Origin of the sequence: Rhizobium sp. UGM030330-04, from assembly GCF_003208455.1 — a bacterium.
Classification (GTDB): Bacteria; Pseudomonadota; Alphaproteobacteria; order Rhizobiales; family Rhizobiaceae; genus Agrobacterium; species Agrobacterium rhizogenes_A.
The window spans coordinates 1-57289 of sequence record NZ_QKML01000013.1; the positions used below are offsets into that span (position 1 = coordinate 1).

Below are 57289 nucleotides of genomic sequence, written 5' to 3' on the forward strand. Positions count from 1 at the left end.
ATCGGCTGGTTCTCGCAGAAACAACTCGTGCGTGGCCTGACCTTTGGCGCCGTGAAATAAGGAACGACAAACATGGGCAGCATTTCCCTTCAGAACGTGTCCAAGCTCTTCGGTGAGGCGAAAGTCATCCCGTCGATCGATCTTGATATCAACGACGGCGAGTTCGTCGTCTTCGTCGGCCCCTCCGGCTGCGGCAAGTCCACGCTGTTGCGGCTGATCGCCGGGCTGGAGGACGTCTCCGGCGGAAAGATCGTCATCGACGGCAATGACGCCACCGAAAAGGCCCCGGCCGAGCGCGGCCTTGCCATGGTGTTCCAGTCCTATGCGCTTTATCCGCATATGAGTGTCAGGAACAACATCGCCTTCCCGCTGAAGATGGCCAAGCTCGACAAGGCGGTGATCGACAAAAAGGTGGAAGATGCCGCCCGGGTGCTGAACCTCACCGATTATCTCGAACGCCGGCCTTCGCAGCTGTCGGGCGGCCAGCGCCAGCGCGTCGCCATCGGCCGCGCCATCGTGCGCGAACCGAAAGCCTTCCTGTTCGACGAGCCGCTCTCCAACCTCGATGCGGCGCTGCGCGGCACCATGCGGCTGGAAATCTCCGAGCTGCACAACACGCTGAAGACAACGATGATCTACGTCACCCACGACCAGGTGGAGGCCATGACCATGGCCGACAAGATCGTCGTCCTCAACCGCGGCAATATCGAGCAGGTCGGCTCGCCGATGGAGCTTTACCGCACCCCCGCCAACCTCTTCGTCGCCGGCTTTATCGGCTCGCCACGCATGAACCTCATCACCGGTGATTTTGCCCGCAGCAAGAACGCCACCACCGCCGGTGTGCGGCCTGAGCATCTGCTGCTGTCGAAGGAAAGTGGGCTGTGGCAGGGCAAGGTCACGGTTGCCGAACATCTCGGATCGGATACCTTCCTGCATCTCGAGGTGTCAGGCATCGGCCCGATCACCGCCCGCACTGACGGCGAGTTCGAATGCAGGCATGGCGATGCCGTGTTCATCACCCCCGACGAGACCAAGATACACAGGTTTGATGAGAAGGGGGTGGCAATATGACGGGGAGACTGGAGGGCAAATCCGCGCTGATAACCGGCTCGGCACGCGGTATCGGCCGCGCCTTCGCCGAAGCCTATCTGCGCGAGGGTGCGACGGTCGCCATCGCCGACATCGATTTCGAGCGGGCCAGCAGGACCGCCCGAGAGATCGGCGAGAACGCCTATGCCGTCGAACTCGATGTGACCAAACAGCATTCCATCGACACCGCCATCCGCACCGTGGAAGGCCAGGCGGGCGGGCTCGATATCCTCATCAACAATGCCGCACTCTTTGACCTCGCACCGATTGTCGAGATCAAACGCGAGAGCTACGAGCGGCTGTTTTCGATCAACGTATCCGGCACGCTGTTCATGATGCAGGCCGCCGCAAAAACAATGATTGCTCGGGGAAAAGGCGGCAAGATCATCAACATGGCAAGCCAGGCGGGCCGGCGCGGTGAGGCCTTGGTGGCGGTTTATTGCGCCACCAAGGCCGCTGTCATCAGCCTCACGCAATCGGCGGGGCTCGATCTCATCAAGCACGGCATCAACGTCAATGCGATTGCGCCGGGTGTGGTCGATGGCGAGCACTGGGACGGCGTGGATGCACTGTTTGCGAAATATGAAAACCGCCCGGCCGGCGAAAAGAAGCGGCTGGTCGGCGAGGCCGTACCTTTCGGCCGCATGGGCCGTGCTGAAGACCTGACCGGCATGGCGGTCTTCCTTGCCTCCGATGAAGCCGAATACATCGTCGCCCAGACCTACAATGTCGATGGCGGCAACTGGATGAGCTGACCACCGGGGTTTCCCGGTGACCGGCACGAACAACGTTTCCCCTTCGAGGATCGTGACATGACATGCAAACTCTCCCTCGCAACGCTTGACGAAGCCCAAAAAACGGCGGCGATTCCGGCCTATTCCCGTGCTGATCTCTCCGCCGGCATCGTGCATTTCGGCGTTGGTAATTTCCACCGCGCCCATCAGGCGGTCTATCTGGATGATCTGTTCAATACGGGCACGGACCATGACTTCGCCATCATCGGTGCGGGCGTGCTGCCGTCGGATGCGGTGATGCGCGAAAAGCTTGCGGCGCAGGATTTCCTGACCACTGTCGTGGAACAGGACAATAACCGTACCGGTGCGCGTGTTACCGGGCCGATGATCGACATTCTGCAGGTCGGCGACACCAAGGCCATCATCGATACGCTCGCCGATCCGAAGATCCGCATCGTCTCGATGACGATTACCGAGGGTGGTTATTTCATCGATGCTTCCGGTTCCTTCAACCCGCAGCATCCGGCCATTGCCGAAGACGGGAAGAACCCGGCTTCGCCGAAAACCGTGTTCGGTCTCATCGTCGCCGGGCTGAAGGCGCGGCGGGACAAGGGGCTGCAACCCTTCACCGTCATGTCCTGCGACAACATTCCGCATAATGGCAAGGTCACGAAAAATGCCGTGGTCGGGCTGGCGGCCCTGTCCGATCCGGCCTTTGCCAACTGGATCGGCGAAAACGTCGCTTTCCCCAACTCCATGGTTGACCGCATTACGCCTGCTACCGGCGAGCGCGAACGCACAATCGCCCGCGACGATTTCGGCATCGACGACAATTGGCCGGTCTTCTGCGAGGAGTTCAAGCAATGGGTGATGGAGGATAATTTTCCCGCCGGTCGCCCCGCACTTGAAAAGGCCGGCGTGCAGTTCGTCACCGATGTTGCGCCCTATGAGCACATGAAAATCCGCATCCTCAATGGCGGCCATGCGGCAATCGCCTATCCGGCGGCTTTGCTCGACATTCATTTCGTGCATGAGGCCATGGAACATCCGCTGATCCGGGCATTTCTGGCAAAGCTTGAGAATGAAGAGATCATCCCGGTCATCCCGCCGGTTCCCGATACAAATCTTGCCGATTATTTCGGGCTGATCGAACGGCGTTTCCTCAATCCGAAAATCGGCGACACCATTCCGCGTCTGGCGCAGGACGGTTCCAACCGCCAGCCGAAATTCATCCTGCCTTCCACCGCCGATCGGCTGGCGCGCGGCGAGGATATCGTCGGCCTTTCGCTGGTGTCTGCCCTGTGGTGCCGTTATTTCTACGGCACGTCCGACAGCGGCAAGGAAATCACCTTCAACGATGCGAGCGCCGAGCGTTTGCAGGCGGCCGCCATCAAGGCCAAGGATGATCCTGCGGCTTTCCTCGTCTTCGACGATATTTTCGGGGAGGTTGCCGAATCGGAGCTTTTCCGTAAACGCTTTGCCCATGCATTGAAGACGCTGTGGCAACAAGGCACGGCGAAGACCTTGCAGCTTTATCTGGATGACAAGCTGGCTGAAAAGTGACCATGAGATGGAAGACGAGACCGGACCTCTTTTGATTTTCGATTGCGACGGCGTTCTCGTCGATAGCGAGCCGGTCTCCATCTCCGTCCTTCTCGATATGCTCTCCCATCTCGGTGTGACGATGGGAGAGGAAGAGGCCTATGAGCGCTTTCTCGGCCGCAGCGTCGCCAGCATGACGGCGACGCTATTCGAGGATTACGGTGTCGAAACGGATATCGATTTCCTCGACCATATGCGGGCGACGCTGTTCGAGCGTTTCCGCACCGAGCTTCGGCCGATTGACGGCATTGCCGCAACGCTGGACAGGCTCCTGCCGCTGCGGCGCTGCGTCGCCTCCTCAAGCCAGCCGGAACGCATCCGTTATTCGCTGGGGCTGACCGGGCTGATCGATAAATTCGAGCCGCATGTCTTCAGCGCCACCATGGTGAAGAACGGCAAGCCGGCACCCGATCTCTTCCTGCATGCGGCGCGCCAGATGGGCGCCGATCCGCGTCACTGCATCGTGATCGAGGACAGTCCGGCCGGTATTGCCGCGGCAAAAGCAGCCGGCATGGGCGTTTTTGCCTTCACCGGCGGTTCGCACGCGCGCTTTCCCGCATTCCGTGAAAAGATCGCCGGGCTTGGGGCGGATGCCGTGTTTGACGCCATGCCGGATTTGGTCCAACTTGTCGGCCATTATGTGGGGAAGGGCGGTTTTGACAGGCGGGCGGAACGCGATGCAGGCTGAGCGGGACTCTGCCTGCTGCCGTCCGGAGGTCGTTGCGCAAGGGATGGAATTGCAGTCTTGATGCGTCAAAATCTCGTCGCTGTCGATGTCGGCACCGCCAGCGCCCGGGCCGGCATTTTCGATCCGGCCGGCCGGCTGCTTGCCCGCGCCACCCATCCGATCCTGATGCAGCGGCCGCGTGAAAACCACGCCGAGCATGATTCCACCGACATATGGAACGCGGTCTGCATCGCCGTGAAGGCGGCCCTTGCCGATGCCGGCGTTTTGCCGCAGAGCATCGCGGCCATCGGTTTTGACGCCACCTGCTCACTCGTCATCCGCGATGAAGGCGGGGAGCCGGTTTCCGTTTCCGTGACGGGGCAAGACCGGTTCGACACCATCGTCTGGCTGGATCACCGGGCGATATCGGAGGCCGACCGGCTGACGGCGTCCGGCCACCGGGTGCTGGATTTCGCCGGCAACAGCGTCTCGCCGGAAATGCAGATGCCGAAGCTGATGTGGCTGAAGACACATATGCCGGCAAGCTGGGCGCGCATGTCCTTCGCCTTCGATCTGGCGGATTTCCTGACGTGGAAAGCGACCGGTTCAACGAGGCGCTCAAATTGCACGCAGACCGCGAAGTGGAATTTTCTGGCGCAGGAAAATCCCGGCTGGCAGGCGGATTATCTGGAACTGGCGGGGCTTGCCGATCTGAAGGAGCGGGCCGGCCTGCCGGAGACCACGGTAATGCCAGGGGAAAGCATCGGCCCGCTTTCACCCGAAGCTGCCGCTGAACTCGGCCTCGATACCGGCTGTCAGGTGGCGGCGGGCATGATCGATGCCTATGCCGGCGCGCTGGGTGCGCTCGGCGGATGCCTTTCTGACAATGTCGGCAGGCATGTGGCGCTGATCGCCGGCACGTCGAGTTGCCTCGTCGCCATGTCGGAGCAGCCGATGCCGGGCCATAGTCTCTGGGGTCCCTATTGGCAGGCGATCCTGCCCGGCCACTGGCTGGTGGAGGGTGGACAATCGGCCACCGGCGCGTTGCTTGACCATATCGTGCGCATGCATGCGGCGGGCGGTGAGCCGGATACGGCGTTGCATGCCCGCATCGTGACGCGGGTGACGGAATTGCGCGCGCTCGAGGGCGCGGCCTTTGCCGAGCGGCTGCATGTGCTGCCGGATTTCCACGGCAACCGCTCGCCGCTTGCCGATCCGCATGCGGCCGGCGTCATCAGCGGGCTGACGCTGGATACGTCGTTCGACAGTCTCTGCCGTCTTTACTGGCGCACGGCCGTGGCGATCGCGCTCGGCGCGCGTCATGTGCTCGATGCCATGGAACGCTTCGGTTATGCGGTGGAAAGCCTGCATGTCACCGGCGGGCATGTGAAGAACCCGCTGCTGATGGAGCTTTATGCTGACGTGACGGGCAAGCGTATCGTGGTTCCCGCCACGGCCGATGCCGTGCTGCTCGGCACGGCGATGACGGCGGCGACAGCCGGCGGCGTGCATGCGAACCTCGCGGCGGCGGGGGGCGCCATGTATCCGGGCAATGCCGAAATCTCCGGCAATCCGGCGCTCGCCGCGCATTACGAGCGGGATTATCGCCGGTTTCTCGCCATGCATCGCCATCGCCAGGAACTGGAAAGCCTCTGATTTTCTAAAGGGTAGTGGCAGGCTTTGACGGTTGCCGCGCATTTCTTCTCCCCGCCGGGGAGAAGAAATGCGCGGCAACCGCTCGATCCTTCGATCCCTATCGCTCGCAAAGCGCAATCAACTGCGTAACGAACGCTTCAGGGCCGTCAGGTTCTTTGCCCTTGCCCTGCCGCTGTCATCGGCGCCGGCGTTAAGGGCGCAAAGGGTGAATTCCAGGAGGGAGACGAGTTGCAGCAGGCCCTGTCCGCCGTTCTGGGCCTGTGGCATGGCAAGACAGAGATCGGCACTTTCGGGTCCCCATTCGTAAAACCGCGTGGTGATGAGCAGCGTCCGGTAGCCGCTCCTGCGGGCGGTGGCCGCAAGGTGCTGAAGCGGTGCGAGACTGCCGCCGCAATCCATGATGACGAGAAGTGTCTGTCCGGGATCGAAATCCCAAAGGGCCACGTAGGCGGCGCTGTCGCTGCCGAGATATTGCACATGTCCGCGGCATTCCAGCAGCCGTCCATGGAAGTGCCGCGTGGCGCCGCGACCTTCCGGGGACGTTGCCAGGAAAACATCGGCGGCGGCGGCGATTTCGCTCATCGCAAGACGCCAGATCGGTTGCGCTGTCATGTCGAAAGCGGCCTGTATGGCCTGAATCTGCTGCGACAGGAGTTGCGAAAAAGGATTGGGCTGGCGCTCGTCACCGTCGATCATGGCGGGCTGGTCCGCACCGGCCGTTTCTTCGGCATGGCGCAGATCGGCGCGGATATCGCTGAATTGCCGGTATCCCAGCGATCGCAGGAAACGTCCAACCGTCATCGGGCTCAGGCTGAGCTTGGCGGCCAGCGTCTGCGCTGTTTCGAAGGGCAATTCGTCCAGATGCTCGATCAGATATTTGGCGATCTTGCGCTCGGAAGGCGTGCCTGCCTTCATGGCACGGGTCAGGTTCAACAACAGCTTTTCCACCAACGCCTCTTTATTGTCTTTATTGAACGATGATGCATCCGCGCGCCCCGCAAAAAGGCGTGCGAACCGCGATTTGACGGTGGGGGCGAGCTTTTCCGGCCTTGTCCTCCACCGGACCGGAATGCGAATTATCATAGATGGATTATTATATTTTAGAGATATCTTTTATTCAAGGGAAATTCCATCTCCGGTTTAATTTCAGACGTTTGGCGCCGTATCCCTCTGTCTTGCAGAGCGGAGGGCCAGTTCTTATCTGTCGTTTGGTCGAAGGTTTTAAACGCGGATAGGTTCAGGGGAGTTCCGAATGATTTTTGATGCGGCGCGGCTGGCATTTCAAAATCTCTTTGCCGCCGAGACCCGGTCGGTGTTCTGGAAGGTGCTGGGGCTGACGCTTCTCGTTCTGGCGGCGCTGTGGTTCGCCATCCGCTCCATTTTCATCTATTTCGCGCTGCCGTGGATCGATACGCTGATACCCGGCGTGCCGGACTGGGCGGGCTGGCTGACCTTCGTTTTCGCCATTTTTGCCGGCATCGGGCTGGCATTGGCGCTGGCACTGCTCATCTCGCCCGTCACCGCCGTCATTGCCGGTCTGTTTCTCGACGATGTCGCCGAGGTGGTGGAAAAAAAGACCTATCCCGACGATCCGCCCGGTCAGGCGATGCCCGTTGGCGAAGCCGTGCTGTCATCGATCAAGTTCTTTGGTGTTGTCATTGCCGGCAACCTTGTCGCGCTCCTGCTGCTTCTCGTGCCGGGCGTCAATCTCATCGCGTTTTTTCTGGTGAACGGCTATCTGCTCGGCCGGGAATTCTTCGAATTCGCGGCCATGCGTTTCCGCTCGCCCGAGGAAGCCCGGCAGTTCCGCTCAAAACACCGCGCCACCGTCTTCATGGCCGGGCTGGTGATCGCGGCCTTTCTGGCGGTGCCGTTCCTCAACCTTTTGACGCCGCTTTTCGCCGCCTCGATGATGGTGCATCTGCACAAGGCCGTCAGCCGGCGTGATCCTTCATTCGCCGCCGGCCGCACCGAACAGCTGCGCGGGTAATTCGACCAGCGGCGCCGGAATATCGAAGGTCTTTTCCGGCGACTTGCATATATCGGCGATCACGCAGCGCTCGCATTCCGGCTTGCGCGCCTTGCAGCAATAACGTCCGTGCAGGATCAGCCAGTGATGGGCATGGAACAGATATTGTTCGGGAATGATGCGGATCAGCCGGTCTTCAACCTCGTCAGGGGTTTTGCCCGGCGCAAGACAGAGCCGGTTGGCAATGCGGAAGACATGAGTATCCACCGCAAGCGTGGGCACGCCGAAGGCCATGGACATCACCACATTGGCTGTCTTGCGGCCGACGCCCGGCAGGGTCACCAGTTCCTCGCGGGTTTTCGGCACCTCGCCGCCGAAATTGTCGATCAGCATCTGCGACAGGGCAATGACGTTTTTCGCCTTGTTGCGGTAAAGGCCGATGGTCTTGATATGGGAGATCAGCTGCTCTTCACCGAGCGCCAGCATTTTTTTCGGCGTATCGGCAATCTTGAACAGCGCCCGCGTTGCCCGGTTCACGCCCACATCGGTCGCCTGCGCCGAAAGCGCCACGGCCACCAGCAGGGTGAAGGGATTGGTATGTTCCAGCTCGCCTTTCGGCTCCGGCCGCTGAATGGAAAAGCGGCGGAAGATCTCGGTGAGTTCGTCCTTCGAATAGGCCGTTTTCACCCGCGCCGGCTTGCGCGCGGATGCCGGATTTGACTTTTTCAAACTTTGGGTGCTGGATCGTTTTTTGGCAACTGTCATGGTCTATCTATAGCCAGCCCGCCCAAAGGAAAGCAACGTGGATACGCTCAACGACCAGCCGATTTTCGCGGCGGAACTCGTGCCGCATCGCTCGCTGGGCAGAAGCGGCTTCCGGCTGCTGCTGCTTTTGTCGGGGCTTGCCTGTCTCCTTTATGGCGGTTTCTTTCTCGCCACCGGCGCCTGGCCCGTCGGCCTATTCTTCGGGCTGGATTTTCTGTTGCTTTATGCCGCCTTCCGCGCCAACTACCGGGCGGCGAAGGCGCGGGAAGAGGTCAGCGTCTCGCGCACCAGCCTGTCTATCCGCAAATTCTCTCCGGCCGGGCGGATGGTGGAACATCGCTTCAATCCCTTCTGGGCGCGTTTCAGGGTGAGGCGGCACGACGAGATCGGCATCGTCTCCATGCATGTGACGGGCGAGGGGCGGGCGACCGATATCGGTTCGTTTCTCAACCCGGATGACCGGGAGAGCTTCGCGAAAGCTTTCGGCGGCGCGCTCGCGACTGTCAGGCGGCGGATGTAAGAGGATAGTCCAGCTCTCCCTCCGTCATTCCGGCCCTGAGCCGGAATCCAGCCGACGCGCGTCCGCGCGGCGGAAAAGACTCCTTTCAGCCCAAGGACTTGGGCTGGCTGGATACCGGCTCGAGGCCGGTATGACGGTAGAAACTGAGTACGGCGCAAGAAACGGGTGGAGACGAAGTCGCTTTAATGGTTTTCTCCTACCCGTTAGGAGATTTGCGATGAACGCCAATATTATGCTGAACGAAGACATCACCCCCATCGGTTCGGATTACGATACGGTGCGCGGGGTTATCGAGCTTTTGACGCTGGATTATCGCGAACAGCCCTCCCTCGAAGCCATTGCCGCAAGGCTCGGCCAGTCGCCGACGCAATTGCAGAAGACTTTCGCCCGCTGGGCCGGCCTTTCGCCCAAGGCCTTTTTGCAGGCCGTGACGCTCGATCATGCCAAGCGGCTGTTGCGCGAGGAGGACCTGCCGCTGCTGGAAACCTCTATCGAGGTCGGCATGTCGGGACCGGGACGCCTGCACGACCTGTTCGTCACCCATGAGGCCATGTCACCTGGCGAATGGAAGGCGAAGGGCGGCGGGCTGACGATCCGTTACGGGTTCCACACCTCGCCCTTCGGTCTTGCGCTGGTCATGGTGACCGATCGTGGCCTTGCCGGCTGCGCCTTTGCCGATCCGGGTGAGGAACGGGCCTGTTTCGAGGACATGGCCGGCCGCTGGCCGAATGCGGATTATGTCGAGGATCGCGAAGCGACCGCCTCTTATGCCGCGCGCATCTTCGAGCCGTCGCTCTGGTCGGCGGACAGGCCGCTGCGTGTCGTGCTGCTCGGCACGGATTTTCAGGTGCGCGTCTGGGAAAGCCTCCTCAAAATCCCGATGGGCCGCGCCGTCACCTATTCGCACATCGCCTGCGATATCGGCCAGCCCACCGCCTCCCGCGCGGTTGGTGCTGCCGTCGGCGCCAACCCGGTGTCCTTCGTCGTTCCCTGTCACCGTGCCGTCGGCAAAAGCGGGGCGCTGACGGGATATCACTGGGGCCTGACCCGCAAGCGGGCGATGCTCGGCTGGGAAACGGGCAAGGTTTGAGTTTGGTCGATCGTTCCAGCTTCACCTCAAGACCCACCATGGAAGATGCGCCGTCGCATGACCGTTCTTTGGCCTGGCCGGAGAAATGGACGAGGAGTGTGCGGGCAGGGCCGGCGGAGGCCGATGCCGGGGATTTAGTCACGTGGAATAAGATCAATACGCTGCAGATTCTCGGGACAAGCCCGAGGGTGACGTCGGTGTTTGTGAGGTCCGCCCGCGAATGGCCTGATGAGGCCTAGACCAGCTCCATCAACGCCCGTGCCGCCGCCTCGTCGGTGATCAGCGTATTGCACCCGATACGCTTGATCGTGGCGCGGATGGCAACGGCGCGGTGGGCGCCGCCGGAGGCGAGCACGATGTGTTTGGCCTTGCGCAGCGTATCGAGATCGATCGCCATGGCGCGCTGGTTGATGGGATGATCGACGGAGCGGCCTTCCGCATCGATGAAATTGAACATCGTGTCGCAGACGCAGCCGGCATCGACGAGTTCGCGCAGCGTCTCCTTGGAGATGAAGCCTTCGGAGAGCGAGGTGGAATGTGGGCCGATATCGCCGCAGGAGACGATGGCGAGATCCAGCGTCTCGGCGAGATCATAAAGCGTGGCGAGCCCGCATTTTTCGATCAGCGCCCGTTTCGTCTCGACGGAATCCACCAGGAGCGGCGCCAGAAACATGTAACATTCCGCCCCGAGCGCACTTGCCAGCCGCCAGGTGTAATCGAGCGGGTTGGTCTGGTGCACGGCGACGATGCCGCCGAGCAGTGAGACGACCTTGCAATTTTCCCGGCGCGGCGGGCGGAAGCTGGAAAGCGAGGCGGTCATGGTGCGGCCCCAGCCGACGCCGATGGTGGCGCCGTTCGGCACCACCTCGGAGAGGAATTGCCCGAGCGCCAGGCCAACGGCCTTGGCGGTGCTTTCGGCGCTCGCCTTCCCGGGGCAGGGGATGATGACGGCCTCGTCCAGCCCGTAGGCCGCCTCCAGCTGGCCGGCCAGCGCCACGAAATCCTCGATGCCCTCATTGATCCAGATCTGCACTTCGGAACGTTTCATCGCCTCGTCGAGCAGGCGGATGACGGTCGAGCGGCTGATCCCCAGTTTTTCGGCGACATCTTTTTGTGTCAGGCCCTGATTATAATAGAGCCACGCGGCGCGCAGCCTCAGCGAAGCCGCTTCCGAATAGGCCGTATGGGTTTCTCTTCTCAGTTTCGCCACGGTTTCCGCCATTCTTGGTCGATGAAGACGATGTCATTTCGATGCGGACTGACATCGTCTTCATCGACATTCTTATCGTTCGAGCGGAATTCATGGCGAAAACCACTCACACTTTTCACCATCCGCTCAGATGCGGCCGAGTATCGCAGGCGTGAAACTTATGTCAATTGCGATGCGCAAATGTCTTGACTTTCGACCGTGCCGCTTGCGATAGTCGGAGCCGGACAAACCGCGATTTCGGCCTTGGGCGCACCCATGGTGCGGGAACGAAATGACGGCTGAGCAAGTTTTCAAGAGATCATGAAGGATCATTCGATATGACGTCCAAACTCGAACAACTTCGCGCCATCACCACGGTCGTTGCCGATACCGGCGATATCGAGGCGGTTGCGCGCCTGAAGCCGGTGGATTGCACCACCAACCCCACCATCGTTCTGAAGGCACTCGGCACCCCGGCATTTGCCGATGCAGTGAAGGAAGCCGTCGCATGGGGCAAGAAGCAGGGCGGCCAGTCCGACGCCGTTGTTGCCGCCGTTGCTGATCGTCTGGCCATTTCCGTCGGCGCGGCGCTTGCCGGCCTCGTTCCGGGTCGCGTTTCGACTGAAGTCGATGCCGACCTCTCCTTCGATACGGAAGCTTCCATCGCCAAGGCGCGTCACATCATTGCCGCCTACAAGGAGCGCGGCATCGAGCGCGAGCGCATCCTCATCAAGCTTGCTTCCACCTGGGAAGGCATCAAGGCGGCCGAGGTTCTCCAGTCCGAGGGCATCGACTGCAACCTGACGCTCCTCTTCTCGCAGGCCCAGGCGATTGCCTGCGCGGAAGCCAAGGTCTTCCTCATCTCGCCCTTCGTCGGCCGTATCCTCGACTGGTACAAGAAGTCGACCGGCGAGAACTACACCGCCGAGACCGATCCGGGTGTGGTTTCGGTGCGCAGCATCTACAACTACTACAAGGCCAATGGCATCAGCACCGTCGTCATGGGCGCATCCTTCCGCAATGTCGGCGAAATCGAAGCGCTGGCCGGTTGCGACCGCCTGACGATCAGCCCGGCGCTGCTGGAAGAACTGGACAAGGACACCGGCAAGCTCGAGCGCAAGCTTTCGCCTGACAATGCCAAGCCCGAGCCGCTGAAGTCCCTCGACGAAAAGGCCTTCCGCTGGGCAATGAACGAAGACGCGATGGCGACCGAGAAGCTCTCGGAAGGCATCCGCCTGTTCGCCAAGGATCTGGTGACGCTGCGCGAGATGGTCCGCAAGGAACTGACGCTGGCTGCGGCCTGACAGAAAAGGGGGAACCATCCGCGTTCCCCCAACGTTTAGGAGATATAAATCTCCAGTCACTCAAAACGCGATCGGGTCCCTGCCGGTCGCGTTTTTTTGTCCGTTTCAGATATTTCCCGTCACCACTTCGGAGATGCGTCTTGCCGCATCGCGGATCAGAGTTTCGCACATCTCGCTTGTGGGCGCCCTGCCGCCAAGCGGCGTGATGTAAGGGCAGGTGATGACGGCGAGCGCCGTCCCGTCCAGCGTCAGCACCGGGGCGGAAATATTGCGCACGCCGGCGGTCTGAAGGCTGTCCATGGATTCAAAACCGTTGCTGCGCACCTGCCGCAGCCGCTGTGCGAGGTCGGAAGGCACGGTTTCGCCGCTGCCGCGCACCTGCTCGGTGATCATGATCTCGCGCTGCGCGTCGGTCTGGAAGGCGAGCAGCACATGGCCGGAGCCGGTGTGAAACAGGCTCATCTGCGCCCCCACCCGCATGGACATGGCCCAATAGGTGGACGATTCCTGCTGGGCAATGACGACCACGCTGCCGCGGTCATAAACGGCCAGATGGCAGGCCTGTTCGGCGCTGGCGGAAAAATCACGCATGACGGGGGCAGCGAAAGAGACGAGCCGGCGGATCGGCGCGTGAAAATGCGCCAGCCCGAACATCTTCAGCGTCAGCGAAAACCGATCCCCCTCAAGCCGCTGCACATAGCCCCGGCGTACCAGCCGGTCCAGCATGCGGTAAAGCTCGTTCGGGCTCTTGCCAACGGCCTTGGCGATCTCGATCTGCGTCAGCCCGCCATCGGTGCGGGCCAGAAGTTCGAGAATGTCCAGGCCCTTGTCGAGGGCGGGAGCGCGGTATCTTTCGCTGTCGTCGTCGGTCATCTGGCCTCGATGATGGTTCGCTTGGTCGCCGGCTGAGAGGTCCGCCTGAAATTAGGCTTGTCCGATAGCGATGAACCGCGCAAGTTTGCTTGACGCCATATGAATACCGCGTTTACATATGAATTGTCGATCCATATTTGAGATCATCCAAATTCAGCGGCCGATCCGGAAAGGGTGGCCGCGCCTTAGCGGGAGGCTATTCATGGTGCAGGATTTTAACGGCCGGACAGTGGTGATCACCGCCGCCGGTCAGGGTATCGGCCGGGCGGCGGCGGAGCGGTTCGTATCGCTGGGCGCGCGGGTTATCGCCACCGATATCAACGAGCAGGCGCTTTCGACCCTCAAGGGCGCGGAAACTCGAGTGCTGAATGTGCTTGACGGGGAAGGGGTCAAGGACTTCGCGGCCGATATCGGCCATGCCGACGTGCTGTTCAACTGCGCCGGTTTCGTACATGCCGGCACCATTCTCGACTGCGAAGAGAAGGACTGGGATTTTTCCTTCGATCTCAATGCCAAGGCCATGTATCGCACCTGCCGCGCCTTCCTGCCCGGCATGCTGGAAAAGGGCAAGGGCGCGATCGTCAACATGTCTTCGGTGGCATCAAGCGTGAAGGGCGTGCCGAACCGTTTCGCCTATACGGCTTCCAAGGCCGCCGTGGTGGGCCTGACAAAGGCGATTGCCGCCGATTTCGTCACAAGGGGCATTCGTTGCAACGCCATTTGCCCCGGCACGGTCGATAGCCCCTCGCTGCATGACCGCCTGCGGGCCACGGGCAATTATGAACAGGCGCTTGCGGATTTCATCGCCCGCCAGCCGATGGGACGCATCGCCACGCCGGAAGAAATCGCAGCCCTCGTCACCTATCTCGCTTCGGACGAGGCAGGTTTCACCACCGGCCAGATTCACGTGATCGATGGCGGCTGGACGGGCTGAAGGTTTTTACGCAAAAGAGGAAAGGCGACCGGCACAAACCGGTCGCCTTTTTTCATTCAGACGACCGCGCTTCCGGCCATCAGTGCAAGCACGAGGAAGACCAGGAAGATCACCACGGCGATGAAGAACAGAATTCGGGCCACGCCCGCCGCCGCTGCCGAAATACCGGTAAAGCCGAATACACCCGCGATCAAAGAGATGACGAAGAAAATAAGAGCCCATTTCAGCATGGAGCTTCCCCTTTCGCTTTAATTTTCCTGAGTTTGCCGCCTTGCCGCAAACTCAGGAAAATGACGCGCAAAAAGGGAAAATGTTCCATTCGCCCGCAAAAATCGTTGCCTAGACCTGCCTTTCGCGTGCGGCATCCACTTGTTTTGCCATCCAGGTGGTGCGGATGAAGGTTGCAATGAAGGCAAGGCTCATGAACAGCACGATGGTGGGGGCCGGCGCACTGTCGATCAGGAAGCTCAGCCATATGCCCGCCAGCGAGGAGGCGACAGCCACCACGATGGCCACCAGCAGCATGGCGGAAAAGCGCCGTGTGAGCAGGAAGGCGATGGCGCCCGGCGCCACCAGCATGGCGACAGACAGGATGATGCCCACCGCTTTGAGCGCCCCGACCACGGTGAGCGACAGAACCATCAACAGACCGTAATGCAGCAGGCGCACCGGCAGCCCGATCGCCCTTGCATGCTGCGCGTCGAAGGCATTGACCAGCAGATCCTTGCGCAGGATGCCGAGGAACAGCGTGGCGAAAAGCGCGATCAGGCCGGTCTCCAGCATGTCTGACGGCGCAATGCCCAGCATGTCGCCGAAGAGGATGTGGTCGAGATGCATGTCGCTCTGCACCTTCACGTAAAGCACCAGTCCCAGCCCGAACATGCCGGAAAAGACGATGCCAAGCACCGTATCTTCCTTGATGCGGCTGTTTTCCTTGATGAAACCGGTGCCGAGCGCGCAGATCATGCCGGCGATGAAGGCGCCGATGGAAAGCGGAATGTTGACGATATAGGCAATCACCACGCCCGGCAGCACGGCATGGGAAACCGCGTCCCCCATCAGCGACCAGCCCTTCAGCACCAGAAGACAGGACAGCATCGCCATCGGCACCGCGATCATCAGCGTGATGACGAAGGCATATTGCATGAAGGGCAGCTGAAACGGCAGGATGGCGAGTTCGAGATAGTCGCTCATGGCGTTTCCCCCAGCGCCTTGCGGGCCTTGGCCCGGGAGGCGAGCAGGCCGTGCTTGGGCGCAAACACGAAAGCGGCAAGGAAGATCGCGGTCTGCAGCACGACGATGACGCCGCCGGTGGCGCCATCGAGGAAATAGCTGAGATAGGCGCCGACGAAGCTGGTGGCCGCGCCGATGATGAGGCTCATCAGGATCAGCCGCTCGAAACGGTCGGTCAGGAGATAGGCGGTGGCACCCGGCGTCACCACCATGGCGACGACGAGAAAGGCGCCGACCGTCTGCAAAGCGGCAACCGTGGAGGCGGCAAGCAGGGTGAAGAAAATCACCTTCAGCACTTCCGGTTTCAGCCCCACGGTGCGGGCGTGGTTCTCATCGAAGAACACCACCATGAAGTCGCGCCATTTCAGCGCCAGCACCAGCAAGCTGATGCCGCCGATCAGCGCGAGCTGGATGGTATCTTCGGCGGTGATCGCCAGAATATTGCCGAGCACGATGGTCTGGATATTCACCGAGGTGGGCGAGAGCGAGACCATGAACAGTCCCAGCCCGAAAAACGAGGTGAAGATCAGGCCGATGATCGCGTCTTCCTTCAGCCGCGTTTTCTGGTTCAGGAACAGCATGGAGCCGGCGGCAAGCCCGCCGGAGAGGAATGCGCCGAGCGAAAAGGGCAGACCCAGCATATAGGCTCCGGCCACGCCGGGAACGATGGCATGGGAAAGCGCATCGCCGATCAGCGACCAGCCCTTCAGCATCAGATAGGCCGACAGAAAGCCGCAGACGCCGCCAACCAGCGCGCTGACCCAGATGGCGTTCAGCATGTAGCCGTAGGTGAAAGGCTCAAGAAGGCTGTTTATCATCGACTTTTTCTTTCGGAGCCTCGGGATCGTGCCCGTTCTGGCCATTCTTGCCATAGATCACGAAGGGCCGCTCATCATCGGTAATGACCTTTAGCCGGCGCGGATCGGCATCGTCATGCAGGTCTGCGCCGCCAAGGATGAAGTGGCGCAGGCTGCCGCCGAAGGCTTTCTGCAGGTTCTCTTCGGTGAACGTATCCTCGGTCCTGCCTGACGCCAGCACGGTGCCCTTGACGAAGACGGCGCGGTCACAGAATTCCGGCACGCTGCCAAGATTATGGGTGGAAACCAGCATGACCCGGCCTTCGTCCCGCAAGGCCTTCAAAAGCGCGACGATCTGTTCTTCCGTCGTCACATCGACGCCGGTGAAGGGTTCGTCCAGCAGAATGACCTGGCCTTCCTGCGCCAGCGCACGGGCGAGAAACACCCGCTTCTTTTGCCCGCCGGAAAGTTCGCCGATCTGCCTTTTGCGATAGTCGAGCATGTTGACGCGTTTCAGCGCTTCCTCGACCATCTGATGATCGCGCTTCGAGGGGATGCGCAGGAAGTTCATGTGGCCATAACGGCCCATCATCACCACATCCTCCACCAGCACCGGAAAGCTCCAGTCCACTTCCTCGGCCTGCGGCACATAGGCAACGAGGTTTTTCCGGAGCGCTTCCTTCACCGGCAGGTCGAAGATCGAGACGGAACCGGCGGCCAGCGGCACGAAACCCATGATCGCCTTGAAAATCGTGGACTTGCCGGCGCCATTGACGCCGACAAGTGCAGTGATCGTTCCGCGGGGGATGGAAAAGCTGGCATGTCTTAATGCGGTGTGGCCATTGCGATAGGTCACTGTCGCATTTTGAACCGTAAGGCCGCCGGCTGCTTTTTTACTGCCCATTCTCATGATGACAGGCCTTTTGCGATGGTCTCGCTCGTCACCCGCAGTAGATCGAGATAGGTCGGGACCGGGCCGTCCGCCTCGCTCAGCGAATCCACATAGAGGATGCCGCCATAGGCCGCGCCGGTTTCCTTGGCCACCTGCTCGGCCGGATCCGCGGAAACCGTGCTTTCGCTGAAGATGACGTGGATATTATGCTCGCGCATGGCATCGATGACACCGCGCACCTGCTGCGGTGTGCCCTGGCTGTCGGCATTGACCGGCCAGAGGAACAGTTCCTTCAGCCCGAAATCGCGGGCGAGATAGGAGAAGGCGCCTTCGCTGGTTACCAACCAGCGCTTGTTTTCAGGCAGGACGGACAGCGTGTCGCGAATCGGCTGCACCGTGGCCTTGATCTTGTCTGAATAGGCCCTGGCATTGGCGGCATAGACATCGGCATGGGCGGGGTCGATCTCGGTCAGGCCCTTGCGGATATTTTCCACATAGATCAAGGCGTTATCGGGCGACATCCAGGCGTGCGGATTGGGTTTCCCCTGATAGGCGCCGCCGCTGATCGCCATGGGTTCCACACCCTCGCTCACCGTCACGCTCGGCACGCCGGAAAGGTTGGCAAGGAACTTCTCGAACCACAATTCCAGATTGAGACCGTTGCGCAGCACCAGATCGGCCTTGCGGGCTTTGAGGATGTCGCGCGGTGTCGGCTGGTAGTTATGAATTTCAGCACCCGGCTTGGTGATGCTTTCCACCTCGGCCGCGTCACCCGCCACATTGCGCGCCATGTCGGCGATGATGGTGAAGGTGGTTACCACCGTCGGTTTTTCCTGTGCGGTGGCGGCGGCGGGAAGGAAAAGCGAAAAAGCGAAAAGGGCGTGCCGGATTTTTAGGAAGTTCACGTCTGTCACCAATCTTTGTTGCGATTAATTCGCAATACCATCTGTTATAAAATCACGCTTGTCAACGCTATTGCAAATCATTCGCAATTTAGCGGCGTTTGAAAATGTCCGAAAATGGTGCGCTTTTGCCGGTGTTCAGCCGGAGGGGTTAAACTTTTTTCAATGAGAAAGCGGCACTATCGCAAGGCTCGGACAACGAGGTTGCGAGCTTTATCCCGCGTGTCTTGCTCATGCTTTGAGCCACGTTCCGGGGTGAGGGCGATAGGCGGGGTACTGAATGGCAGGATGTTGCGGGTGAAAGCTGTATTCGGACGAATGCGGTTTTCGCGCAAGCTCGTTATGATCGGAGGCGGGATCCTGCTTTTGGCGGGTGCGACCGGTTCTGCTGCCGTGTTCATCGGCAGCGAGCGGCTGCTTGGCCCATCCTATGCCTCCACCAACGGGCTTTCCTGCGACGCGGTCCAGACAGTCAACATCCGCAAGAACGGCTCCTTATGGGTGCGCAAATTCATACGCACCGAAGGGGGCGATGGCACCGAGCGGTTGAAAACCGCGCTTCGCGTTGCCAGGGCGGTTTACGACAGGCAGAGGCCCGATCTGGTTCAGGTTTCGGTGCTTGACAGAAACGGTCCGCAATTACGCTCGGAAATGCGTGGCCGGGCCATTGCCGCACAGGTCGTCTTCATTCCCGATCCGGCCAAGATTCCCGATGGCGCCAATGCCCAGCGCTATTCGGCCTTTTATTATGACGGCGCGGCCAATGGCAGCGGCCAGTTTTACGGGCTGCGCATCGACCTGCCGCTGGAAGATGCCGAGTTCATGGCCGCGAGCCTCAGCGACACCGCCGATTGCGCGACGCCGGCTTCGGACGCCGCTGCCGAAAGCCATGATGGCAAGGCTGCGAAAGGGGCGGCCGGTCACGGTGAAGGCAAGGACGACGGCACCGGCGGCCACGGCGCTGCGCCGGAAACGGATGAGGGCGGGGCCGGTGCGGAAGCACATGGTGAAACCGCCCCTCCCGAAGCGCATGGCGAACCCGGCACCGATGAGCTTCTGACCTCGACACCGGAAGCCGATGGCGGCAGCATTTTCAGCCTGACCTATCTGAAATCGCTGATTTTCGGAAAAGGCTCGACGACCGCGCAGGCGGCGGAGGAAAAGGCCGCTTCCGAAACTGCACCGGCGGACGAACCGGCGGCGGATAAAAAGGCCGCGGGGCACTAGGGCACATCCGGTCCGAACGGATGGTCGGACGTGCTCTGTCCCTTTGTTTTCGGCATTTCCCGGGCATAAAACCGCCGCGCACCTTTACTGGACATCTTCCAGAAGGGCCGGACTGCCCCTTCCTTCACGTCGTCGCTGAGACCTTGGTGGCCGAACCGGTCAGACGTCCGGTCCGATCCGCAAACGGCCAGCCGGGTTTGGAAACTTCCTGCGTTTGTTGGCGATGGCCGGAGAGAAGCTCTGCGACAGGGCGGCGAAGGCGGCAATTCGGGCGATCAGCTTTTCCCGGTCTCCCTTTGTCACGGCTTCGTAGCTTTTGATCTCGTCGATGTAATCCGTCAGCCAGTCCTCGTATTTGCCTTCCTTCCACAGGCGCTCGGTCGCAAACACGGCGTCTTCCAGTCTGTCATAGGCAACGAGCGTCCGGCGCCAGCGATGCTCGTCAAAATCCAGCGCGCCATTGGCGAAGAGCGATCCGACCTCAAGGCCGTAGCTCATCAGTTTTGCCGAGCGTTCCGGCGGCATGGTGAGGTTCAGCCCGCCTTCCTCCTCGTTGAGAAAGACGCGGGCGATGCGCTCCCTCTGGCCCGGCATGGTGGCGAGAGACTGATCCTGCCAGTCCTTGGCCGAACTGAGGATGCTGCCGAGAAAGCCGCTCATTTTTTCCATCTTGTGAACGGGCACGCCGATCCCTTCGCCCGCCGCCTGCGGGATAGTCACGCGCTTCATGCTGGCGGCGATGGATTTCGGCAATTCATCGAGGCTGAGTGCGAAGGTGGGACGTGACGGAAGCAGGGCATCGAAAAGGTGAATGGGAAAGTTGCTGCTGATCCCGCCGTCGGAGAACCAGATTTTCGCCTTCATGACGGGCCGCGCGTCGCCACTGAGACGTCGCACGATATCAAGCGTGCCGCGATCATTGGTATAGGCCGGAATGGCCTTGAACAGGACCGGGAAACTCAGGCTCATGCGCGTCGCGATGATGACCGGCAACTGGTCGGGCTCCGGAAAAGCCTTGAGTTCGGGAAAGGGGCCGCCCGGCGTCGCGACCTGCTTCAGCCAGTTCATCACACCGGCGGGAAACAGCTGGCCCCATTCCTTCGGGTCGTAAGCCACCATGAGATTGGTGTTCGGAAGCGTGTGCGGCCGCCGCATCGACAGGTTCGTCGTGACCATCTTCAGGTTGATGACCGGCTTTTCCGGGTCGTCGCCGACGAGATCGCCAAAGGTCAAAGGCGGCGCTGTCGCGGCCTGACTGCCGAAAGCAATGTCCTGGATCGATGCATGAAGCCAGTCCGTAAGGCCGGGAACATCCGCGCCCGAAACCGTCAGCCCCGAGCAAAAACCGAAGCCCTCCTGCGGCAACCGGTGCAAAACCAGCCACAGGACCTGAATGAGGATCGCTGCCACCAGTCCGACAAACCCGCCGAGAACGGACCCGGCGTAGCTGCCACCCATGGCCCATAACAGGCCGGCGCCGATGACGATGCCCGCCAGCGAGGCGAGCGGAAAAGCCAAGGGCAGGCCCAGTACCTTGCCGGGCCAGCCGCCGGCCTGCGCCCATAACAGGTAACGCATCAGCGGGCGAAAACGGCGCTCCGGCTGGAAAAGCCTGCCCAGAATGGTCGGTATCGTATCGCAATGGGCCTGCAGGCGGATGAACCCGTCAGGATCGCCCCTGACGGTGCGGGAATATTCCGCCGCTGCCGCGAAAGCGGCGGCAATCGCCCCGGCCGATGTGCCGCCTATCGAGCGGAAGCGATACCGGCGCGCCAGTTCCAGAACGGCATAGGGATAAACGACACCGGAGGTGATGCCACCCTTCATCACCACGTCGCATTCCTTCTCAGGCGCTGCGAACATATCGGGCTGGTATTTGGGAAGCTCATTCTCAGGCATGCGTATCTCCCCCGGCGGCTCTTGATCGAAAGCCGTCAAACACAATGCGAATGATGGAGAATGGGTATCACAGGTTGAGGTTATGCCGCCAGTATATTCTACTGAAAGTTAAATAAACCTAGGCGATCCGTTCACTGAAAGCCGGGTAGTTACTTGCGGGCGTCTATCTATGGAAAGGAAAACCGGCAGATAAATGGGGCGAGACCTCGCCACACTCTCCGACGTCATCCTCGGGCCTGTCCCGAGGATCTGCAACGGATTGATTTTGTCGGACGTGATTAGATCCTTGGGACAAGCCCAAGGATGACGTCAAGAAAATACGCCCCTTCGCCACTAGCGAGAAAATCGGGGAGTGGAAGGCGGCCGTGAGGCCGCCCCCGGTTTCGTCCGATCAGTCCGCCTTGTTGCGGCGGGCCGGGAAGAGGATGACGTCGCGGATCGACGGGGCGTTGGTGAGCAGCATGATCAGGCGGTCGACGCCGATACCAAGACCACCGGCGGGCGGCATGCCCTGGTCGATGGCGTCGAGGAATTCATCGTCGAGCTGCTTGTCCTTTTCGCCACGGGCGTGCGCCTGCTCCAGCTGCTCCACCATGCGGCGGCGCTGCTCTTCCGGATCGTTGAGTTCCGAGAAGGCGTTGCCCACTTCCCAGGCGTTGCAATAGCTTTCGAAACGCTCGACGAGGCGCGGTTCGCCCGGTACTTCCTTGGCGAAGGGCGAGATGTCCTTCGGGAAATGCGTGACGTGGCTCGGCTGGATCAGTGTGCCCTCGACCTTTTCTTCGAAGATGAAGGCAAGGCATTCGCCCCAGGTCCAGTCCTTCTCGACGGCAAAACCGGCGGCCTTGGCGGCGGCGCGGGCTTCTTCGTCGGTCTTGATGGCGAGGAAGTCGATACCGGTTGTTTCCTTCACCGCGTCAGGCATCGGCACGCGCTTGAACGGGCCCTTGAAGGAAATCGTCTGGCCCTGGAATTCAACTTCGGTCGTGCCGTGCAGGGCAATCGCCAGCGTCTCGAACAGTCGCTCCACGAGACCCATGATGTCTTCGTAATCGGCATAGGCCCAATAGCACTCCATCATGGTGAATTCAGGATTGTGCCTTGTGGAAACGCCTTCGTTGCGGAAGTTGCGGTTGATTTCGAAGACCTTGTCGGTCAGGCCCGAAACCAGCGTACGCTTCAGGAACAGTTCCGGCGCGATGCGCAGATACATGTCCATCTTCAGCGTGTTGTGGAAGGTCTTGAACGGATCAGCCGTCGCGCCGCCATAGATGGTCTGCAGCATCGGCGTTTCCACTTCGAGGAAGCCTTCGGCCTCCATGAAGCGGCGGATGCCGGAGAGAATCTTGGAACGCTGCAGGAAGCGCAGCTTGGATTCCTCGTTGGAGAGGATATCGAGGTGGCGCTTGCGGTAACGCAGCTCGATGTCGGAGACGCCATGCCACTTCTCGGGCATCGGCAGCAGCGACTTCGTCAGCATGGTGATTTCTTCGGCGTTGATCGTCAGCTCGCCGCGCTTGGTACGGCGTACCTTGCCGGTGACGCCGATGATGTCGCCGATGTCGATCATCGGCAAAAGGTTACGCGCCGCTTCCGGCGTCGTGTCCTTGTGGGAGAAGATCTGCACCTTGCCGGAGGCGTCATGGATATCCATGAACATGCCGGAATTGCGCGAGGAATAAACGCGGCCCGCCACCGTCACCGTATCGCCGGTCTCGACGTCGGCTTCGATATCGGCATATTTTTCCGCCAGCTCCGCATTGGTCAGCGTGCGGTGGAAATGCGCCGGATAGACATCGCCGATCTGTTCGCGCAGCAGCGCGAGTTTCTGGCGACGCACTTCTGTTGCGTCGGAGGAGAGGGCGGTGGTTTCGGTCGTCTTGTCGTTCATGGTGTTCGCCTTTAGCGGGCTTGTTCGTTGCGGTTACCCTTTGCGCTCTGGGTTACCCCCTCTGTCCTGCCGGACATCTCCCCCTCAAGGGGGGAGATCAGATGCCGCGCCCGCCCGTTCCATGGGCAAGGTGTCAGCCACTTGTCGATCTCCCCCCTTGAGGGGGAGATGCCCGGCAGGGCAGAGGGGGGTGAGCCCCAGGCAGAGGGCCGTATTCTAGGATGCTGCCGTCACCGCCAGCACATAACTATCAGCTTCCGCTGCCAACCATCGTGGCCACAACGGCAATCGCCATCTTCAACCGCTGGCGCACCACGGAGCGGCCGAGCAGCGCCATCGAGTCAAACAGCGGCAGCGAGCGCGAGGAACCGGACATGGCTACAAACAGCGGCGGCGTCACGACGCGCAGCTTCTTGCCGGTGCGTTCGGCCACATCGCGCAACTCGGCCTCGATCGCTTCCACGTTCCAGTCCGGCATCTTCTCGAGGTCTGCGGCAACCGTGGTGAGGATTTCGTGGATTTCCTCCGGTTTGCTCTTCAGCCCGGCAAAGGAAGCCGGCGTCAGGCCGACATCGCTCGCCAGCAGGAAGCCTGCCAGGTTCGGCAATTCGCCGAGTCTCGAAATGCGGCTCTGGGCAAGCTTCAGGCCTTCGGTCAGGCGGGCATTTTCCATCGCCCATTCTAGCGTGCGGGCAATGAATTCTTCCGGGGAGAGCTTCTCGCGCAGCCAGCGACCGTTCAGCCAGTCCAGCTTCTGGATATCGAAGATGGCGCCGGCCTTGGAAAGCGCTTCGGGGTCGAACTTCGCCGCCAGCTCGTCCATGGTCAAGAGCTCTTCGCCTTCGGCGATCTGGATGAAGAACAGGCCAAGGAAGTTCATCAGCGCTTCGGGCAGATAACCGAGCGCGGAATAATAGGAGATCGAGGTCGGGTTCTTGCGCTTGGAAAGCTTCGACTTGTCGGCGTTGCGCATCAGCGAGAGATGCATGAACGTGGGCTGCTCCCAGCCGAAATAACGGTAGAGCAGGATGTGCTTGGGCACGGAGGCCAGCCACTCTTCACCGCGCGCCACATGGGTGATCTTCATCAGATGGTCGTCGATGACGTTAGCCATGTGATAGGTCGGCATGCCGTCGGCCTTGATCAGCACCTGCATGTCGACCGAATCCCACGGGATCGAGACATCGCCATAAACGCCGTCATGGAAATCGCACGAACCTTCGGTCGGGATTTTCATGCGCACGACATTGGCCTCGCCGGCGGCAACGCGGGCGGTAACTTCCTCGGCCTTGAGGTTCAGGCAATGGCCATCATATTTCGGCGGCTTGCCGGCGGCGCGCTGCGCCTCGCGCATCTGCTCCAGCCGCTCGGGCGTGCAGAAACAGCGGAAGGCATGGCCTTTTTCCAGCAATTCCTCGGCATAGGGCCAGTACATGGACTTGCGTTCCGACTGGCGGTAGGGGCCGTAAGGGCCGCCGACATCGGGGCCTTCCGACCAGGTGAGGCCGGTCCAGCGCAGGGCTTCCAGCACCTTCTGCTCATATTCAAGGGTCGAGCGGGTGGCGTCGGTATCCTCGATGCGCAGGATGAACTCGCCGCCGTGTTTCTTGGCGAAGAGATAGTTGAACAGCGCGATATAGGCGGTGCCGACATGCGGCTCGCCGGTGGGGGAAGGTGCGATGCGGACGCGAACGCCGGAAGTGGTCATGAAATTCACTCGTCGTGGACGTGGCTGAAATATGGGTGGTTTCACCCGTATATCACGAAGTTTTCGTTTGGATGCGGCAGGAAATCATGTCGAAAGGCACAAATAAAGCGCCTTTTGCACATTCCCGTTCGGCTCCGGCTTAGGCCATATTATGCCGCAGGCGTCAAGGAAATAAGGAGCTTGCGCCGTCTTCCCCGAGGCGAGCCGCGCCTAGTTGACCGGCCAGACGTAAAGCAGCATCGGAATGCTGGCAATGACGATCATGATCGACAGCGGCAGGCCAAGACGCGGATAGTCGCTGAAGCGGTAGCCGCCCGGGCCCATGACCAGCGTATTGCACTGGTGGCCGATGGGGGTGAGGAAATCGCAGCCGGCGCCGATCGCCACCGCCATCAGGAAAGCCTCCGGCCGAAACCCGAGCGTGGTGGCGAAACCGGCGGCGATGGGGGCCATGACCAGCACGGTGGCGGCATTGTTGAGAAAGGGCGTCACCGCCATGGCGGTGAGCAGGATCATGCCGAGCGCCGCAAAGGGCGGCAGCCCCTGCGCTGCCTGGCCGAGCCAGGCGGCGATCAGTTCGCTCGCCCCGCTGGTGCGGAGCGAGTCGCTGACGGGAATGAGGGCGGCGAGCATGACGAGGATCGGTCCGTCGATGGATTTATAGACTTCGGTGAGCGGGATGGCGCCGACCACGATCATCAGGAAGGCGGCGGCGAAAAAGGCGACGGAGACCGGCACCAGCCCGCTGCCGGCGGCAATCATGGCGGCGGCAAGCACGATGACCGGCAAAAGCGCGCGGCGCTGCACCCCCAGCAGGATTTCCCGCTGCGCCAGCGGCAAGAGCGAAAATTCCTGCAATACCTGCGGCAGGTTCTTGCGGCTGCCCTGCAAAAGAATGACGTCGCCCGCCTGCAGTGTCAGCTCGGAGAGCCGCTGGCTGACGCGCTGGCCGCGCCGGCTCACCGCGATCAGATTGACGCCGCGCGTATAGGAGAGCGAAAGCTCGCGCGCGGAAATGCCGCTCAGCACCGATTCATTGCTGATCACCGCTTCCATGGAAATGAGATCGGTGGTTTTCTGGCCGTTCTCCGTCAGCGGCTTGCCGGAAAGCAGCAGCTTCGCCTGCGAGACGATGCGGTCCAGCCCCTCCGGGCTGCCTTCGAGGAGAATCGTGTCACCCGCCTTCAGCGTCACGTCGGGGAAGGGGGAGATGCGCCGCGGTCCGCGCAGGATGGTGCTGGCGATCACATCGCCGTCGGCCTGTTTCAGCAATTCGCGCAGCGGCTTTTCCGCGTGGGTGCTGTCGGCGGGCAGGGTGGCTTCGGCGGTATAGGCCGACTGGTCGAGAATATCCTCCACCGATGCCTGCTGCCGGTTGCGCACCGGCAGCAGCCGGTAACCGAAGGTGAGGAAGATGATGCCGATGACGGTCAGGCCGGCGCCGACGGGGGTGAAGTCGAACATCGAAAAGCTCTGCCCGGTCATTTCCTCGCGCAGCCGCGAGACGACGATATTGGGCGAGGTGCCGATCTGCGTCATCAACCCGCCCAGCAGGGCGGCGAAGGCCATCGGCATCAGATAATAGGAGACCGGGCTGCCGGATTTGCGGGCGAACTGGAAGGCAACCGGCATCATGATGGCGAGCGCGCCGATATTCTTGATGAAGGCGGACATGACGGCAACGACGATCATCAGAAAGGCGAGCTGCAGGCTCTTGGAGTGCATTTCGGGGAAATATTTCTTGATCGTCATATCGACGACGCCCGAGCGGGCGACAGCCGAACTGACGATCAGCGCGCTGGCCACGATGATGACGATGTCGTCGGAAAAACCGGAGAAGGCCTTCTCGAAAGGCACGACGCCGAGTGCCACGGCCACGAGCAGCGCACTGCAGGCGACGACATCGTAACGCAGCCTGTCCCAGATGAACGCGACCATCATGCCGGCGATGACGGTGAAGGCGAGGATCTGGTCTGTCGTCATGCTGGCTTATGCTTTCGAAGGAGAGACGGCGGGAATGACTCTATCGATGAGGATATTGAAGAACGCAAGCCGGGGTGAAGCGGTTCCGGGCTGGAGATGTCATTCCTGTCTCTTCGTCATACCGGACTTGATCCGGCATCCAGCTGACGCGGCCTCACGCGGTGAGAAGAGTTTTTTCAGCCCAAGGACTTGGGCTGGCTGGATGCCGGATCAGGTCCGGCATGACGGAGCGGAGGCGTTGTCAGAGAAGAAAATGGGCAATGTCGTCCCAGGCTGGATTGAGATCTTCAATCAACTTTATCTTCCATGCCCGCGGCCAGTTTTTTATTGTCTTTTCTCTCGCAATTGCGTCGGTGACGAGATCGTATGTTTCAAACCACACAAGCGTCTTAACGCCATAACGGGTTGTGAATCCGGGCGTCAGGTTGTTCTGATGTTCATATAAACGGTGAGAAAGGTCGCTTGTGACACCAGTATAGAGCGTACCGTTTTTTTTGGATGCAAGAATATAAACGTAACCTTGGCGCATGAGAAACGCTCATGATTTTTGCAAGAAATCAATTTATTTCCGTCATGCCGGACTTGATCCGGCATCCAGCCGCCGCGCGTCTGCGCGGCGACAAGAGTCCTTTCAGCCCAAAGACTTGGGCTGGCTGGATTCCGGCTCGAGGCCGGAATGACGGTGGCGAGATGCCGTTAGTGCGTATCGCCGGCGGCCTCCGCCTTCTTCCGACGCCGCGCATTGCGGGCCAGCATGTTGAGCAGTTCCACCAGCGCCGAAAACGCCATGGCGGCATAGACGTAGCCCTTGGGAACATGGAAGCCCATGCCTTCGGCAATCAGCGTCGTGCCGATCATCATCAGGAAGGCGAGCGCCAGCATGACGATGGTGGGGTTGCGTTCGATGAAGTTGGCGAGCGGGGTTGCGGCGAGCAACATCACCGCGACGGCGACGACGACGGCAACGATCATGATTGGCAGATGCGGCGTCATGCCGACGGCGGTGATGATGCTGTCCACCGAAAAGACGAGGTCGAGCAGCAGGATCTGGCCGATGGCGGCGCTGAAGCCCATCGCCACCGGGCCGCCCACCATGTCCTCCTTGTGGTCTTCAGGATCGACATTGTGGTGGATTTCCTTGGTCGCCTTCCACATCAGGAAGAGACCGCCGGCGATCAGGATCATGTCCTTCCAGGAGAAGGCGTGGCCGAAAACCTCAAAGACCGGCGTGGTGAGCTGCACGATCCATGCGACGGTGCCGAGCAGGCCGAGGCGCATGATGAGCGCAAGACCAATGCCGATCTTGCGGGCTTTTTCGCGCTGCTCCGGCGGCAGCTTGTTGGTCAGAATCGAGATGAAGATCAGGTTGTCGATGCCGAGCACGACCTCCATGACCACCAGGGTGACAAGCGCCACCCAGGCGGCGGGATCAGACAGAAGCGGGAGAACGGACTCCATCAGGGGGAATTTCCTTTCAGCAACAGGCCAGCCGAAACATTCGGCGGGTGGAATTTATAGCGCAATACCCGAGAAACAAGGAGATGAAGGCTCCGCCACGCAAGATTTCATCGAAATTTCGCGCAGACCGCGTATCGGCGCTGATGCCGTTGCTGAATGAAGTCAGGCCCTGTTGGTTCCGTAAGCGGCCATGAATACCGTGATGGCGCTGGTGATCACCCGGTCCAGTTCCTCCTCGGGAACCGGGCCATCGATCTCCCCGAACAGGCGCAGCTTGAAGAAGGTGCCGGTGGAAAGCTCTATATATTGCCGCGCGGCAAGCTCGACGTCATCCACTTTCAGATGGCCGAGCGCCACATGGTGCTCGATGAAATCCTGAAGCACGGTGCGGACATTGTTGGGCGCTGCGATGAAGAAACGCTGCGCCAGCTTCGGCATGCGGTCGATGACGCCGATGACCGAGCGCATGGCCGGGACCATGTCTGAACAGATCATCTTGTTGGCGAAGGCCTTGCCGAACTGCTTCAGGCCTTCGCGCACCTCTTCGGTGCCGGCCAGGATGTTGCGCATGGAGGTGGCGAATTCCTGGCGATGCTGGTCGACGAGGGCGGCGAACAGATCTTCCTTGTTGGAGAAGTAGACATAGATCGTGCCCTTGGAAACGCCCGCTTCCCGGGTAATGTCGTTCATGCTGGCGGCATCGAAGCCCTTGCGCTTGAACACACGCCAGGCGCCCGCCAGAATCTGTTCGCGTTTTGCCGGGTCCTCGCCCGCCGCAAAACGCCCGGCGGGATTTCCGGGACAGCCCGTTTCCGTGTCCGCTTCCATATCCATGTCTTCCCCTGCCATCGTTATCGCCTCCTAGCACCGCAATGGCGTAAAAAAAATTAACCAGACGTCGAACCAATCGGTTCGATAACACTTGATATGTGTCAGGAAAGAGATTATGTCAATCGAACCGAACGGTTCAGTTCGAAAAACTTTCTTCAATCTATCACGGTACATTCTCATGTCGGCCCAGAAGAATAGCGCGGTTCGCGCCGTCAACGATGCGGAAGAGGCGGATGTTTCCGCCAAGGCCGAGACCTCTCCCGCAAAGCCGGCAGAGGCCCCGCCGCAGCAGCCCCAGGCCACGCCCGCGCCGAAGCAGAAGAAGCGTTCGCCGCTTCTGCCTGTCATCGCCATCGCGCTTCTCGCCGGTGCCGGCTGGTATGGCTACAACTGGTGGATCGACGGCCGCTTCATGGTGTCGACTGACGATGCCTATATAGAAGGTGACATCGCCGTCATCGCGCCGAAGGTTTCCGGTTACGTTGCCAAGGTGAATGTGGTCGAAAACCAGGAAGTCAAGGCGGGCGATCCGCTGGTGACGCTGGATGACGGCGATTACCGCATTGCCCTGGAGCAGGCCGAGGCGCAGATCCGTACCGAGGAACTGTCGCTGAAGCGCATCGACGCGCAGATCGTCGGCGGCGAAGCATCGCTGGAGCAGGCCGTTGCCCAGAAGGGTTCGCTGGATGCCGCCCTTCGCGGCGCTGAAATCACCCAGAAGCGCGCCAGCGAGCTGCAGGCCAAGGATGTCGGCACGGTCGCCGCCTCCGACAATGCCCAGGTGGCGCTGGATCAGGCCAAGGCCAATGCCGTGGCCGGCGATGCCGCCATTACCTCGGCCAAGGCCAATGTCGAGCTTCTGCGCGCCCAGCGTGAGGAAGCGGAGAGCACCATTCGCTCGCTGCAGCTTTCCCGCGACAAGGCGGCCCGCGATCTTTCCTTCACGGTTCTGAAGGCGCCTTATGACGGCGTCATCGGCAATCTGGCGGTTCAGACGGGCGATCTGGTTTCGGTCGGCAAGCGTCTGGCTTCGCTGGTGCCGATGAACGAGCTTTATATCGACGCCAATTTCAAGGAAACGCAGCTTGCCCGCGTCGTGCCCGGCTCGAAGGTGCGCGTGCATGTGGATGCCTTTGACGATGCGACGATCGAAGGCACGGTGCAGTCGATCTCGCCCGGCTCCGGCTCGGTCTTCTCCATGTTGCCGCCGGAAAACGCCACGGGCAACTTCACCAAGGTCATCCAGCGCGTGCCTGTTCGTATCGTCTTCTCCAGGGAAGACCTTGAAAAGCATAACCTCCGCGCGGGCCTCAGTGTCGTTGTCGATGTCGATACCCGCACGGCGCCGGAAACCACGAAAACGGCGCAAGCCAACCCGCAGGCCAAATAAGGCTTCGTTGAGGGCAAGATCATGGCGGCTACGGTTGTCGGTACGGGCGGGGCGTCCATCCCCGCCGATCCCCCGATGGACAGGCGCAGGCTCATCGCGTTCTTCGCGATGGTCTTCGGCATGTTCATGTCCATTCTCGATATCCAGATCGTTTCCGCCTCGCTGGCGGAAATCCAGGCCGGCCTCGGCGCCGGCTCGGATGAGATCGCCTGGGTGCAGACCTCCTATCTGATCGCCGAAGTCATCATGATCCCGCTGTCGGGCACGCTGGCGCGCATCCTGTCCACGCGCGTGCTGTTTGCGACCTGTGCGGCCGGTTTCACGATTTCGAGCGCGCTCTGCGCCACCGCCACCAATATCGACCAGATGATCGTCTATCGTGCGATCCAGGGCTTTATCGGCGGCGGCATGATCCCGTCGGTCTTTGCGGCCGCCTTCACCATCTTTCCGCCGTCGAAGCGCTCCGTCGTCTCGCCGATCATCGGTCTCGTTGCAACGCTTGCGCCGACCATCGGCCCGACGGTCGGCGGTTATCTCTCCAATGCCTTTTCCTGGCACTGGCTGTTCCTCGTCAACATCATTCCCGGCATCATCGTCACCATCCTCACCTGGAGCCTGATCGATTTCGACAAGCCGGAAAAGTCGCTCTGGAAGAAGTTCGACTGGTGGGGGCTGATCTCCATGGCCGTCTTCCTCGGCTCGCTGGAATATGTGCTGGAAGAGGGCAACAACAAGGACTGGTTCAACGACGAGCATATCGTCTTGGGAACGGTCGCCATGGTCATCGGCGCGGTCGTGTTCTTCTGGCGTGCCTTCAAGGTGGAATTCCCTGTCGTGGATATCCGCGCCTTCACGGACCGCAACTTCTCCATCGGGTCGCTGTTCTCCTTCGTCATGGGTATCGGGCTTTACGGGCTGACCTATCTCTATCCGCTCTATCTCGGCCGGGTGAGGGGATATGATGCACTGATGATCGGCGAGACCATGTTCGTGTCAGGTCTTGCCATGTTCTTCACCGCGCCGATCGCCGGCAAGGTCTCCACCAAGCTCGATCCGCGCGCGATGATGGCCATCGGCTTCATCAGCTTCGGCTGCGGCACATGGATCATGACCTATGTGACGACCGACTGGGACTTCTATGAACTGCTGATCCCGCAGATCCTGCGCGGTTTCGGCCTGATGATGTGCATGGTGCCGATCAACAACATCGCGCTCGGCACCCTGCCGCCGGCCCGCATCCGCAATGCGTCCGGCCTGTTCAACCTCACCCGTAACCTTGGCGGCGCGGTTGGCCTTGCGGTCATCAACACCATGCTGTCGCAGCGCACCGACGATCATTATGTGCGGCTGGCGGAACATATCAGCTACTCCAATCCGCAGGCGCTGGAATGGCTGAACAATGTCGGCGCCAACTATGATTCCTACGGGCTGGACGGCGCTTCCGTCGCGATCAAGAAACTGGTCGGCATGGTCTCGCAGCAGGCATGGATACTGGCCTTCGCGGATGTGTTCTTCGCGCTGACGCTTTTGTTCGGCAGCCTGATCTTCATGACGATCCTGATCCAGAAACCCAAGGCAGCGCCGCCGCCAGACGCGGCGCACTGATAAAAATCCCCTCCCATCCACCGCAGAGCTGGGGCCGTCGGAAATGACGGCCCCTTTTTTGTCTGCCTGCTGGCGCAATGGATACGGGGCGAGCGGGCACGGCATATTTCTTCTCCCCACCGGGGAGAAGGTCACGGCAGCGGGATGAGGGGGCGAGCTCTCGGTCTCTCGCTGGCGTCGCCCCCTCATTCGACCCTTCGAGCCACCTTCTCCCCCTCGGGGAGAAGAAACAAGCGGCACCGTTTCGCCAAGAGCCGCCAACCCGATACCGCCTTTCCATGAAATATGAGGTACGTACATCATTTTTCGGTTTACCTCGGCCCCAAAGCTGGATATTCAAGGGCAAGGGGGAGGCGCCATGAAGCCGACAGTCCATGATATTGCCGAGCGTGCGGGCGTCAGCCTCGCCACCATCGACCGGGTGCTGAACATGCGTCCGGGTGTCCACGCCGCCACCCGCGCCCGGGTGGAGGCGGCGATTGCCGAGCTTGGTTATGTGCGCGATATCGCCGCCGCCAATCTGGCCAAGGGCCGTAATTATTCGCTGGTCTTCATCCTGCCGGGCAACGACAATTCCTTCATGGCGACGCTTCGCACCGAGGTCCGGGCCGCCGCCACCCGTGCCCATCTGGAACGCACGGCGATCCGCATCATCGAGGTGCCGCCCTTCAATGCCGCCGCGCTGACCGAGGCGCTGGAAGTGGCGCGGCGGGAAAAACCGTCTGGTGTTGCCTTCGTCGCCACCGATTCCGAGGATGTGGCGCAAGCCGCCGACCGGCTGGCGGAAGACGGCATCGCCACGGTGACGCTGGTTTCCGATCTTTCCGGCTCGCGCCGCGACCACTATGCCGGCGTGGACAACGTTGCGGCCGGGCGCACGGCGGCGAGCCTGCTGGGACGCTTCCTCTCCGGCCATGGCGGCGATATCGCTGTTGTCGCCGGCTCCATGCTGGTGCGTGACCATCGCGAGCGTCTGGAAGGGTTTCGTGCCGTCATCGAAGCCGAATTTCCGCAATTGCGGCTTCTGCCGGTGCTGGAGGGCAAGGATGACCCGGCAACCGTCGAGGCGCTGGTTGCCGGAGCGCTCGGCAATGCCGCACTGTCAGGCATCTACAGCCTCGGCGCCGGCAATCGCGGCCTCATCCGGGCGCTGCGAGCCGCCGGCGGTGAAAGGCCGCTGTCGGTCATTGCCCACGAACTGACCGAAAACACCGCCAATGCGCTGCGGGAAGGCGTGCTTGACGCCGTGCTCAATCAGGATGCCGGCCACGAGGTGCGCAGCGCCATCCGCGTGTTGAAGGCACGTGCGGACGGCCAGGCGGTCATCGCCGCGCAGGAACGTATCCGTATCGACATATTCCTCAGGGACAATCTGCCCTGACAAGCATTTCCAGGAAAAGTGGCCGCCGGTTTTCCGTCCGGAAATGCGGTGACTTTTAAAAAACGCTGAAAGTGGCGCATGGAGCGCCGGAATGGAGAAATACATGTATCTCGGTCTCGACCTTGGCACTTCAGGCGTCAAAGCCCTGCTGATGGATGGCGATCAGAAGATTGTCGGTTCGGCCAATGGTTCGCTGGAGGTTTCGCGTCCGCATCACGGCTGGTCGGAGCAGGACCCAGCGGACTGGATCGCCGCCACGAAAACCGCCGTTGCCGGCCTGAAGCAGAAGTTCCCGAAGGAGCTTGCCGCCGTCAGGGGCATCGGCCTTTCCGGCCAGATGCATGGCGCGACGCTGATCGACGCGGCCGGTAAGGTGCTGCGCCCCTGCATCCTGTGGAACGACACACGTTCCCATGCCGAAGCTGCCGCACTCGACGCCGATCCGCGTTTCCGCAAGATAACGGGCAATATCGTCTTCCCCGGCTTCACCGCGCCGAAGCTTGCCTGGGTGGCGAAGAACGAGCCTGAAATCTTCGCGAAAGTGGCAAAGGTGCTGCTGCCGAAGGATTACCTACGCCTTTGGCTGACGGGCGAATATATCTCTGAGATGTCGGACTCCGCCGGCACCTCGTGGCTCGATACCGGCGCGCGCAAATGGTCGTCCGAACTTCTCGCCGCCACCGGCCTTGATGAAAAACACATGCCGTCGCTGGTGGAAGGCACGGATGAGGCGGGCGTGCTGCGCGCCGAACTCGCGTCCGAATGGGGCATTTCCGGCCGCACCGTGGTGGCCGGTGGCGCGGGTGATAATGCCGCTTCCGCCTGCGGCATGGGCACTGTCAGGCAAGGCCATGCTTTCGTATCGCTTGGCACGTCAGGCGTGCTCTTCGCCGCCAATGCCTCCTATCTGCCGAAGCCGGAAAGCGCCGTGCATGCCTTCTGCCATGCGCTGCCCAACACCTGGCACCAGATGGGCGTCATCCTCTCCGCCACCGATGCGCTGAACTGGTATTCGCGCCTCACCGGCCAATCCGCCGCCGATCTGACCGGCGAGCTGGGCGAAACGCTGCTTGCGCCGACCGGCGTTACCTTCGCGCCTTATCTTTCCGGTGAGCGCACCCCGCATAATGACGCGGCCATTCGTGGCTCCTTCATCGGTCTTTCGCATGAAAGCGACCGCAAGGCGCTGACACAGGCCGTTCTGGAAGGCGTGACTTTCGCGATCAGGGACAATCTCGAAGCGCTGAAATCGGCCGGTACTTCGATTTCGCGTGTTACCGCCATCGGCGGCGGTTCGCGTTCGGCCTATTGGCTGGCCTCGATCGCCACCGCGCTCGGCGTGCCCGTTGATATCCCGGCAGAGGGTGATTTCGGTGCGGCCTTCGGTGCTGCCCGCCTTGGCCTCATTGCCGCGACGGGGGCTGATCCGGTGGCGGTTTGCTCGCAGCCGGAGACGGCGCGGACGATCGAGCCGGTGGCTGATCTGGCGGGGGCCTATGAGGAGGCTTATCGGCGGTATCACGCGCTTTATCCGGCTATTCGGGCACTTTCGCATTGAAACGCGGAGTGTGTGGTTTACCCCCCTCTGCCCTGCCGGGCATCTCCCCCTCAAGGGGGGAGATTGGCAGGACGGTATCTCTCGCTCCATCTTCAACCTCGCGTGAGGACAAGACGTAGCCGCGTGTCGTTCTCCCCCCTTGAGGGGGAGATGTCCGGCAGGACAGAGGGGGGTGAGCGACAAACGCCGACCCTGAAATTTCAGGACACCATCTAAACCCACCAAGGAGGATCACCATGAGCACAGGTTTCTTCGGCGACATCGCCAAGATCAAATATGAAGGCCCCGACAGCACCAACCCGCTGGCCTTCCGCCATTACAACCCCGATGAGATCGTCGCCGGCAAGCGCATGGAAGATCACCTGCGTTTCGCGGTGGCCTACTGGCACACCTTCACCTGGCCGGGCGGTGACCCCTTCGGTGGCCAGACGTTCCTGCGCCCATGGTTCGAAGACACCATGCAGGCGGCGAAGCTGAAGGCAGATGTGGCCTTCGAATTCTTCTCGCTGCTTGGTTCGCCGTTTTATTGCTTCCATGATGCGGATGTACGCCCGGAAGGCAAAAACTTTGCTGAAAACACGAAGAACCTCAACGAGATCGTTGATTATTTTGCCGAAAAGCAGGCCCAGACCGGCGTGAAGCTGCTGTGGGGCACGGCGAACCTGTTCTCCAACCGCCGTTTCATGTCCGGTGCCGCCACCAATCCGGACCCGGATGTCTTTGCATTCTCCGCCGCCACGGTGAAGACCTGCATGGATGCCACCAAGAAGCTCGGTGGCGCCAACTATGTTCTGTGGGGCGGCCGTGAGGGGTACGAAACCCTGCTCAACACCGATCTGTCGCGTGAGCTTGACCAGCTTGGCCGTTTCCTCAATCTGGTGGTGGAATATAAATACAAGATCGGCTTTGAGGGCACGATCCTGATCGAGCCGAAACCGCAGGAGCCGACAAAGCACCAGTACGACTATGACGTCGCCACCGTTTACGCCTTCCTGCAGAAGAACGGTCTGGAAAAGGAAGTGAAGGTCAATATTGAGCAGGGCCATGCCATCCTTGCCGGCCATTCCTTCGAGCATGAGCTGGCCATGGCCAATGCCTTCGGCATTTTCGGCTCCATCGACATGAACCGCAACGATTACCAGTCCGGCTGGGATACCGACCAGTTCCCCAACAACGTGCCGGAAATGGCGCTCGCCTATTACCACGTGCTTGCCGGTGGCGGCTTCAAGAATGGCGGCACCAATTTCGATTCCAAGCTGCGTCGCCAGTCGCTCGATCCGCAGGATCTGTTGATCGGTCATATCGGCGGCATGGATTGCTGCGCCCGCGGCCTGAAGGCGGCGGCGAAGATGGTCGAGGACGGCGCGCTGTCGAAGCCGCTTGCGGAGCGTTATGCCAAGTGGGATTCGCCGGAGGCCCAGAAGATGCTGCGCGGCGAATTGAAGCTCGACGAGATTACCGCGCTGGTGGAGCGGGAGGATATCAATCCCGAGCCGAAATCCGGTCGTCAGGAATATCTGGAAAATGTCGTCAATCGTTACGTCTGACGCGCAAGTCCATTGTTGAAAAGCCGGGGCGGGGGATCATCCCCCGCCTTTTTCATGCGCTGTCCATGGCGATTTGTGTCCGTCTCTCGCCTCCTGTTGTTGCGCAATTGTCACAATCTCCAGCCGTACGTCCTCGGCATTGGTCAATGCCGTAACGGTTTGATCCATCTCAATTGGTGTCTCCCGCCCTTCGCCATAGTGGCCGTGACGGTCGTGGCACCGAGGATTCGCAGCCAGCCGTCATCGGCCGGTTTCTGGGTTGCCCGGTGACGGCTGCGGCATCGGCAAGTTCCGATGCGCCGGTTCGAGAAGGTGAGACGCGCCTGGGGAATGTCCGAACGGATGCAGGCTGCGCTAAAGGAGAGATGGAATGACGAACAGGAACAAAAGAACCGCCTTGCTTGCCAGCGTCGCGGTTAGCGCTGCGGCGATGCTGGTATCGGCCAATGCCATGGCCGCCGATCTGACCCCGGCCGCCCCGGCGCCCACCGCCGAAGAGGCGATTGCGGCGGCAAGCCCGTGGATGCTGCGCGTGCGCGGTCTCGGCGTCATCACCAATGACAGCGGCAGCGTCGACGGCGTGCCGGGTGCCGGCCTTTCCTATTCGGATACGGTAATCCCGGAACTCGACATCACCTATTTCTTCACGCCGAATTTTGCCGCCGAACTCATTCTCGGCACCACCTATGCCAAGATCAACGGCGAGGGTGTGCTGGCCGGCACGCCAGTCGGCAAGACATGGCTGCTGCCGCCGACGCTGACGCTGCAATATCACTTCACCGATTTCGGCGCCTTCAAGCCCTATATTGGTGCGGGCGTGAACTATTCGCTGTTCTACAACCAGTCCGAACAGCCCGGTTTCAGCAATCTCGATGTCAAGAACAAGCTCGGTGCTGCCGTGCAGGTCGGTTTCGACTATATGCTCGACGAACATTGGGGCGTGAACTTCGACGTGAAAAAAATCTTCCTGAAGACCGACTGGACCGCCGAACTGGGCGGCACGCCGATCAGCGGCAAGGCCAGGCTCGACCCCTGGCTAATCGGTGCCGGTATCACCTATCGCTTCTGATCCCGGGACGGTTTCAGCGCCGCCTTTGACGGGCGGCCCGTTCTGAGCTATACGGACGGCCACGGGCAGAGAGCCCCGGCCGTCCGCAGGCATTTATGCCCCTGGTGAAGCTCTTATCCTTGATAACGGTCATCCCCATGTTTTGCATGTCGTCGATGGCAACGCGGACCCCCTTCGGAAAATTCGGCATGTCAATGTTGGAGAACCGTTATGAACGTGTCCAAACCGCTTCCCGCCCTTGAGGGGCTGAAAGAACAGGCAAAACGCCTGCGTGCCGCCCTTGAGGAACAGGGGCAGGCAATCACCCACTCCAAGGCGCTGGAACTCATCGCCGCGCAATATGGCTTCCGCGACTGGAACACCCTGCACGCGGCAGCCGGCAACCGCCCCGCCTTCAATCCCTATCTTCTGGGTTCAAGGGTGGAAGGCCTCTATCTCGGCCAGCCTTTCGTCGCCTCCGTGCTCGGCGTTCAGTCGCTCGGCGGTGATCCTGAGCGTTACCGGCTCACCCTGCATCTCGACGACCCGGTCGACGTCGTGACCTTCGAAAGCTTCTCCGCCTTCCGGCAGCGCGTCCACTGCAATGTCGACGCCTCCGGCCGCACGGTGGAGAAAACCTCGAACGGACGGCCGCAGGTGGAGCTGGTGTGGTGAAATAGCCGGATAAGCTTTCAGAGGTGAACGGACACCCGCCGGAAGGCGGGTGCCGATCACGCTCGGATGTCTCAGATTCGCTTGCCCGACGCATCGAACAGGTGGAAATCCTTCGCCTGTGCGGCGATCTTCAGCGTTTCGCCGATGCGCAGTTGCGAGCGGCCGTGGACGCGGAAGACGATGGTGGTGCCGTCGGCGAAGGAGCCGTGCACGTAGCTTTCCGCGCCCACCAGTTCCACGGCGTCCACCTGCACGGTGCCGGCGAAGGCGGCGTCCGCAGGGGCTTCATCGGCAAGGGTGATGTCCTCGGGGCGGATGCCGAGCGTTGCGACGCCCTGCGGCAGCGCCGCGGTTCCCTGCACCGACCAGCCGGAAGAGCCGTTTGCCGATGTCGCGCCATGGCTCAGAAGATTCATGGAAGGCGAACCGATGAAGGTGGCGACGAAGGTGGTCGCCGGTTTTTCGTAAAGCTCGATCGGCGTGCCCATCTGCTCGATACGGCCGGCGTTCAGCACCACCAGCCGGTCGGCGAGCGTCATGGCCTCCATCTGGTCATGGGTCACATAAACGCTTGTCGTGGCGAGCGAGCGTTGCAGGCGGCGGATTTCCACCCGCATCTGCACGCGCAGCTTGGCATCGAGGTTGGAGAGCGGTTCGTCGAACAGGAAGGCTGCCGGTTTGCGCACGATGGCGCGGCCCATGGCCACGCGCTGGCGCTGGCCGCCGGAAAGCTGGCGCGGCTTGCGCTCCAGGAACTGCTCGATCTCCAGCGCCTTGGCCGCCTCGGTGATGCGCCGTTCGATCTCCTCCTTCGGTGTATTGCGGTTCTTCAGGCCATAGGCAAGGTTCTGGCGCACCGTCATATGCGGATAAAGCGCATAGTTCTGGAACACCATGGCGATGTCACGGTCGGAGGGTTCGAGATCGTTGACGACACGGTCGCCGATGACGATCTGGCCGCCCGAAATGCCCTCCAGCCCGGCGATCATGCGCAGCAGCGTGGATTTGCCGCAGCCGGAGGGGCCGACCAGCACGATCATTTCGCCGTCGGCGATGTCCATCGATACGCCCTTGATGGCCTCGACATTGCCGCCATAGATCTTGCGGACGTCTTTCAGCGCAATTTTTGCCATTACTTCTCGGTCTCCACCAAACCTTTGACGAACCAGCGCTGCATCAGCACCACAACGATAATCGGGGGGATGATGGCGAGGATCGCCGTCACCATCACATAATTCCAGGGCGTCGAAGCATCGGTGAAATCCACCATGCGCTTGAGGCCGATGATGATCGTGTTCATCTTGGCGTCGTTGGTCACGAGCAGCGGCCAGAGATATTGCGTCCAGCCATAGATGAACAGGATCACGAAAAGGGCGGCGATATTGGTTCTCGACAGCGGCAGCAGGATATCGCGCATGAAGCGGAAGGGGCCGGCATTGTCGATACGCGCCGCCTCGACCAGCTCACCGGGAATGGTCAGGAAGAACTGCCGGAACAGGAACGTCGCCGTCGCAGATGCCATCAACGGCAGTGTCAGCCCCGCATAGGTGTCGATCAGCCCGAGGTCAACGATGACCTTGTAGGTGGGCAGAATGCGCACTTCCACCGGCAGCATGAGCGTGATGAAGATCATCCAGAAAAAACCCATGCGGAAGGGAAAGCGGAAGAAGACGATGGCGAAGGCCGACAGGAACGAGATGACGATCTTGCCGATGGCGATGGCGAGCGCCACGACGAAGCTGTTGAACAGCAGCCGCTCGAGGCTGACGCCGACCACTCTTTCGACACCGCCGACCATGGCCTCGGTGTAATTGGCGCTCAGATGGTCGCCGGGCAGAAGCGACATGGGCGGGCGGATGATATCCGTCGACGTCATGGAGGAGGCGACGAAGGTGTAATAGATCGGGAAGGCCACGATGATGATGCCGAGAACCAGCATCAGATGGGCGATCACGCGCGCGACAGGGCGGTTTTCAATCATGGGCGATCCTCAGCCGTAATGCACGCGCTTCTCGACGAAGCGGAACTGGAAGGCGGTGAGCGCGATGACGATCACCATCAGGATCACGGATTGCGCGGCGGAAGAGCCGAGATTGAGGTTCACGAAGCCATCATTATAGACCTTGTAGACCAATGTTTCGGTCGCCTTGGCGGGGCCGCCGCCGGTGACGGCATGGATGATGCCGAAGGTGTCGAAAAAGGCGTAGACCGTGTTGACGACCAGAAGGAAGAAGGTGGTCGGCGCGAGCAGCGGGAAAACGATGGTCCAGAAGCGCCGCGAACCGCGTGCGCCGTCAATGGAAGCCGCTTCCAGCAGCGATTTCGGAATTGCCTGCAAACCCGCGACAAAAAACAGGAAATTGTAACTGATCTGCTTCCATGCGGCGGCGGCGACAACGAGCAGCATGGCCTGATTGCCATTGAGCAGCGGGTCCCACATGATGCCGTTGCGGCGCAGGATGTAGGAGAAGGTGCCCATGGCCGGGTTGAACATGAACAGCCACAACATGCCGGCGACAGCAGGCGCCACGGCATAGGGCATGATCATCATGGTGCGGTAGAAGCCTTTGCCGCGCACCACCCGGTCCGCCGCCGTCGCCAGCAGCAGCGCCAGCCCCATGGAAACGAGCGCGGTCAGCACGCTGAAGATGACGGTGACCTGCAGGGAGTTGAGGTAGCTGTCATCCGACAGCACGGCGGAAAAATTGGCCAGCCCGACGAAATTGCTGTTCAGCCCGAAGGCGTCCTCGCGCATGGTCGACTGGTAGAGCGCCTGGCTTGCGGGCCAGAAGAAAAAGATCACCGTCAGGATGATCTGTGGCGCGACCAGCAGATAGGGCAGGATCTTGTTGGGGAATACGACGCTTTGCACGGCGATCTCCTGATGACATGAAAACGCCGCCCGCACCGGGTGAGGGATGCGGGCGGAGACAGGGATCGTTTAGTTGCCGGCGGCCTGCTTGATGGCCGCATCACCGCGTTCCACGATCTTGTCGAGGGCGGATTTGGCGTCCTGCTTGCCGGCCAGCATCGCTTCGAACTCCTCGTTCATGATGTCACGTACCTGCGGCAGGTTCACGAGACGAACGCCCTTGGAGTTTTCTGTCGGCGGCTTGCCCATCATCTGCAAAAGCGGGGTCTCGCGGCCGGGGTTCTTGTCGTAGAAACCGGACTTCTTGGTTTCCTCATAGGCCGCGATCGTCACCGGCATGTAGCCGGAGACCTGATGCAGGCGTGCCTGGATCTTGGTCTGGGAAAGGAAATGGAAGAACTCCGCCACACCCTTATATTCGGCTTCGCTCTTGCCGCCGAACACCCAGAGGCTGGCGCCGCCCGGAATTGTGTTCTGCGGGCCGTGGCCTTCATAATAGGGAAGCTGGCCGATGCCGTAATTCATGCCGGTCTTGATGATGTCGCCAAGACCGCCGGAGGATTCGGTCAGGATGCCGCATTCGCCGGACATGAACAGCTGCTTGGCTTCCGAGGTGCGCCCGCCGTAGCGGAAGGTGCCGTCCTTGGCGAGATCCGCAATCGCCTGGAAATGTTCGACGAAGAGCGGCGCATTGACCGCGAGCTTCACATCGGTGCCGCCAAGGCCGTTTTCATTGCTGCCATAGGAGACATTGTTCCAGGCGGCGAAGTTCTCGGTCTGGATCCAGGTGAGCCAGGTGGAGGTGAAACCGCATTGCGCGGCACCGCTGGTCTTGATCTTCTTTGCGGCTTCGAAGACTTCCGGCCATGTCTTCGGCGGGTTGGCGGCGTCGAGGCCGGCCTTCTGGAAGACATCCTTGTTGTAATAAAGGATCGGCGAGGACGAATTATAGGGGAAGGACAGCATGGTGCCGTCAGGCTTGGAATAATAGGCCACGATGCCGGCCAGATATTCGTCCTTGTTGAAGGTATAGCCACCTTCCTTCAGCACATCCGCCACCGGCTTGATGGCGCCCGCGGCACCCATCATCACACCCGAACCGGCATCGAAGACCTGAATGATGGCCGGCGGCTGCTTGGCGCGGAAGGCGGCGATGCCGGCATTCAGCGTTTCGGGATAGGTGCCCTTGAAGACGGGCGTGATCTTGTATTCCTTCTGGCTGTCGTTGAACTCTTTGGCAAGCGCGTCCACGACTTCGTTATTGGCGCCGGTCATGGCGTGCCACCACTGGATCTCCGTCGCAGCGAAAGCATTCGATGTGACAAAAAACGAAAGCGCGGATGCCGCAGCAAGGCGGTAGCTGAGTTTTTTCAAGGCGATTCCTCCCGTTATGAAAACAGTAAAAGATACAGCTCCTTATTGCAGTCGTTCCTCCTCGATACGGCTGCGGGCGATCTTTTCCGTATTAGCGATCTGATTAAAAGCGAACTCTAACGAAAATGCAAGAGAACGTGGAACGATTAAAACGAAAGTGAAGGAAACGGTTTTATTATTCCATTTCGAAGGTGCCTTGGTTTTTTCGTGTGCTCGCGGACACCGGGCATGAAAGGCAGCTGAGGCGGGGCGGCCAGACGCACGCGCAATTTGTTGTGAGTGATATTGATATGTTATTACATAACATAGTAAGTCCTTTTGAAATTTTGCTGCGGGAAGGTAAGGCCGTGTTTGGAATGAAGCGGAAAAAGGCGGGGGAGCAAAGCGGCGATCCGCCTGTGGCGTCACCCGTGCAAACGGTGCCGGTTACCCTGCTTACCGGTTTTCTCGGTGCAGGCAAGACCACCCTGCTAAACGAGCTTCTGACCGAGCCGGCCATGCGCGACGCAGCCGTCATCGTCAATGAGTTCGGGTCGGTGCCCATCGATCACGGTCTGGTGCACACGGGGTCTGAGCGCTATTTCAGGACCACCACGGGCTGCATCTGCTGCACCGCCACCAGCGATATCCGCACTTCGCTTTACGAACTGCATCAGGCTTTTCTCGAAGGGATGATGCCGGAAATATCGCGTGTCGTCATCGAAACCACGGGACTTGCCGATCCCGCGCCGATCATCAACAGCCTGATTGCCGGTGGCACACCGGCGCTTGGCCTGCGTGACCATATCGTCGCCCGGCACTTTCATCTTTCGGGCGTGGTCACTGTCTTCGACGTCACCTCCGGCCGGGCGATGCTCGACAGTTTCATCGAAGGCTGGAAACAGCTTGCCTTTGCCGACCATATCGTCCTGACGAAAACCGACCTTGCCAATACGACAGCGATGGACCGCGAAGGCCTTGCCGACCTCAATCCCGCCGCCCTGCTGCACGATCGCAATGCGGCCGGCTTCGATCTCATGTCGCTTTTTGCAGCGAAGAATTATTCGCTGCGTGGCAAGCCGGAGGACGTGCCGGGATGGCTGGCGGCCGACAGGCTGAGTCTGCATGCCGGCCATGACCATGACGTCAACCGCCATGGTGCTGGCGTCGAGGCCTTTGACCTCACTTTCGACGGCGCTCTTGAGCCACAGATGATCGTTACCTTTCTCGAACTCGTCACCAGCAACGTGCATTCCGGCCTGCTACGGCTGAAAGGTATTTTCCAGGCGACGGACGACCCGGATCGGCCGGTGGTTGCCCATGCCGTGCAGCACCGGCTTTACCCGCTGGCAAGGCTCGAAAGCTGGCCGGATGGCAACCGTGCAACCCGTCTCGTGCTGATCGGCATGGATATGCCGCAACAGCCAATCCGCGATCTTTTCGATACATTGGCCTCGCAGGCGAGGCGAAAGGGTGCTTCATGAACAATCCCCTTGCGCGCAGCGGTTCCGCGATCGTCTCGCAGGCCCGGATTCTGAAACAATGGGCGCGCAACCTGTTAAATCTGCATGCCGATGACATCGTCACCGTCAGCGAGCTTTCCTGCGCCCTGCCGGACTGCCCGCCGCGCGAAACGGTGATCGTCATCCTGTCGGCATCCGGCGATATCAGGCAATTGTCCATCCACAAGGGGCTGGTGGAGGTGGATCATGACGACATTGTGCGCGCAATTGCGGAGAATTCGGCCTGATATTGGATCGGTGATGTCAGGGCGAGCTTGACGGTGTGCGCCATCATCCGGCACTTCAGGGGCCGCGGCGGGATTCGCTGGTGATGAAGGGCAGAAAATGGCCGATCTGGCGGTATATGCGGGTTTGTTTCTGACGGCCTTTGTGGCGGCGACCATTCTGCCCATGCAGTCGGAGGCGGCGCTGGCCGGTCTCATCCTCCTGAAGTCACAGCCTGTCTGGCTGCTGGTGGCCGTCGCCAGTGCCGGTAATGTCGCCGGCTCCTTCGTCAACTGGCTGCTTGGTCGTGGCATTGAAGGCTTCCGGCATAAGCGCTGGTTTCCCGTTGGCGAGGCTGCGCTGCAACGTTCCCAGAACTGGTATCGGCGTTATGGCCGGTGGTCGCTGCTGTTAAGCTGGGCGCCGCTGATCGGCGATCCGCTGACGGTTGCGGCCGGCATCATGAAAGAGCCGCTGCCGGTCTTTTTGCTGCTGGTCACCATCGCCAAGGTCGGGCGCTACGTCTTGCTGGCGCTGGTGACGCTGAATTTTCTCTGATTGTCTTCAGGGCGTTGCGGCCCGTTCTTCGTTTCAGAAGACAGGGGAGAGGCAGTTTCTTCAGGGCGTCTTGATCGCCTTCTGCGTCCGGTCCTTGCCCACCTCGATCACGTGGCGCATGGCTTTGACGGCGGCATCCGCATCACGTGCGGCAATGGCGTGGACGATGCGCAGATGGTTCGACGCAATTTCGGCGATGGTGCCGGGTGAGGCGGCCGGCGACGAAAGCTGGAAGGAGATGGCGAGTGCCGCTTCGATCAGCCCGCTTGCCGAGCGCATGAAGGGATTGCCGGACATATGCGCCACGGCAAGGTGGAATTCGAGATCGACCTTGGCGATGCTCTCCGGCGTATGTTTTGGATTGTCGAACTTTGCAGCGATGACGTAAAGCGAAACAATATCGTCATTGGAGGCCTGCAGGGCCGCCGCTGCTGCTGCCGCCGGCTCCAGCGCCAGCCGGATTTCTGCCAGATGCGTGACGAATTCCTCGTCTATGCCGGCTTCGCAGCGCCAACCGAGCACGTCGGGATCGAAGAAGTTCCAGCTGGAACGATCAAGGACACGGGTGCCGACCTTTGCTTTCGGCTCCACCAGCCGCTTTGCCGCCAGCGTCTTCATGGTTTCGCGCAGCACGGTGCGCGAGACGCCGAAGCGCATGGAGAGTTCGGCATCATTGGGCAGCAGGGAGCCTTCGGCAATTCTGCCCGAGACGATGGCGCTGCCGAGTTCGGAGACCACATGGGCGTGGCTGTTCCGGCGTTTTCGCCCGCTTATCGTCGTTTCGAGCAGCCCCAAGCAAGCCTCCCTTGGTGGTTATGCCGGGTGTGGCCCGGCCAGTCTCCTGTTTGAATACCAGATGATTGCGCGCTGCAACACGATGAAGACGAAAAGCAGCACACCAATGACGATTTTCGTCCACCAGGAGGACAGCGTCCCGTCAAAAACGATGTAGGTCTGGATCAACCCCTGGATGAGAAGGCCGATGAAGGTGCCCGCCACCAGCCCCGTGCCGCCGGTGAGAAGCGTGCCGCCGATCACGACCGCGGCGATGGCGTCGAGTTCAACGCCCACCGTCGCCAGTGAATAGCCCGACGAGGTGTAGAGCGTATAGACGATGCCGGCGAGGCCGGAGAGAAAGCCGGACAGCGCATAGATGCCGATGGTCGTGGCGCCGATCGGCACGCCCATCAACTCGGCGGATTGCGGGTTGCCGCCGAGCGCATAGATATTGGCGCCGAAGCGGGTGCGGCTGGCGATCAGCATGCCGGCGGCAAAGACGAGAAGCATCAGCATGGCGAGCGCCGTCAGCCTGCCGCCGCCGGGGAAGCGGTAATAAAAGCCCTGTATCGCATCGATGAACGGATGCGAGATCGGCACTGACTGCGTCGAGATCAAATAGGCAGCCCCGCGCGCCAAAAACATGCCGGCCAGCGTCACGACGAAGGGCGGGATGGACAGGAAACGGATCATCGTCCCCATCAGGCAGCCGAACAGCGTCGAGACCACCAGCACGATGGCGAAGGCCAGCAGCGGATGGATATTATAGGTGCCGACCATGACGGCGACGAAGACGCTGGTAAAGGCGATGACCGAACCGATGGAAAGATCGATGCCGCCCGACAGGATGACGAAGGTCATGCCGACGGCCGCGATGCCGAGGAAGGCATTGTCGGTCAGAAGGTTGCCGATCACCCGTGTCGACAGGATCGCCGGATATTGCAGCACGCAGAGAAGATAGGCGATCACGAAGATCGTCAGCGTGGTGAGGAAGGGCAGGTTGCGGCTGTGGATCATCGCGCGGTTCCTTCCTTGGTCATGCCATTGGTGGCCGCCGGTTTGACGTGCGGCTTCGGCGCTCTCACGAAACCGAGGACGGCCATGATCGCCGGCGATTGCAGCGTCAGCACCACCATGATGATGCCGGCCTTGATGATGAGGTTGAATTCCGGCGGGAAGCCCGAGACGAGAATGCCGGTATTGATGGTCTGGATGATCAGCGCGCCGATCAGCGAGGCGGTGATGGAGAAGCGCCCGCCATTCAGCGAGGTGCCGCCGATGACCACCGCAAGGATCGCGTCCAGCTCCAGCCACAGCCCGGCATTGTTAGCATCCGCGCCGCGAATATCGGCGGTGACGATCATGCCGGCGATGGCCGCGCAGAGGCCGGAAACCGCATAAACGAAGAACAGCAGGAAGCGGGCCCGCACCCCGGCCAGTGCTGCGGCGCGGCGATTGATGCCGGTCGCTTCGATCAGGAAACCGAGCGCGCTCTTGCGCACCAGAAGGCCGATCGTGAGCGCCGCCGCCACCCAGATGATGACGGGCAGCGGAATGCCTGCGAACGAGCCGGAACCGATGGCGGAAAAGCTGTCATTGTTGAAGGTGAGAATGACGCCTTCGGTAATAAGCTGGGCGATGCCGCGCCCCGCCACCATCAGGATCAGCGTGGCGATGATCGGTTGTATGTCGAGAAGGGCCACCAGCACGCCGTTCCACAACCCGCAGGCAATGCCCACCGCAAGCGAGATGACGATGACCGAGGGAATGGAATGGCCATTACTGATGAGCGTGGCCGCGACCGCGCCGCAGATGGCGATGACGGCGCCGATGGACAGATCGATGCCCTTGGTGGCGATGACCAGCGTCATGCCGATGGTCAAAAGCGCGACCGGTGCGGCCCGCACGAGAATATCCACCAGACTGCCATAGAGCCTGCCGTTCTGGAACGAGACATGCAGGAAACCCGGCGAAAGGATTGTTATCGCTGCCAGAATGATGAAGAGCGCGGCAAGCTGCGGAGCAAGCCTTTTCAGGCGTCGTGTCACTGCTGCCATCATGCCGCCTCCGTTTTTGCCGCGTCGGCAATCGCCCGCATGATGTTGTCGGCGGTCACGTCACCGCCCTTCAACTCGCTGACATGACGGCGGTCGGAAAGCACCACGACGCGGTGTGCGACGGCGGTGAGTTCTTCCAGTTCGGAGGAGATGACGACGAGCGACATGCCTTCGCTGCAGAGTTTTTCGATCATTTTCAGGATTTCCGCATGCGCGCCGATATCGATGCCGCGTGTCGGTTCGTCGAGGATCAGCAGCCGGGGGTGGGTGGCGAGCCAGCGCGCCAGAATGGCCTTCTGCTGGTTGCCGCCGGACAGGAATTTGATCGGCCGATTGGGGTCGGCCGGGCGGATATCCAGCGACTTGATGAAGCTTTCGGCCAGTTCCGCTTTCTGCCGGCGCGACAGTGGCCGGGCCCAACCCTGCCGTGCCTGAAGCGCCAGCGCGATATTGTCGGTGACGGAAAAGTCGCCGATGATGCCATCGGTCTTGCGCTCTTCCGGACAGAAACCGAAACCGGCGGTGATGGCGGCTTCCGGCGAAGAAATCGCCACCGTCTGGCCGTCGATGACAGCCTTTCCGGTATCCGGCCGGTCGATGCCGAACAGCAGGAAGGCTGTTTCCGTCCGGCCCGAACCCAGCAGCCCGGCGACACCGACGATTTCGCCGGGGCGGATGCCGAGATCGAAGGGGGCGATGCTGCCGCGTTTGCCATAACCTTCGAAACGGATCGGCGGCTCGCCCTCGGCAACCGTATCTTCGGTCGCCTGATGTTCATGGGTGATGTGCTGAAGCTCGCGACCGAGCATCATCGAGATCAGTTCGGAACGGGGCAGGCTGCCGATATCGCGGGTGCCGACGAGGCGACCGTTGCGCAGCACCGTCACCCTGTCGGCTATGTCATAGACCTGATTGAGGAAGTGGGTGATGATGACGATGCCGATGCCGCGTGCGCGCAGGTTTCTCAAGACGCCGAACAGCATCTCGACCTCGTGGGCATCAAGGCTGGCGGTCGGTTCGTCCAGCACCAGCACCTTGCCGGAAAGATCGACTGCGCGGGCAATGGCGATGATCTGGCGGATGGCGACGGAATAGCTGGAGAGAAGCGCGTTGACGTCGATGGACAGCCCATATTGGCCAAGCAGCGCCTGCGAATTCTTCTGCATCGTGCTGCGGTCGATCAGCCCGAAGCGGCGCGGCTGGCGGCCGAGAAACAGGTTTTCGGCAACCGTCAGGTTTTCGAGAAGGTTCACCTCCTGATAGACCGTGCCGATGCCCAGCGCCTGCGCCTCGCCGACATTGGTGGGCGAAATCTCGCTACCTTCCAGAAAGATCGAACCGCTGTCGCGGTGATAAACGCCGGTCAAGATCTTGATCAGCGTCGATTTGCCCGCGCCGTTTTCGCCGAGCAATGCGTGGATTTCACCGCGCCCGAGCGAAAAATCGACGCCATCAAGCGCCGTGATCCCGAGAAAGGATTTGCCGATGGCGCGTGCTTCCAGAAGTGGTGCCGTTTCGGACATTGAGCAGTTCCGTATCGAAATGGGTCTCGGTGAAGTGATCGCGTCGGGAGCGGCGGTTTTCTTCTCCCCGCCGGAAAGGGTCGGATGAGGGGGCTAGCTCGCGGTTTAATCGCTGACCTTGCCCCCTCATCCCGCTGCCGCGGACACCTCCCCCTCGGGGAGAAGAAGCAGGCGGCACGCGCTCGCTCCATACGCGATCATTCTGCAGACTGAATCGGAGAGGTTTCGCTCTCCTCAGCAGAAAGAAACGGCGCAAACCATGCGCCGTCCCTCACGAAACAGGGCTTAGTACCCCAGGCCCTTCTTCGCCTCGTAGACCTTCATCGGATCATCGGATGCCGTATAAAGCTTGGATTCCGTCTGGATCCACTTCGGCGGTTCCTTTTTGTCCTTCAGATAGGCTTCGAGCGCGTCGAAGGCCGGGCCTGCCATGTCGGGTGTCAGTTCCACCGTCGCATTGGCCTCGCCATCCGCCATAGCCTTGAAGATGTCGGGCACGGCGTCGATGGAGACGATCTTGATGTCGGTTCCGGGCTTCAGGCCGGCTTCCTTGATCGCCTGAATGGCGCCGACGGCCATGTCGTCATTATGGGCGTAGACGGCACAGATATCCTTGCCGCCGCCTTCGGCCTTGATGAAGCTTTCCATCACTTCCTTGCCCTTGGTGCGGGTGAAGTCACCCGTCTGCGAGCGTACGATCTTGATATTGGCGTGGGAAGCGATGGCCTCTTCAAAGCCCTTCTTGCGGTTGATGGCGGGCGAGGAGCCGGTCGTGCCCTGCAATTCCACCACCTTGCAATCCTTGGAGCCGACATCCTTGACCAGCCAGTCGCCGGCCACCTTGCCCTCGTGCACCTGATCGGAGGTCACGGCGGTCAGGTAAAGATCATCCGGTGCCTCGATCTGGCGGTCGAGCAGGATGACGGGGATTTTTTCTTCCTTGGCTTCCTTCAGCACGGCGTCCCAGCCGGTGGCGACAACAGGCGCGATCAGGATCGCGTCGACACCCTGCGCGATGAAGCCGCGCACCGCCTTGATCTGGTTTTCCTGCTTCTGCTGTGCGTCGGCGAATTTCAGCGTGACGCCGCGCTTTTCGGCCTGCTGTTTGGTGACGGTGGTTTCAGCCGCGCGCCATCCGGATTCCGAGCCGATCTGCGAGAAGCCGACGGTAAGCGATTGTGCGGAAACACTGGATGCAAGGCATGCGGAAACGGCGACAGTGAATGCCGCAAGAGCTTTTCTCATCTTATCCTCCCAGAGATGATGTCAGCGTGACGCCGACACTATGAGCATATAGTAATACTCTTGAAAAGCGGTTTTTTATCAGTCCCGCAATTTGCCCGATGTCAGTTTGATCGGGATTTTACCTTAAAATCCAATGAATCAATGACTTGTATATATCTCTTCCGTCTTTTCTCTCTCTGAAAACACACCGGAAACGGGCCTCAATCCGGCTTGACAGGCGGAGATGACATCTAATAGTAATACAAATAAATAGATTGGCTTGAGACGGGGCGCGGCGCCAAAAGGCCAGCCGCCATCCGGAGAGGCAGGGAGGGAGAGACCGTTGCGCAATGCCGCTGTCGTCGTAAATGCCGAAAAATATTCGGCTAAAGCCGAAGAAGGGCCCCGATCCACTCGTCTGGACCGGCTCTGTCGGTTATGCGTGATCTCCGAAAGCTGATTCCATTTTCCTTGCGCACAACATAAGCTTGTCGCATTTCGTAATATTTTACCGTTGGCCACTTCCGGCTGGAGACCTGCATCATGACCAAATCCGACAATCTGCCTGCAACCCAAGGCAAACTTCGCTCGCGCGCGTGGTTCGACAACCCCGCCAATGCGGATATGACGGCACTTTATCTCGAGCGTTACATGAACTTCGGTCTGAGCCAGGCCGAGCTTCAGTCCGACCGCCCGATCATCGGCATTGCCCAGACCGGTTCGGATCTTTCGCCCTGCAACCGTCACCATCTGGAACTGGCAAACCGCCTGCGTGAAGGCATCCGCGAAGCCGGCGGCATCGCGATCGAATTCCCGGTCCATCCGATCCAGGAAACCGGCAAGCGCCCGACGGCCGGCCTCGACCGCAACCTGGCTTACCTCGGCCTCGTGGAAGTGCTTTATGGCTATCCGCTCGATGGCGTCGTGCTGACCATCGGTTGCGACAAGACCACGCCTGCCTGTCTTATGGCGGCGGCCACCGTCAACATTCCGGCCATCGCCCTTTCCGTCGGCCCCATGCTGAACGGCTGGTTCCGTGGTGAACGCACCGGCTCCGGGACCATCGTCTGGAAGGCGCGCGAATTGCTGGCCAAGGGCGAGATCGACTATCAGGGCTTCGTCAAGCTCGTCGCCTCGTCGGCGCCGTCCACCGGCTATTGCAACACCATGGGCACGGCAACGACCATGAACTCGCTGGCCGAAGCGCTCGGCATGCAGCTTCCCGGCTCCGCCGCCATCCCGGCCCCTTACCGTGACCGTCAGGAAGTTTCCTACCTCACCGGCCTGCGCATCGTTGAAATGGTCAAGGAAGACCTGAAGCCATCAGACATCATGACCAAGGATGCCTTCATCAACGCCATCCGCGTCAATTCGGCCATCGGCGGCTCCACCAACGCGCCGATCCACCTGAACGGTCTCGCCCGCCATGTCGGTGTCGAGCTGACCGTGGATGACTGGCAGACCTATGGCGAAGACGTGCCGCTGCTCGTCAACCTGCAGCCGGCAGGTGAATATCTCGGCGAGGATTATTATCATGCCGGCGGCGTGCCCGCAGTCGTCAACCAGTTGATGACCCAGGGACTGATCATGGAAGACGCCATGACCGTCAACGGCAAGACCATCGGCGACAATTGCCGTGGCGCGATCATCGAGGACGAGAAGGTCATCCGCCCCTATGAGCAGCCGCTCAAGGAACGCGCCGGCTTCCGCGTGCTGCGCGGCAACCTGTTCTCCTCCGCCATCATGAAGACGAGCGTGATCTCGGAAGAATTCCGCAACCGTTATCTCTCCAACCCGAACGACCCGGAAGCCTTCGAAGGCCGCGCCGTGGTGTTCGATGGTCCGGAGGACTACCATCACCGCATCGACGATCCGTCGCTGAAGATCGACGCCAACACCATCCTGTTCATGCGTGGCGCCGGTCCGATCGGTTATCCGGGTGCGGCGGAAGTGGTGAACATGCGCGCGCCGGATTATCTTCTGAAGGAAGGTGTGAATTCGCTGCCCTGCATCGGCGATGGCCGCCAGTCCGGCACGTCGGGCAGCCCGTCCATCCTCAACGCTTCCCCGGAAGCGGCGGCCGGCGGCGGTCTTGCCATCCTGCAGACGGGCGACCGCGTCCGCATCGATGTGGGTCGCGGCAAGGCGGATATCCTGATATCAGGCGAGGAACTGGCCAAGCGTTACGAGGCGCTGTCAGCCGAAGGCGGTTACAAGTTCCCGGACCACCAGACGCCTTGGCAGGAAATCCAGCGCGGTATCGTCAGCCAGATGGAAACCGGCGCGGTTCTGGAGCCGGCGGTCAAGTACCAGCGCATCGCCCAGACCAAGGGCCTGCCGCGCGACAACCACTAAAGGCAAGGCCGTTTCTGCCGGCCGCTTTTAAAAATCAGCTAAAAATCAGCCCCGGGGCGTCGTCCCGGGGCTGAAATATTTTCAGGCATTAGATGAAGCGCCGGTCTTCAAAACCGCCGCAATGTTCCTGATGTGTAAGGCATACAGCGCCTCGTTGCCCGCCTGCCTACTCCTTCGAGGGGGAGAGCGGCTTTCCCAGATAGGGCAGGAAGAACATGTACAGCCCGCTGACGACAAGCAAGGTCAGCGGAAGAAGCGGGGCATAAACGATCACCGGTGGTGTCGGGCCGAAAGCCATCGAAGCGAAGTTCGCCAGAATGGTGACGGTCAGCAGAATGCCCAGCCACCGATGGCTCTGCCTTATCCATTTTTGCAAGATCAAAGTCGCCCCCGAGAAAAAGCATCCATGATGGAATGTGACACACGGTTGCCTCAACGGGCCTGAACGAGCTTCCAGCCATTGCCGGAAGGGTCGCGGAAACTCGCATCCACCGAGCCGTAACGCGTGATCGGTTCCTGGGTGAATTCGACGCCGCGCTTGTGCATGGCGTCAAAGGCCTTCTGGCAATCCTCGACCACGAGAACCAAAGGCGGCATGGCGCCCTTGGCCACGGCTTCGTTCAGATCCTGCGCCGTCGCCTCGTCAACGGTCGGGGCCTGCGGCCGAAACAGGCCGAGCTGGAAATCCGGCTGGTCCGGATGCTGCACGGTCAACCAGCGATAATCGCCGTTGCGTGCGTCCGTATGCACACGAAACCCAAGTTTTTCGACATAAAATTGCAGCGCCTCGTCCTGGTCATGAACGTAAAGCCCGACGACTTGAACACCATTTTTCATGAGCTATCTCCCTTTCACTCACCGTGCCTACCGCCTTTCGCCTGTCGGCGCTTCTCCGAAACTGCGATTGTGAGATGGGGGCGATGGGCGGCGCTGACGAAGCAATGGGGAACCTGCTCGAGATCGGCGGGCGAAAGCCGCATCTGTCGCCGCACTTCGCTAGGGTTCTCCCCGGTTACATCGCGGAAGACGCGGCCAAATGTGCCGATGCTGTTCCAGCCGGTCTGCAGGGCGATATCGATGACTGGAAGGTCGGTGTCGCGCAAAAGCGCCACGGCGCGCTCCACCCGGCGGGTCAGCAGATAGCGGTGAGGGGGTATGCCGAAGGCATCGCGAAACGATCTTGCAAAATGCGCCTGCGAGGCACCGCTGACTTTTGCAAGGCGTGAAACGGGCCATGCCTCGTGCGGTGCCGCGTCCATATGATCCCTGGCGCGCAGCAGGCGGCGCAGGAGCAACAAGTCTCTGTTTGCAGAGTTCTTTTCATTTCCAGACGGCATACGGCAATCATTGAATGAACCTGCAGTCCTTGGCAAGGTTCATGCCGGCGAGCCGTTGCGGGTGATTTAGATCACCGGATAAAGCGACCAGAAGAACAGTTCATATTCCTGGTCACGGTCGTCATCATGCGGTTCGTCGTCCGGTCTGCGCGGTGTCTTGTCCTGAAATTCGGTCTCCACCCGCTCATTGACGACGGGCATTCTTCGGCCGATGCCAAAGAGGTCAAAGGAGAGCATGTTGAACCCTGCTACCATGGCCAGTTCCCTTCTTCACGCGAGTTAACGGTGTGTTAAGTTTCGCGCGTTGCCATGATTTCGTCAAGATTGGCCACGGAATTTGTCTACTATTTTTAACAACAATGTCGTGATTGGCGTTTCACCGGTGCCGGATTTCACGCAATGAATGTTTGTCGGTGCCCTCAAACCTCTTTCGAAGCGGCCTCGGAATAGCTCTTTTCGGCCGCTTCCAGCGCGGAATCGGTATCGGTGGCATGGCCGAGGTTTTTCAGGGCACCTGAGACGGCTGCGATATTGGCTTTCACCGCCTGCGGATGCGCGCGCCGACCGGTATGGTTGAGCCTTATCAGCCGTTCCGCGCCGGGGCCGACGCCGGCGGAAATATCCGCGCCATGCTCTCTGGATATAGCGGCGAGAAACGCTCCGGCTTCGACGGTATCCGGCAGGATCGCCGTGGAAACGAGGGCTGAGGAATGCGCTTCCTCCACCCAGTTGGCGATGCCGAGTGCCCTGATGCCGTGACGGGTGGCCGCCGCTGCCCGCTCGTGGCGCGCATTGGCGGCTGGCAGACCCTCCGCCTCGATCCTGTCGAGCGCGGCCTCCAGCGCGTAAAATTCCAGCGGCGCCGGCGTTCCGGGCAACGCGCCACGGCCGGCATCCAGCCAGAGCTGTTTCTGGTCGAGAAGCGAGAGCATGGAGTTGGTGGGCGCTTTGTCGTGCGAAAGCAGCCGCCATGCTTTTGGGCTGACCGAAATGGCCGATATGCCGGCCGGGCCGGCCAGCGCCTTCTGCGGCCCGATGACGGCGATATCGACGCCCAGCCTGTCGACCTCGAAGGCATGGCCGCCAATCGAGGCGACGGCATCCACCAGCGTGACGACGCCTCTTTCTTGCGCCAGCGCGGCAATGGCGGGCAGGGGGTTGAGAATGCCGCTTGCCGATTCCGCATGCACGATGGCGAGAAGATCGAAACCCGGCCCGTCATCCAGCGCCCGTTCCACCTCGGCGAGCGTCACCGGCTTTGCCGGGCTGGCCGTCAGGTTGCGCACCGTCGCGCCGCCCCGTTCCAGCCAGCCGCCGAACCATGCGCCATAGGGGCTGGTGACGATGTTGAGCGCCCTCAGCCCCGGCCGCGCGAGGCTAGTCGCCGCCGCCTCCAGCGCCAGCACGGCTTCCGCCTGTATCAGCAGCACGTCGTTTTTTGTGCCCATCAGGGCCGCCAGCCGGTCGGCCAGCACGGCGTAACGCTCGGCGGGGAAAGCGGGCGGGTCGAGGAGCAATGCATAATCCGGGGCGGGCATGTCTTATCCTTGCATGGTGGTGATGAGCCGCGGCGCGGCATCGATCAGGCTTCTGGCGGTCGAGGATTGCGGCGCGGAAATGATCGCTCCGGTCCCGCCGATTTCAACGATCCGACCCGTCTCCATGATCGCGACACGGTGGCAGACAGCGCGGATGACGGCGAGATCGTGGGAAACGAAAATACAGGAAATCGCCGTTTCCCGCTGTATTTCCACCAGCAGTTCGAGAATCTGCCGGCGAACCGAAACATCGAGCGCCGACACCGCTTCGTCCATGATGAGAAGCGACGGTTTGAGCGCAATGGCGCGGGCAATCGCCACACGCTGCCTCTGCCCGCCCGAAAGTTCGAAGACGGAGCGACCGGCATAGGCACCGGGCAGGCCGACACGCTCGAGAAGGCGGCGTATCTCCGCCGGGCGCTCGCGTCTCTGAACGATGCGGTGAATGCGCAGCGGCTCGCCTATGGCGTCCTCGACGGTGGCGCGTGGGTTGAAGGCGCCATGCGTATCCTGAAACACCATCTGCATCTGCTGCCGGGCGGTGCGCAATGCACTGCCGCCAAGCGAGAGCCAGTTGCGGTTTTCGAAACGGACAGTCCCTTCGTCGGCGGGTATCAGCCGCATGAGGATGCGCGCCAGTGTCGATTTCCCGCAGCCGGAGGGGCCGGCAAGGCCCAGCGTCTCGCCGCGCTTGAGCGAAAACGAGATATCGGAGAGCGCCGTCACCGTTCTTGTGCCGGTGCGGTAGGTCTTGGAAAGGCCGTCCACGCTCAGAAGAGTTTCGTTCATGGCACGGCCTCGCTGGCGAGCGGCGGGGTCGAAAGATCGAGGTAATCGGCAAGCAGCGCCCGGGTATAGGTATGCGCGGGCGCGGAAAGCACACGCCGCGCCGGGCCGTGTTCCACCAGTTCACCAGCGCTTAAAACCGCGATGTCGTCGGCAAGGCTGGAGGCAAGGCCGATATCATGGGTGATGAAGACAAGCGTTCTTTCTTCCTCGCGCACGAGATCATCGAGAAGGGTGGCGATGGCCGCCTGGGTTACCGTGTCGAGCGCGCTCGTCGCCTCGTCGGCAATCAGGATCGAAGGGCGCGCCGCAATGGCGGCGGCAATCGCCACACGTTGCCTCTGCCCGCCGGAAAGCTGGTGCGGATAGGCGGTGAGCAGATGGGAGGGATGCGGCAGCCGCACCTTTTCCAGAAGATCGCGGGCAAGATCGCGCGCCGCTTTCCATGAGAGGCCGAGATGCCGCACCGCGCCCTCCGCCACCTGTTCGCCGATGGTCAGGACCGGGTTCAGCGTCGCGCCGGTATCCTGAAAAATCGTGCCGATATCGTGCCCCGGCATCGGCCTGCCGGTGAAAAGACCGCTGTCGCGGCTCCAGGAAATATCGCCCGAGACCCGCGCCACCTGCGGCAGAAGGCCGGCGATCGCCTTGCCGAGCGTGGATTTGCCCGAGCCGCTTTCGCCGATGATCGCCAGCCGCTGCCCCTGCCGTATCGTCAGGGAAACCTTGCGCAGCGCCGGTGCATCGGCCGCGGCATAACGGACG

The 57289-nt window shown here is 60.9% G+C and carries 54 protein-coding genes (1 of these 54 cut by a window edge); 22 read left to right on the top strand and 32 right to left on the bottom strand.

Annotated elements, in window-relative coordinates; translation table 11 throughout:
- Positions 1–72 precede the first annotated feature (72 nt).
- The 5 genes from N434_RS19095 to N434_RS19115 are packed head-to-tail and all read left to right on the top strand — an operon-like array spanning position 73 to position 5748.
- Positions 73–1071 (top strand): ABC transporter ATP-binding protein, encoded by a 999-nt coding sequence (locus N434_RS19095; RefSeq protein WP_110759897.1) that lies wholly within the window; start codon positions 73–75, stop codon positions 1069–1071.
- Positions 1068–1844, top strand: a complete 777-nt coding sequence (locus N434_RS19100) for an L-iditol 2-dehydrogenase (RefSeq protein ID WP_110759898.1) — start codon at positions 1068–1070, stop codon at positions 1842–1844. Before N434_RS19095 ends, N434_RS19100 begins: the two co-directional genes overlap by 4 nt.
- 57 nt (positions 1845–1901) lie before the next feature.
- Complete coding sequence (locus N434_RS19105; protein ID WP_110759899.1) at positions 1902–3386, top strand: mannitol dehydrogenase family protein; 1485 nt, start codon at positions 1902–1904, stop codon at positions 3384–3386.
- Between the two features lie 7 nt (positions 3387–3393).
- A complete protein-coding gene (locus N434_RS19110) occupies positions 3394–4113 on the top strand; it encodes an HAD family hydrolase (RefSeq protein WP_110760011.1) in 720 nt (239 codons plus the stop codon).
- Positions 4114–4173: 60 nt separating this feature from the next.
- Positions 4174–5748 (top strand): FGGY-family carbohydrate kinase, encoded by a 1575-nt coding sequence (locus tag N434_RS19115; RefSeq protein ID WP_174033723.1) that lies wholly within the window; start codon positions 4174–4176, stop codon positions 5746–5748.
- Positions 5749–5865: 117 nt separating this feature from the next.
- Here N434_RS19115 and N434_RS19120 read toward each other — a convergent pair whose 3' ends face one another.
- Positions 5866–6699 carry a MurR/RpiR family transcriptional regulator gene (locus tag N434_RS19120; protein ID WP_110760012.1) on the bottom strand — a complete coding sequence of 278 codons (834 nt, stop codon included), beginning with the start codon at positions 6697–6699 and terminating at the stop codon, positions 5866–5868.
- A gap of 301 nt (positions 6700–7000) precedes the next feature.
- Between N434_RS19120 and N434_RS19125 the strand changes: the two genes are divergently transcribed.
- A complete protein-coding gene (locus N434_RS19125; protein WP_065117086.1) occupies positions 7001–7738 on the top strand; it encodes a sulfate transporter family protein in 738 nt (245 codons plus the stop codon).
- Here the strand turns inward: N434_RS19125 and nth are convergent.
- Positions 7700–8482, bottom strand: coding sequence for an endonuclease III (gene nth, locus N434_RS19130; protein WP_110759901.1), 783 nt, complete (start codon positions 8480–8482; stop codon positions 7700–7702). The genes N434_RS19125 and nth overlap by 39 nt on opposite strands.
- 37 nt (positions 8483–8519) lie before the next feature.
- Between nth and N434_RS19135 the strand changes: the two genes are divergently transcribed.
- Together N434_RS19135 and N434_RS19140 are read left to right on the top strand one after the other, a co-directional pair.
- Positions 8520–9002, top strand: coding sequence for a DUF2244 domain-containing protein (locus tag N434_RS19135; protein WP_065117084.1), 483 nt, complete (start codon positions 8520–8522; stop codon positions 9000–9002).
- Between the two features lie 217 nt (positions 9003–9219).
- The gene (locus N434_RS19140; RefSeq protein WP_110759902.1) at positions 9220–10092 is read left to right on the top strand and encodes a methylated-DNA--[protein]-cysteine S-methyltransferase; all 873 of its coding nucleotides are present in this window, start codon (positions 9220–9222) and stop codon (positions 10090–10092) included.
- A 235-nt stretch (positions 10093–10327) separates the two neighbouring features.
- On the opposite strand, the gene N434_RS19150 is transcribed toward N434_RS19140, so the two are convergent.
- The gene (locus N434_RS19150; protein ID WP_065117081.1) at positions 10328–11314 is read right to left on the bottom strand and encodes a sugar-binding transcriptional regulator; all 987 of its coding nucleotides are present in this window, start codon (positions 11312–11314) and stop codon (positions 10328–10330) included.
- 305 nt (positions 11315–11619) lie between these two features.
- Between N434_RS19150 and tal the strand changes: the two genes are divergently transcribed.
- The gene (gene tal, locus N434_RS19155; protein ID WP_065117080.1) at positions 11620–12585 is read left to right on the top strand and encodes a transaldolase; all 966 of its coding nucleotides are present in this window, start codon (positions 11620–11622) and stop codon (positions 12583–12585) included.
- A 105-nt stretch (positions 12586–12690) separates the two neighbouring features.
- Here the strand turns inward: tal and N434_RS19160 are convergent, their stop codons facing one another.
- Positions 12691–13458, bottom strand: a complete 768-nt coding sequence (locus tag N434_RS19160) for an IclR family transcriptional regulator (RefSeq protein ID WP_065117079.1) — start codon at positions 13456–13458, stop codon at positions 12691–12693.
- Positions 13459–13660: 202 nt separating this feature from the next.
- Between N434_RS19160 and N434_RS19165 the strand changes: the two genes are divergently transcribed.
- Complete coding sequence (locus N434_RS19165; RefSeq protein WP_065117078.1) at positions 13661–14392, top strand: SDR family oxidoreductase; 732 nt, start codon at positions 13661–13663, stop codon at positions 14390–14392.
- Positions 14393–14448: 56 nt separating this feature from the next.
- On the opposite strand, the gene N434_RS19170 is transcribed toward N434_RS19165, so the two are convergent.
- From N434_RS19170 to N434_RS19190, 5 genes are all read right to left on the bottom strand, one after another.
- Positions 14449–14622 (bottom strand): DUF1328 domain-containing protein, encoded by a 174-nt coding sequence (locus N434_RS19170; protein WP_003499086.1) that lies wholly within the window; start codon positions 14620–14622, stop codon positions 14449–14451.
- A gap of 109 nt (positions 14623–14731) precedes the next feature.
- Entirely contained in the window at positions 14732–15586 is an 855-nt protein-coding gene (locus N434_RS19175) for a metal ABC transporter permease (RefSeq protein WP_110759903.1), read from the bottom strand.
- Positions 15583–16443, bottom strand: coding sequence for a metal ABC transporter permease (locus N434_RS19180; RefSeq protein ID WP_110759904.1), 861 nt, complete (start codon positions 16441–16443; stop codon positions 15583–15585). The genes N434_RS19175 and N434_RS19180 overlap by 4 nt, the downstream gene beginning before the upstream one ends.
- Entirely contained in the window at positions 16424–17332 is a 909-nt protein-coding gene (locus N434_RS19185) for a manganese/iron ABC transporter ATP-binding protein (protein WP_272871084.1), read from the bottom strand. Before N434_RS19185 ends, N434_RS19180 begins: the two co-directional genes overlap by 20 nt.
- Complete coding sequence (locus tag N434_RS19190) at positions 17329–18219, bottom strand: metal ABC transporter solute-binding protein, Zn/Mn family (RefSeq protein WP_174029678.1); 891 nt, start codon at positions 18217–18219, stop codon at positions 17329–17331. The genes N434_RS19185 and N434_RS19190 overlap by 4 nt, the downstream gene beginning before the upstream one ends.
- Positions 18220–18504: 285 nt before the next feature.
- On the opposite strand from N434_RS19190, the gene N434_RS19195 reads away from it, so the two are divergent.
- Positions 18505–19443, top strand: coding sequence for an ICP22 family protein (locus tag N434_RS19195; protein ID WP_286172347.1), 939 nt, complete (start codon positions 18505–18507; stop codon positions 19441–19443).
- 159 nt (positions 19444–19602) lie between these two features.
- On the opposite strand, the gene N434_RS19200 is transcribed toward N434_RS19195, so the two are convergent.
- From N434_RS19200 to N434_RS19235, 7 genes are all read right to left on the bottom strand, one after another.
- Complete coding sequence (locus tag N434_RS19200; RefSeq protein WP_110759906.1) at positions 19603–21342, bottom strand: patatin-like phospholipase family protein; 1740 nt, start codon at positions 21340–21342, stop codon at positions 19603–19605.
- A gap of 391 nt (positions 21343–21733) precedes the next feature.
- On the bottom strand, positions 21734–23233 hold the full coding sequence (gene lysS, locus N434_RS19205; RefSeq protein WP_110759907.1) for a lysine--tRNA ligase: 1500 nt from the start codon (positions 23231–23233) through the stop codon (positions 21734–21736).
- 250 nt (positions 23234–23483) lie between these two features.
- Positions 23484–24941: a glutamate--tRNA ligase gene (gltX, locus tag N434_RS19215; protein WP_110759908.1), complete on the bottom strand. Its 1458-nt coding sequence runs from the start codon at positions 24939–24941 to the stop codon at positions 23484–23486.
- A gap of 210 nt (positions 24942–25151) precedes the next feature.
- Entirely contained in the window at positions 25152–26924 is a 1773-nt protein-coding gene (locus N434_RS19220; RefSeq protein ID WP_110759909.1) for an SLC13 family permease, read from the bottom strand.
- A gap of 241 nt (positions 26925–27165) precedes the next feature.
- Entirely contained in the window at positions 27166–27453 is a 288-nt protein-coding gene (locus N434_RS19225; protein ID WP_110759910.1) for a GIY-YIG nuclease family protein, read from the bottom strand.
- A 167-nt stretch (positions 27454–27620) separates the two neighbouring features.
- Positions 27621–28382 carry a TerC family protein gene (locus N434_RS19230; RefSeq protein WP_065117069.1) on the bottom strand — a complete coding sequence of 254 codons (762 nt, stop codon included), beginning with the start codon at positions 28380–28382 and terminating at the stop codon, positions 27621–27623.
- Positions 28383–28544: 162 nt separating this feature from the next.
- Positions 28545–29231: a TetR/AcrR family transcriptional regulator gene (locus N434_RS19235; RefSeq protein WP_065117068.1), complete on the bottom strand. Its 687-nt coding sequence runs from the start codon at positions 29229–29231 to the stop codon at positions 28545–28547.
- Positions 29232–29391: 160 nt separating this feature from the next.
- On the opposite strand from N434_RS19235, the gene N434_RS19240 reads away from it, so the two are divergent.
- From N434_RS19240 to N434_RS19275, 7 genes are all read left to right on the top strand, one after another.
- Positions 29392–30603, top strand: a complete 1212-nt coding sequence (locus N434_RS19240; protein WP_065117067.1) for an HlyD family secretion protein — start codon at positions 29392–29394, stop codon at positions 30601–30603.
- 21 nt (positions 30604–30624) lie between these two features.
- Complete coding sequence (locus tag N434_RS19245) at positions 30625–32208, top strand: DHA2 family efflux MFS transporter permease subunit (RefSeq protein WP_110759911.1); 1584 nt, start codon at positions 30625–30627, stop codon at positions 32206–32208.
- A 358-nt stretch (positions 32209–32566) separates the two neighbouring features.
- A complete protein-coding gene (locus N434_RS19250) occupies positions 32567–33589 on the top strand; it encodes a LacI family DNA-binding transcriptional regulator (RefSeq protein WP_110759912.1) in 1023 nt (340 codons plus the stop codon).
- Between the two features lie 103 nt (positions 33590–33692).
- Positions 33693–35147, top strand: a complete 1455-nt coding sequence (gene xylB, locus N434_RS19255) for a xylulokinase (RefSeq protein ID WP_110760015.1) — start codon at positions 33693–33695, stop codon at positions 35145–35147.
- A 236-nt stretch (positions 35148–35383) separates the two neighbouring features.
- Entirely contained in the window at positions 35384–36694 is a 1311-nt protein-coding gene (gene xylA / locus N434_RS19265; protein WP_065117063.1) for a xylose isomerase, read from the top strand.
- A gap of 370 nt (positions 36695–37064) precedes the next feature.
- Positions 37065–37763, top strand: coding sequence for an OmpW/AlkL family protein (locus N434_RS19270; RefSeq protein WP_065117062.1), 699 nt, complete (start codon positions 37065–37067; stop codon positions 37761–37763).
- A gap of 210 nt (positions 37764–37973) precedes the next feature.
- Positions 37974–38417: a glyoxalase superfamily protein gene (locus tag N434_RS19275; protein WP_110759913.1), complete on the top strand. Its 444-nt coding sequence runs from the start codon at positions 37974–37976 to the stop codon at positions 38415–38417.
- A 71-nt stretch (positions 38418–38488) separates the two neighbouring features.
- Here N434_RS19275 and N434_RS19280 read toward each other — a convergent pair whose 3' ends face one another.
- The 4 genes from N434_RS19280 to ugpB all read right to left on the bottom strand — a co-directional run bounded on the left by N434_RS19280 (position 38489) and on the right by ugpB (position 42669).
- Entirely contained in the window at positions 38489–39550 is a 1062-nt protein-coding gene (locus N434_RS19280; RefSeq protein WP_110759914.1) for a sn-glycerol-3-phosphate import ATP-binding protein UgpC, read from the bottom strand.
- Complete coding sequence (ugpE, locus tag N434_RS19285; RefSeq protein WP_003523347.1) at positions 39550–40398, bottom strand: sn-glycerol-3-phosphate ABC transporter permease UgpE; 849 nt, start codon at positions 40396–40398, stop codon at positions 39550–39552. Before ugpE ends, N434_RS19280 begins: the two co-directional genes overlap by 1 nt.
- 9 nt (positions 40399–40407) lie before the next feature.
- Positions 40408–41289, bottom strand: a complete 882-nt coding sequence (gene ugpA, locus N434_RS19290; protein WP_065117059.1) for a sn-glycerol-3-phosphate ABC transporter permease UgpA — start codon at positions 41287–41289, stop codon at positions 40408–40410.
- Between the two features lie 69 nt (positions 41290–41358).
- A complete protein-coding gene (gene ugpB / locus N434_RS19295; protein ID WP_174030141.1) occupies positions 41359–42669 on the bottom strand; it encodes a sn-glycerol-3-phosphate ABC transporter substrate-binding protein UgpB in 1311 nt (436 codons plus the stop codon).
- A 350-nt stretch (positions 42670–43019) separates the two neighbouring features.
- Here ugpB and N434_RS19300 point away from each other — a divergent pair, with 350 nt between their 5' ends.
- From N434_RS19300 to N434_RS19310, 3 genes are all read left to right on the top strand, one after another.
- Positions 43020–44126 carry a CobW family GTP-binding protein gene (locus tag N434_RS19300; protein WP_181424020.1) on the top strand — a complete coding sequence of 369 codons (1107 nt, stop codon included), beginning with the start codon at positions 43020–43022 and terminating at the stop codon, positions 44124–44126.
- Entirely contained in the window at positions 44123–44392 is a 270-nt protein-coding gene (locus N434_RS19305) for a hypothetical protein (RefSeq protein WP_110759915.1), read from the top strand. The genes N434_RS19300 and N434_RS19305 overlap by 4 nt, the downstream gene beginning before the upstream one ends.
- 97 nt (positions 44393–44489) lie before the next feature.
- On the top strand, positions 44490–44927 hold the full coding sequence (locus N434_RS19310) for a YqaA family protein (RefSeq protein WP_110759916.1): 438 nt from the start codon (positions 44490–44492) through the stop codon (positions 44925–44927).
- A 60-nt stretch (positions 44928–44987) separates the two neighbouring features.
- Here N434_RS19310 and N434_RS19315 read toward each other — a convergent pair whose 3' ends face one another.
- The 5 genes from N434_RS19315 to ytfQ all read right to left on the bottom strand — a co-directional run bounded on the left by N434_RS19315 (position 44988) and on the right by ytfQ (position 50529).
- Complete coding sequence (locus N434_RS19315) at positions 44988–45722, bottom strand: FadR/GntR family transcriptional regulator (protein ID WP_110759917.1); 735 nt, start codon at positions 45720–45722, stop codon at positions 44988–44990.
- A gap of 18 nt (positions 45723–45740) precedes the next feature.
- Complete coding sequence (gene yjfF / locus N434_RS19320; protein WP_110759918.1) at positions 45741–46721, bottom strand: galactofuranose ABC transporter, permease protein YjfF; 981 nt, start codon at positions 46719–46721, stop codon at positions 45741–45743.
- Complete coding sequence (locus N434_RS19325) at positions 46718–47761, bottom strand: ABC transporter permease (protein WP_181424028.1); 1044 nt, start codon at positions 47759–47761, stop codon at positions 46718–46720. Before N434_RS19325 ends, yjfF begins: the two co-directional genes overlap by 4 nt.
- Entirely contained in the window at positions 47761–49284 is a 1524-nt protein-coding gene (locus tag N434_RS19330) for a sugar ABC transporter ATP-binding protein (protein ID WP_110759920.1), read from the bottom strand. Before N434_RS19330 ends, N434_RS19325 begins: the two co-directional genes overlap by 1 nt.
- 285 nt (positions 49285–49569) lie before the next feature.
- Positions 49570–50529, bottom strand: coding sequence for a galactofuranose ABC transporter, galactofuranose-binding protein YtfQ (gene ytfQ, locus N434_RS19335; RefSeq protein WP_065117051.1), 960 nt, complete (start codon positions 50527–50529; stop codon positions 49570–49572).
- Between the two features lie 522 nt (positions 50530–51051).
- Between ytfQ and N434_RS19340 the strand changes: the two genes are divergently transcribed.
- Positions 51052–52863 (top strand): IlvD/Edd family dehydratase, encoded by a 1812-nt coding sequence (locus N434_RS19340; protein WP_051796065.1) that lies wholly within the window; start codon positions 51052–51054, stop codon positions 52861–52863.
- Between the two features lie 166 nt (positions 52864–53029).
- On the opposite strand, the gene N434_RS19345 is transcribed toward N434_RS19340, so the two are convergent.
- From N434_RS19345 to N434_RS19375, 7 genes are all read right to left on the bottom strand, one after another.
- Positions 53030–53239 carry a hypothetical protein gene (locus N434_RS19345; protein WP_423752563.1) on the bottom strand — a complete coding sequence of 70 codons (210 nt, stop codon included), beginning with the start codon at positions 53237–53239 and terminating at the stop codon, positions 53030–53032.
- A 56-nt stretch (positions 53240–53295) separates the two neighbouring features.
- Positions 53296–53700 (bottom strand): VOC family protein, encoded by a 405-nt coding sequence (locus tag N434_RS19350; protein ID WP_004438893.1) that lies wholly within the window; start codon positions 53698–53700, stop codon positions 53296–53298.
- 14 nt (positions 53701–53714) lie between these two features.
- Positions 53715–54161, bottom strand: a complete 447-nt coding sequence (locus N434_RS19355; RefSeq protein WP_405049161.1) for a helix-turn-helix domain-containing protein — start codon at positions 54159–54161, stop codon at positions 53715–53717.
- A gap of 105 nt (positions 54162–54266) precedes the next feature.
- Positions 54267–54455, bottom strand: coding sequence for a hypothetical protein (locus tag N434_RS25825; RefSeq protein WP_065117047.1), 189 nt, complete (start codon positions 54453–54455; stop codon positions 54267–54269).
- 164 nt (positions 54456–54619) lie between these two features.
- Positions 54620–55738, bottom strand: a complete 1119-nt coding sequence (locus N434_RS19365; RefSeq protein WP_110759924.1) for a pyridoxal-phosphate-dependent aminotransferase family protein — start codon at positions 55736–55738, stop codon at positions 54620–54622.
- A gap of 3 nt (positions 55739–55741) precedes the next feature.
- Entirely contained in the window at positions 55742–56527 is a 786-nt protein-coding gene (locus N434_RS19370) for an ABC transporter ATP-binding protein (RefSeq protein ID WP_110759925.1), read from the bottom strand.
- Positions 56524–57289: the 3' portion of an ABC transporter ATP-binding protein gene (locus N434_RS19375; RefSeq protein ID WP_110759926.1), read on the bottom strand. It continues 38 nt past the right edge of the window; only the last 766 of its 804 coding nucleotides appear in the window; its start codon lies off the right edge, out of view; it ends in the stop codon at positions 56524–56526. The genes N434_RS19370 and N434_RS19375 overlap by 4 nt, the downstream gene beginning before the upstream one ends.

Coding starts and splice junctions, on each gene's coding strand:
- N434_RS19175 (WP_110759903.1), bottom strand. CDS start 15,586: ATGAGCGACTATCTCGAACTCGCCATCCTGCCGTTTCAGCTGCCCTTC.
- N434_RS19270 (WP_065117062.1), top strand. CDS start 37,065: ATGACGAACAGGAACAAAAGAACCGCCTTGCTTGCCAGCGTCGCGGTT.
- N434_RS19275 (WP_110759913.1), top strand. CDS start 37,974: ATGAACGTGTCCAAACCGCTTCCCGCCCTTGAGGGGCTGAAAGAACAG.
- N434_RS19185 (WP_272871084.1), bottom strand. CDS start 17,332: ATGAGAATGGGCAGTAAAAAAGCAGCCGGCGGCCTTACGGTTCAAAAT.
- N434_RS19095 (WP_110759897.1), top strand. CDS start 73: ATGGGCAGCATTTCCCTTCAGAACGTGTCCAAGCTCTTCGGTGAGGCG.
- N434_RS19230 (WP_065117069.1), bottom strand. CDS start 28,382: ATGGAGTCCGTTCTCCCGCTTCTGTCTGATCCCGCCGCCTGGGTGGCG.
- N434_RS19330 (WP_110759920.1), bottom strand. CDS start 49,284: ATGTCCGAAACGGCACCACTTCTGGAAGCACGCGCCATCGGCAAATCC.
- N434_RS19310 (WP_110759916.1), top strand. CDS start 44,490: ATGGCCGATCTGGCGGTATATGCGGGTTTGTTTCTGACGGCCTTTGTG.
- N434_RS19305 (WP_110759915.1), top strand. CDS start 44,123: ATGAACAATCCCCTTGCGCGCAGCGGTTCCGCGATCGTCTCGCAGGCC.
- N434_RS19280 (WP_110759914.1), bottom strand. CDS start 39,550: ATGGCAAAAATTGCGCTGAAAGACGTCCGCAAGATCTATGGCGGCAAT.
- N434_RS19160 (WP_065117079.1), bottom strand. CDS start 13,458: ATGACCGACGACGACAGCGAAAGATACCGCGCTCCCGCCCTCGACAAG.
- xylB (WP_110760015.1), top strand. CDS start 33,693: ATGTATCTCGGTCTCGACCTTGGCACTTCAGGCGTCAAAGCCCTGCTG.
- N434_RS19195 (WP_286172347.1), top strand. CDS start 18,505: ATGTTGCGGGTGAAAGCTGTATTCGGACGAATGCGGTTTTCGCGCAAG.
- N434_RS19235 (WP_065117068.1), bottom strand. CDS start 29,231: ATGGCAGGGGAAGACATGGATATGGAAGCGGACACGGAAACGGGCTGT.
- N434_RS19240 (WP_065117067.1), top strand. CDS start 29,392: ATGTCGGCCCAGAAGAATAGCGCGGTTCGCGCCGTCAACGATGCGGAA.
- N434_RS19365 (WP_110759924.1), bottom strand. CDS start 55,738: ATGCCCGCCCCGGATTATGCATTGCTCCTCGACCCGCCCGCTTTCCCC.
- N434_RS19300 (WP_181424020.1), top strand. CDS start 43,020: ATGAAGCGGAAAAAGGCGGGGGAGCAAAGCGGCGATCCGCCTGTGGCG.
- N434_RS19165 (WP_065117078.1), top strand. CDS start 13,661: ATGGTGCAGGATTTTAACGGCCGGACAGTGGTGATCACCGCCGCCGGT.
- N434_RS19225 (WP_110759910.1), bottom strand. CDS start 27,453: ATGCGCCAAGGTTACGTTTATATTCTTGCATCCAAAAAAAACGGTACG.
- N434_RS19170 (WP_003499086.1), bottom strand. CDS start 14,622: ATGCTGAAATGGGCTCTTATTTTCTTCGTCATCTCTTTGATCGCGGGT.
- N434_RS19125 (WP_065117086.1), top strand. CDS start 7,001: ATGATTTTTGATGCGGCGCGGCTGGCATTTCAAAATCTCTTTGCCGCC.
- nth (WP_110759901.1), bottom strand. CDS start 8,482: ATGACAGTTGCCAAAAAACGATCCAGCACCCAAAGTTTGAAAAAGTCA.
- N434_RS19180 (WP_110759904.1), bottom strand. CDS start 16,443: ATGATAAACAGCCTTCTTGAGCCTTTCACCTACGGCTACATGCTGAAC.
- ytfQ (WP_065117051.1), bottom strand. CDS start 50,529: ATGAGAAAAGCTCTTGCGGCATTCACTGTCGCCGTTTCCGCATGCCTT.
- N434_RS19150 (WP_065117081.1), bottom strand. CDS start 11,314: ATGGCGGAAACCGTGGCGAAACTGAGAAGAGAAACCCATACGGCCTAT.
- N434_RS19115 (WP_174033723.1), top strand. CDS start 4,174: ATGCGTCAAAATCTCGTCGCTGTCGATGTCGGCACCGCCAGCGCCCGG.
- yjfF (WP_110759918.1), bottom strand. CDS start 46,721: ATGATCCACAGCCGCAACCTGCCCTTCCTCACCACGCTGACGATCTTC.
- N434_RS19250 (WP_110759912.1), top strand. CDS start 32,567: ATGAAGCCGACAGTCCATGATATTGCCGAGCGTGCGGGCGTCAGCCTC.
- N434_RS19105 (WP_110759899.1), top strand. CDS start 1,902: ATGACATGCAAACTCTCCCTCGCAACGCTTGACGAAGCCCAAAAAACG.
- N434_RS19350 (WP_004438893.1), bottom strand. CDS start 53,700: ATGAAAAATGGTGTTCAAGTCGTCGGGCTTTACGTTCATGACCAGGAC.
- N434_RS19220 (WP_110759909.1), bottom strand. CDS start 26,924: ATGACGACAGACCAGATCCTCGCCTTCACCGTCATCGCCGGCATGATG.
- N434_RS19200 (WP_110759906.1), bottom strand. CDS start 21,342: ATGCCTGAGAATGAGCTTCCCAAATACCAGCCCGATATGTTCGCAGCG.
- N434_RS19110 (WP_110760011.1), top strand. CDS start 3,394: ATGGAAGACGAGACCGGACCTCTTTTGATTTTCGATTGCGACGGCGTT.
- gltX (WP_110759908.1), bottom strand. CDS start 24,941: ATGACCACTTCCGGCGTTCGCGTCCGCATCGCACCTTCCCCCACCGGC.
- lysS (WP_110759907.1), bottom strand. CDS start 23,233: ATGAACGACAAGACGACCGAAACCACCGCCCTCTCCTCCGACGCAACA.
- N434_RS19140 (WP_110759902.1), top strand. CDS start 9,220: ATGAACGCCAATATTATGCTGAACGAAGACATCACCCCCATCGGTTCG.
- N434_RS19245 (WP_110759911.1), top strand. CDS start 30,625: ATGGCGGCTACGGTTGTCGGTACGGGCGGGGCGTCCATCCCCGCCGAT.
- N434_RS19325 (WP_181424028.1), bottom strand. CDS start 47,761: ATGGCAGCAGTGACACGACGCCTGAAAAGGCTTGCTCCGCAGCTTGCC.
- N434_RS19340 (WP_051796065.1), top strand. CDS start 51,052: ATGACCAAATCCGACAATCTGCCTGCAACCCAAGGCAAACTTCGCTCG.
- tal (WP_065117080.1), top strand. CDS start 11,620: ATGACGTCCAAACTCGAACAACTTCGCGCCATCACCACGGTCGTTGCC.
- xylA (WP_065117063.1), top strand. CDS start 35,384: ATGAGCACAGGTTTCTTCGGCGACATCGCCAAGATCAAATATGAAGGC.
- N434_RS19100 (WP_110759898.1), top strand. CDS start 1,068: ATGACGGGGAGACTGGAGGGCAAATCCGCGCTGATAACCGGCTCGGCA.
- N434_RS19370 (WP_110759925.1), bottom strand. CDS start 56,527: ATGAACGAAACTCTTCTGAGCGTGGACGGCCTTTCCAAGACCTACCGC.
- N434_RS25825 (WP_065117047.1), bottom strand. CDS start 54,455: ATGGTAGCAGGGTTCAACATGCTCTCCTTTGACCTCTTTGGCATCGGC.
- ugpE (WP_003523347.1), bottom strand. CDS start 40,398: ATGATTGAAAACCGCCCTGTCGCGCGCGTGATCGCCCATCTGATGCTG.